Here is a 57,671-nt window from a genome sequence, read left to right on the forward strand (position 1 = left end):
AGGAGCGCGCGGATTCCATCAAGGCCGGAAGTACTGCTTCCAATCGTAGGCCGAATACATTGACGCAAAACGTTCTTCTGTCATGTACAAAAACTGTTTGCAGAATCGGGGCAGACCATACATTTTTAGGATGGCCTTTTCCGTTTCCAGCCGCTGGATGCGGGCTTCAAGTTCCTGGATACGTTGCTGCTCCGGGGTAAGCGCTTTGCTGCTTGGTGTGATGCCTTGTTTTTCTTGCTGCAACTGCCGTACCCAGCGTCGCATGGCGGTTTCACTGACGCCGAGTGCCTGACAGGCTTGCTTGACAGTGTAATTTTGCTGAACGACGAGGCTAGCGGCTTCGTGCTTGAATTCTGGACTGATGCTGCGACGAGTCATGAACACCTCTACTTGAAGGCGGTAACGTTACCACCTATGTTGGCGTCCGGATTTATTAGACCACTACAGGCTTGGCCGGCGCTGTCAACAACGGCCGAAATCTTCCCCATTATTCCTTAAATCGATATTTCAAATCTGACCCACCCAGATATGATAGGGTTGTCGATTTGAACCGCCTCGGGTTTCGCGGAGGCCCCCTCACTTGAGAGAATGGAGCCATGAGCAAATCCACCAAGTTTTCTCCGGAAGTCCGCGAGCGCGCCGTACGCATGGTCTTTGACGCCAAGGATCAGTACGAATCCCAGTGTGCCTCAATCGTTTCGATCTCTCCAAGATCGGCTGCACTGAACAGTCTTAATATTCTTGGGAGCATCGTGTCCACTTATCCCCTTGGTGGACACATGGATACTTTACTCCTTCCCGAGGCGGGACGTCGTCGCCGTCGTTACACCGCAGCATTCAAGGCCGAGATCGTTGCGGCGTGTCTGCAGCCTCGCGTTTCAACCACGGCCGTCGCGCTGGCCAATCAGATCAGCCCCAATCTGGTGCGTCGCTGGATCCGCCTCCAACAGCGGTCCGCGACCGCGTCTGTCGAACCGGACGCCGCCCGTATCGACAGCGCGCCGGCTCAGTCAGCGCATCAAATCGCATTGGTCCCGCTACTCGTATCTGATCCTGTTGCATTCCCCGGCCAAGCTGACGAATCCGGCAAGACGTACCCGGTTACGCAGCGGCCCCAACACCCGCTACAGGCTGCGCCGCCGCTGCCCACCCCGCCGCCCGCCGAGCCCATTCGCCTCGAGTTACGGCGTAGCGATACCTGGCTACATGTCACCTGGCCGGCTTCGCAGGCAGAGGCCTGTGCCCGATGGCTGCGGGAGTGCTTGCCATGATCCGGCCCAGGCAGGTGTTTCTTGCCGTCGAACCGCTGGACATGCGCTGGGGTGCCGAGCGGCTGTCACAGCATGTGCAGCAGTGGCTCGGGCGCTCACCGTGTGATGGCACTGCCTACGCTTTTACCAATCAGGATCGTACTCGCCTGAAGCTGCTGGTCTGGGACGGCACCGGCGTCTGGCTCTGTCAGCGCCGTCTGCACACTGGACGCTTTCGCTGGCCAGCTCCTGGCGACGCCATCCATCGGATCAGCCAGGAAGAATGGCAATGGTTGGTGGCCGGTGTCGACTGGCAACGACTGCATGCCCGACCACCGGCGCACTGGAAGGTGTGATGCACTCGAAACCCTTGGTAGACAAGGCTTTCAACCTTAGGTCAATGGTATAATGCGGCAATGGATTTGCTCGCTGAACTGGCTCGCCTGAATACCGACCCGACGCTCGTCGCCGGGGTACAGGACATGGTGCGACAGCTCCGGCAGCAGATTCAATCGCTCGAACTCAAGAACCAGAAACTGGTGCTCGAGCTTGCCCATCTCAAGCGCCTCCGCTTCGGTACCAAGAGCGGCGAGGACATCAGCGAACAGCTGGATATCGAACCGGCGCGCTTCTTCGTTATTCGTCACCTCCGTCCGCAATACGCCTGCCGCTCGTGCGAGACTGTGCACGCCGCACCGGTGGCACCCGCGGTCATCGATGGCGGCCTGGCGGCGCCGGGTCTGCTTGCCTGGGTGGCGATCAGCAAGTATCTGGATCATTTGCCGTTATACCGGATCGAACAGATTGCGGCACGGCAGCAGGTGCCGCTGGCGCGCAGCACGCTGAGCGAATGGATCGGCCGGCTCGGCGTGGCGCTACAGCCACTGGCGAACCGGCTGGCCGACGAGCTGCGCGAGCGGCATAGCCTGCATGCCGATGAAATCCCGGTGCAACAGCTCGATCCGGGCAAAGGCAAGACCAAACGGGCGTATCTGTGGGCGTACCGCAGTAACGACCTGGATGGTGGTCCACCGATGGTGGTGTTCGATTACCAAATCAGCCGCAGTGGCAAACACGCTCGCGACTTCCTGGCGCAGTGGCGTGGCCATTTGATGGTCGACGACTACGACGGTTATAAAGAACTCTTCAAGCAAGGCGTGCTGGAGCAAGGTTGCTGGGCGCATGCGCGGCGTCACTTCTTCGAACTGCAGGCGGCAGGCAACCATCCGGTAGCTGCAGAGGCGCTGCAGCGCATCGGTCAGCTGTACGCCATCGAGGCAGCGGGCAAGGATCTGGGTATCGCACAGCGACAAGTCTTGCGCGCCGAGCGCAGCCTGCCGGAGCTGCAGGTCCTGCATGACTGGCTGGTCGGACTACGCCCGACCGTGGCCAACGGCAGCGGACTGGCAAAGGCCATCGACTATGTGCTGCGCCGTTGGTCGGCCTTTGCCGGCTATGCCGAGACCGGCCATCTGCCGATCGACAACAACGTGGTCGAGAACGCCATCCGCCCGATCGCCGTCGGAAAGAAGAACTGGCTGTTTGCCGGCAGCGAACGTGCCGGGCGGCGGGCAGCCGTGCTTCAAAGCCTGCTGGCTACCGCCAGGCTCAATGGACTGGAACCGGCGGCCTGGCTCAAAGACACCCTCGAAAAACTGCCGGCTTGGCCGAGTAGCCGCATCGATGAGCTGCTGCCGCTCAAGCCCATGAACAGAGGCTGACTCATTTGGGCAGGTGGGTGGGCTGGGCGCTTACAGATTTACAATCTGAATGGGGTTCTGAATAGACGCACAGGATGGGTGGGTGCATTTAAGTATTTAAGTAGTAGGGTCTAATTTCAGGATCCTGGCTACAGCAACTCGTGAGCGTTACATCTCGCATTGGGTATTTTTTTATTAATCACTAAGGATTATTTCATGAAGATTGTAGTTGCCGGCTCCGGTTATGTGGGGATTTCCAACGCAGTCCTGTTCGCGCAACACCACCAAGTTATGGCGCTGGACATTGATCCGGTCAAGGTCCAAATGATCAACGACAGACTTTCACCTATCGTGGACGCAGAGATCCAAGACTATCTGACCCACAAGCCGCTCAACTTGAAAGCGACGCTGGATAAATATGCAGCTTATCAGGGGGCTGATTTTGTGGTGATTGCCACCCCGACGGATTACGACCCGCAGACTAACCATTTCAATACCCGCTCGATCGAGTCTGTGGTTCGTGATGTGATGGCGATCAATCCCGAGGCGGTGATGGTGATTAAGTCGACGGTGCCGGTGGGCTTTACCGAGCGCCTCAAGCGCGAACTGGGTTGTGAAAACCTGCTTTTCTCGCCAGAATTTTTGCGAGAAGGAAAGGCCTTGCACGATAACCTGTTCCCTTCGCGTATCGTAGTGGGTGAACGCAGCGAGCGGGCGGCGCGTTTTGCCGCGTTGCTGAAGGCCGGTGCGCTCCGGCAGGATGTACCGGTATTGCTGACGGACAGTAGCGAGGCAGAGGCTATCAAGCTGTTCGCCAACACGTATCTGGCCATGCGAGTTGCCTATTTTAACGAGTTGGACAGTTACGCGGCCGTGCATGGACTGGATAGCCGGCAGATCATAGAAGGGGTAGGGCTAGATCCGCGCATTGGGCAGCATTACAACAACCCGTCCTTTGGCTACGGTGGTTACTGCTTGCCCAAGGATACCAAGCAGCTATTGGCCAACTATCAGGATGTTCCGCAAAGCCTGATTGGGGCGATTGTAGAGGCCAATCGCACACGTAAGGATTTTGTGGCAGAGGATATCCTGCGGCGTAAGCCAAATGTGGTTGGTGTTCACCGCCTGATCATGAAGGCTGGCAGCGACAATTTCCGGGCAAGCAGCATTCAGGGGATAATGAAACGCCTCAAGGCTAAAGGTGTCGAGGTCATCGTCTACGAGCCGGTCCTGCAAGAAGACCGTTTCTTCGGCTCCCTTGTCGTGCGTGATCTAGCCGCTTTCAAGCTGCAGGCTGATGTGATAGTAGCCAATCGCCGCGTCGCTGAGTTGGCTGATGTGGAAAGCAAGGTATACACCCGTGACTTGTTTGGCAATGATGCCTGAGCGATGGCCATGCGGTGTTGAACACATAGCCTTTATATTTCAGATTACCTGCTCCTGAGTGAAGTCCACGTTCTGGCAAGGGGAGGTGTATGCTTTGCAGAACGACGGAGCAGGCCGAGATTTACACTAAAAAAACAAAGCCTCCACGTGGTTGGAGGCTTTGTCAGCAATCTGGAAAGCCCTTTCCGAGCATCCAGTTTATCATCTTCGTCGTTTCGCTTTGCCGTGATGTGTACGTGCCGTAAGTGGATTTGGTGATATCGCACTTTGCGTGCTCTGTTCTTTTTTCGCTGAGGCTTGCTCGGTGGCATTGCCTGCGGCCAGATTTTTTACCCATTCAATATGCGCCGGTAGACACTTATTCAACAGGTCGTACTCTTTACAGATTTTATCGCGTGCAGCTTGGCGCATTCCAGTATAGGCCGCAGGGTTTGCCAACACGCTAACAACAGAACTTACCAGCGCGGCCTGATCAAAGTAATCTACCAGAATACCGTGTTTACCATCTTCAATTACTTCTTCAACAGGCGGCGTCTTCGATGCAATAATTGGGCATCCAATACCCATTGCCTCAAGTAGCGACCAGGACAGAACAAAAGGATAAGTCAGATAAACATGCGCCGCCGAAATCTGCAGAATGGCGTTCAACACAGGACGTGATACTTTGCCGACGAAATGAATGCGAGAAAAATCCAGCTTATCCTGTAGCTCCATCGTCATCAGGCCACGCCAAGTATGACCTGGCGGTGGCTGCATGCCATAGTGGGTTTTATCGTCCCCTACAATAATCACACGCGCGTTCGGCCGCTGCGCCATGATTTCAGGCAGCGCTCGCATGAAAGTATGAAAGCCACGGACCAGCTCAAGACCACGTGAAACAAAGGTGATCACCTCATCGCCGGCCTTGAAGCTGACCCCGGCATCTGGCAGCGAAATACTAGCATTAGGATTCGGGCGCAGATTATAGGTTTCGATACCCTCATGAATAACCGAAATCTTGTGTTGGAACTCGGCCGGCTGAACCTGCTTCTGGAATCGGGTCGGGCAAATCACAGCATCTGCTGCATAAAGTGCCTGTAGCAGATGGACGTTTTTCTGACTCAATTCAGCGGCAATCAAGCCCTGATCACTAAAGACAAACTCGGGGTCAAAGTTTGTATCGTAACCGGAGGCATGGTAGAAAAATTCTGCAAAAACACCCAGCGGGGTATCCGGTAACTCATCCTTGATGAAATAAGCCTCGCCCCAACCCGAGTGCGCGATAACGGCATCAGGAATCCAGCCACTTTCTTTCAATTTCCTGATTTCGCGAGTAACAGACTTGCCTGACAACACCATCATGTTCATTCTGTAGAGGTTAGGCGGCAGAGCTGACAGGGCTGCAAGCTCATCTGACTGCACCCGATGGTGGATCAACTGCACACTGCCAGTTTTAGGGCTATCAGGCCACATGGTTAAGGCACGGACATCGTGTCCCAAGCTAGATAATGCAGTGGCTAAATGGGAGAATTGGCCCGGGAAGCTTTGATGGATAAATAAAATATTCATGAGGTTGGTTTCTAAATAAATATTTAAAATATTAAATTATAAATCTTTGATTTGCTTTCTTAAATTGTCACCATAATCTTGAATGGTTAGTTTGTAATGATGAATGTTATTATTTTTTGCAACCGGATAGAGGTGCACCAAAGTTAAAAGTATTTTCAGTCGGCGTCGCGTATGTAATTTTTATAAATTATTCAGACAGAAGACCGGATAGAAATAGGGTTTCAATTATTTTATTTAAGTGTAAAATAGCATTTTTTGTTTTTGGCATTCCATCATTCCAGCATCGTAATGCATATTGAAGTCGATATATATCTCTTAGCTCAGGAAGTTCTGATATTAGTTCGATTGCTTTTTTCCCATATTTTTTCACGCCAAAAATAGTTAGACTTGACAAACCTAATTCTACAGACTGATTAATATCATCACTCGATGGCTGATCAATTTTCCCCGGCCAATTTTTTATGTAATGACCCAGCCCTTTCTGCACAGGTCAGGCTGCTAATTGATACGCCATTGCAGGCGTTTTCATCCCCAAAGCCTGATGCGGGCGCCGGTGGTTGTAGAACCCGATCCAGTCTGCAATCACCCGGCTGGCGTGCGCCAGGCTTTCAAAGCGGTGCCGATGCGCGCACTGCTCTTTCAATGTACGAATCACCCGCTCCACCATGCCGTTCTGCTCCGGTGTGTACGGCGTGATGAATTCCTGCTGCAAACCGTAGCTTTTCACCAGCGCGGTGTAGCTGCGGCTGGTGAACACCAAGCCGTTGTCGCTGCGCAGCAGGAAGCGTTGAGGCACTCGACCCAGGCAGCCAAAGCGGTTGATCAGCGCGTGCTCCAGCGCCGACTCGGCCGTCTTGGACTTGCCACTGCGTGACAGATGCCAGCCCAGCAGTTCACGGGTGCAGCAGTCGATCACCAACGCCAAATGGCACCAACCATCCTTACCGGCCCAGATGCGGCACAGGTCGGTGGCCCAGCGTTGGTTCGGCTCTGCCGCTACCGATGGCAGGGCTTGCACGCGAGGGCGGAAGCCCACCGGCCGCTTCTTCACCTGCCAGCCTTTGAGCTGGAAGATGCGCTGCACGGTGTTTTTGTTCATGCCCAGTAGGCCTGCTACGGTGCGGTAGCCAAATGAAGGGTTCTCCTCAATCATCTCTTTAATGGGCTCGAGCAGCTGCGGCTGCAGCTTGGGCGCAGCCTTTTGCGGACGGTAGTACAGCGTGCGACGCGGCACGTCGAACCAGCGGCACAGCTTGCTGATAGGCACCTGGATGCCGTCGTCTGCCAGTCCCTGCCGGACGAGGTGGACTACTTGTCGTCCTCGCCCAGCAGAGACTGCAGCTTTTTTCGGGCGCGCAGCTCCAGCATGGCTTCACCGTAGGCTTCCTGCAGTTCTTTGAGCTGTTTTTCGTATTGCTCGCGGATGTCCATCGGCTTGGCACGCAGGGCATTCTACATGCCGCGCTTGGCCTTATCGACCCAGGTTTCGATCTCGGAGGGGGCCTGGTCGAAGGTGCGAGAGGCTTCCGCCACCGTGCTCTTGCCTTGAATGATCTCCATCACCAGCGCGGCTTCGCGCTTGGCGGTCCAGCGTTTGATATCGTCTTCCATGGTCATATTCATCACGTGCTCCTGTGTGAATTATGACCTGTGCAGGTTTTTAGTGGGTCATTACACCCACGCCTGCGTCTGCTTGGCCAGTTTCAGTTCGAGACTGGACTGCTGGCCGGCAATGTACGCTTGCAGCCAAGCTTTGACTTGTTCCGGATACAAGCCCTTGCTGCGGCAGTATTCGTTCAGCTCGATCTCGGACAGCGTCGCGGTTTGTACCACAAGAGCGATCTTGTCTTCGGCAGGCCAGTCATCGGGTAACTTCTTGTCTCCTGGCACAGCGGCCCCTTCTGCTTTAGCTTGCTCTTGCTTGTGCTAATCGTACAGAGTCTGTTCCGTGATTCCCTCCTGCCGGGCTAGTTCTGCCACTGACAGGTTGCGTAGCGGCAATATCTTCTTCAGCAACGCGGCCTTGCGCTCGGATGAGTAACGAGCCATTCCTTTCTTCTTTCTCACCCCCGGATCATCACTCACTCGAACAGAAGACACGACAACTATCCTGACACCGGGGGGATTCATCACATGCTCCAGAGTGGATTATGACTTGAGATTTTTTGCGGATTGTTACAGCATACGGAAGTTAAATTTAAAATTTACGCATTATATCTTAACCTCTCTGAGGCATGGTGCATATGTGGATAATTCAATTGCCCGATGTTTGTATAAATGTTTACTTCTGACGATATGAATAAGATTTTTGAGTAATTCATTTCTAGCATCTGGGGTTTTTAAGTAGAAATCAATTAAGTCAAGCAATGACTTAGCATCGCTGTAAACTGGTAATAACCCATGGAAAATTTCGTGGGAAACGCTTGATGAATTCGTAATAACTAAACATCCAGAGGATATTGCATCAAAAACTCGGCTATTGGCAGCACCCCATTTTTTTGTAACATGATTAGCATCATCAATAGCAATAGTACTGTTATAATATAAAGTATTTACCAACTCGTAGTTAGCCAATCCTTTAAATACTTGTTTTACTTCAGGTTGAAATTCCCAGTTCTTTCCATATACGGCACCGTTAAACTTTTGTCCAAGTTCTGGTAAGTGTTTTATGATTTCTCGATGCGCCCCCCAATTACTCCCAGTGAAGACAAAGTCCCATTCAGGATTTTTTAGGTGGTTTTTATTATTAAATCGATCTGAGTTTGTAGCAATGCGCAAAAGATGAACAACTTTTCCGATCTTTAAACTCATATACCGGCATGCTAAAGTTGAAGATGCAAAGTGTAAGTCAAAATCCTTTATATATGGTAACGACGACCATGCTTCAAACCAATTTCTAGCCCAAGCAATTTTTACTAGTGAAGTTTTGCAATTGGTAAATTTTTTTATATTAAAATCATGCAGCATAACGAACACGATGTCAATATTTGAAAGATCAAGCTGTTCTGCTTTTGCAGATAAAAAATTGATATTGCAGTAGTATCTTTTTTTGAGTGATATGGAAAACTCCAAGGCAGTGAAATAGTCACCTGCAGAGGAGTCTAACGTTGTGTCACTAACTACGAATGCAAAATTCATTATTTATTATCGAGTATTAGTTGTTGAATATAATCTCCCAGCGCGGTTTCTCCCTCATGTGATAAGTGATGTTTGTCTATTGTTCCATCAATATTATTAGCCCATCCATAACTATCTAAAAAGGGGGATGTATCAATATAGTTTAGATTTAGACTGGCACATGATGTACATAATAAATCATGAATTTCATCTCTATTTTTATCAGGGTATTTGGAAGATCTTAGATGACCAATTAAAAATATACGACAGCTATGAAGTTTTTCTTTTAATAGTTTTAGCTGAGAAATAAAATCATCTGCACATGTATTGTTCCGAACTACATTAAGGGTTGGCATATATTTGCTGTAGAAACCATCCGGGTATATCGTAGAGTACGGAACATTTATCTCTAAATTTGGATTTGTATGTAAATATATATTATTAATTGAGTGAGTAGTTAGGTTGGAAATTCCTATTACAAATACATCAATATCGTTAATTTTAATAGCAGGTGTATATGGAACACCATCTGAAATACTCAACTCAAGGTTTTTGTCGAACTCATTAAGGGGAGTGGTTTTAACGGGCTCTTTCCTGAATATGTATTTCCAGTAATCTTGAGGAATGGAGCTGGGGTCATTAAGGAAATTAATAATCTGACTTATCTCATGGATTGTATGAAAATATCCAATTTTAGGGAATTTTATACTAATATCTTTATTTGTTCTTGTTATTATCTCTCCATTGAAAAACTTAGCGAATGGTCTATGGATGCGGCTAGTACCAAAAATTGTGATGTTCATAATTTATACCGTATTAATAACTGTGCGAAGCATGGACTTGCATGCATTGGTTAGAGTTTCAGTATTGTCTTTATTGTGCTTTAAAATGTCATTTGCGTGTGCCTCAATGATTTGTTCTAATAATTCAGAAGGATATTTTTTTAATTTTTCTTTGAAATCTGATAGGAAATGTAGTTTAATCTCTAGGATTCTATCAAAATTCGGTTTGAAAGTTTCTACGACATGGTTTGGCCTGTTGTGAACTAGATATTTCTCAATTGAGACGATGTCGAAGTTTTCGAAGAACCGACACATAAATTCAATATCTTGATGACGAGTATAAGATTCATTAAATCCGGCTAATCTTCCAAACACACTTCTTTTATATGTCACAGTATTGGTGTGAATGTAATGCTGGGAATAATTCAGTTTAAATATTAAATCTTGCAAATTTCCATTTTTGAATCTAGTTTTATCTTTTTTGCCATTCCAATTCCCGATATAACCACAGTAACATGCGCCAACATTGTCAGTGCTGCGTTCAAGTATTTCCTCAACGGAAATAAGTCTATCTGGAAAAAAAACATCATCATCATCTAGGAAGGTTATATACCGTCCTTTGGATGCAAGTAAACCTGTATTTCTTGCAGAAGATCCATTTCTATTTTTACTATGCTTAATAATTTTAACATCTTTTGGGCTAATTTTTATCTGGTTCGTAGCAATTGCTTCGTTGATTTTCTGCCAAATTCCATCGTATGAACTAGAATGATGCGGGTTGTCGCAAACAATAATTACCTCATGATCAACATCTTCTTGATTTATCGCTGATAAAATAGATGGCCAAGTCGAGCTAATATCTCTATATGTTGGGATAATTATGGAGTGATCTTTTTGTGGGCACCATTCACGTTTTTCTAGAAAGAATAATTCCACATTGGTAATATGATTGTTGGTGTTTGTATAATTAATATTGGATATGCCATTTGTTATTGAAGATAAAATATAATCCTCAGTTATTATAGTTTTCGATGTGTGTATTAATATTGCATCATGGTTGGAAATCTCACTATGGTTAAGATAATTATTTATATTATTACTGTACTTTTCAAAATTTAGGTCCATATGAATTTGACTAGTATTTATATGATGACCAGGAATTATAGGGCGCAGGCCATCTACTGATGGGTAAAAAATTGATAATGATATATTGGAACCGAGATGTGATCTTAAATTTCTAATATTGGTTAATGATTCGGTGTTATTTGTTATTACGGAGACTCTAAATTCCTCATTAAAATCTTTATATCTTATGAAATCCCAATTCATCAGTTTGCTATGACTCTCTTGCGCACGTTTACTTTCTCGGATATCACTTTCTCCTACATCTGGGATGAAAATTGATTCAACTGCAGAATAACATTCTGAGGGAAAGTCTCTAAAAATACTGCCGAGAGCAACGTTGTCATAGGGACCAGCGGCTTCCTCTATCGCTTCTAAAACTAAATCAAAGACAGAAAAGTCGTATACAACAGCAAAACTACCACAGGTATATCCTGGTTCTGGGTGATAAAGAAATGGATATTCATCGCATATCCTAGATTTAAATTTATCAGAATCCCTCGGTAGATATTCTGAGCTTCCGAGCATAAAAATTTTAAAATTTGGCGGAGCTCTAAAGTTATCTGCGATTTCTTTTAGATTATTAGTGACGAAAACATCATCATCAAAAACTAAAACTCGTTTTAACTCATTCTTCTTACTATCAGTAAAAATCTTTCTCTGAGATATTAAGTATGAAAAAACAGCTGGACCTAACTGTTTTTTATATCTTTGTAATACTTCATCTGGTATATGTCTAGCAGATCGGCACTCCCTTAGGTTCTTTGTCTGGAAATTGCTATGGTTTTGCTTTGCTTCTGCAGATGATATTGCATCGTCAGCTTCAATTACATTTACTTGGATTCCATACTTATTAAATTCCCGTAGCTGACGAATTAATCGGTCTGGTCTTCTTTTTAAATTAACAACGTAAATGGAATCAATGCATAAAGATTCTATAATTTTTCTAATGTGTACTTTTTTATCAATTATAATCTTATCCAGTGCTCCAGTGATTTCATTTTTTTGATCGGTAGTGTAATGTATTGACTCATTCAGAAAAGCTAATTGTTCATTATTAAATTTATGCGCTGAGTTTTTTCTTACGAGATTTTCTAGTGAATAACATATTATTTTTCTAATCTGCGGATAGTTGTTCCAAGCAAGCTTATAATAACGTATCGACTCATCGATATTATTGTTTCTGAAGTAGTAGTTTGCTGTGGCTAAGAATTTATTTTCTGCCTTGATCATTTTAAAGTACTCTCTTTGTATTATTCAATCTACTGTTTTAAAATTGTCTGAATGAGAAGACACAAGAAACTTAGAGTGGGATTTTTTTATCTCATCACCATTTTTACAGTCGTATACTAACACAGTGCTTGCATTAATATTATTTTCAGACTTTGAACATAAGTATTCGTTAACATTGGTAGGAGTAATTCCTGATGATGTCAAAATCTCGGATATCTTAATGTCTTCGTATGAGTATATAAAATTAGACAAATCTTCACTAATTTTATTTTTTTGACTGAATAGAATTGGTAGTATCTCTCTGTTTAAAAAATAGCCATAGCCCCCTTTCGCATAATCCACGGGTGCCCTATCAACTATATAAGCTTTTTCAAATGAAAGATTTTTGCATTTTCCAAAATGCCATCTTGGATTAATTTTTTCACCTTTTTTATGAATGGCCCCACTGGCATAGAGCGTGTCTGCAATCTGTGGTATTATTTTCTCTGAGAAATTTGATATATTTAAACAGCAGTCATCGTCTATTTTAAATATGTGAGTGAAATCTTGAAATCTTATATAAATGTACTCAAATGCCATTATTAATTTTAGTATTAAATATTCATAGTCATCAGAGACGGGAAGTGTAATTGTGTTGCCTTCAAGACCCACATCATCAGCATGTTCATCACCAATGACAAAAAAATAGCGAAATCCTTTATTCTCGGCAGTTTTTAGCCATGACTCCCGTTGTGCATTTGCCTTTTCTGAATACTTATTGCATGTAGCTATAAGTATTATTGTGTTTTTAACTATTTCTCTTGTTTTTATTGTTTCAAAATGCAATGTATTTGTTTTTACTGTGAAATTATGTATAAAGTTACCATCATTATAGTGGGGAAGGGAAATGTTTGTTTTTTGTAGCCTTAGCCTTCTGGTTTGTGATTCAATTCGTTCTCTTATTAAATCTTTTGAAGCTAATGTTGAGCAGGTTAGTCTTATTGATTGCTCATAGCAGTGATTAATTTTTTCTTTATTACCAATAATTATGTGCGCATTGGCTATGCTGTTATAAACACCTGAGCAGAATAGTGTTTTTAATATTTCCGAGCCTGCCCCCCAATCTTTTGCGAACTGTATTAGTATTTTTGCTCTCTCTATATTACCGACTTGGATATTAGCGTAGGCACAGATTAAGATTATTTTAACCTTGTCAGGATGATTTGCTATTTCTTCGTCATTTATGCTAACGAGGTCATCCCAATTGCCTATTTGCCACTGCCTTCTGCAGTATGTTAGTAAGTGTAAATCTTTTGTCTCCATCTCTTTTTTAAGAGACAGATTTTTCACTCGGTTAAGTAAAACAGCTATTAATTTTTTTAACCAGTTCATTTTCAATAACTCTAATATTTAATTTTCATATTGCCGGTGTCTGCACGATTAATTCTTTAATAAGCTCAATCTGTATTTCAACTTTGCTCAATTCTGCTCTTACAAGAGAGTTTTCTTTGTCAAGATCAAAGTTTCGATTTTCAGTTAGAATTAATAATTCTTTTAATGCTTGGTTGCTATTTTCAAGTTCGGATATTTTTATAGTATCTCTCTGAAGTTCTGAAATTTTATCTGAATTCTCTTTCTTGAGTGAGGCTATTGTTTCACTTAATTTTTTTATTGACTCTTTCAGGTTGTAATTCTCTTCAAGTAAATCATTCAGCTGTATCTCAAGTGATTTTAATTTTTCAATATGTTCAAGCTCTGCTAGTTGAAGAGTTTCTAATAGTTTATTCTGAATTTCAAAACGATCGACTATTTCTTTCTTTTCTGCTTCAATTGCAATGATTGTTGATGATAATTCGGATATCTTAATTTCATTACAAGTTTCTTGTGATTTGTTGCCTGATAGCATTAACTCCTGTTCATGCAGTTTATGGTTTGCATTGGAAAGTAGTAGCTGTATATTTTTAATTACAATATTTGAATTTTCTTCATTTTCATTTGCGCTAATAAATAGTAGGTCTTTTTCATTTTGTAATTTTTCTATATGTTCTTTGAGTGTCGTGAGCCTATTTTTATTTTCTGCATTTAAATTTAAAGCACTTGTAAGTGATTGTTCTTTGTCTTTTAGCAGGCTGTTAAGATCTGTGTTTTCTTTGTGAAATTGCTGTAACAGAGTTTTAAGCTCTTGGTTTAATTGAACTAAATTTTCTTTTTCGGTTTGTGCCTGCTCCAACTGCTGCATAAGTTCTTCAGAAAAGGTTTGCTGTTGGTTGTGAGCTTGGTTGGCATTCTCCAAGTGCTGTAAATGTTCTTCGGTAAGTCTTGCTAGGTCCGATTTTTCAGCTTGTGTCTGTTCCAGTTGCTGCCTGAGATTAGCGGCCAACGTTTGTTGATCGTTGCGGGCTTGATTGGCTAGTTCTATCTGCTGTAGGCGTTCTTCGGCAAGTAGGGTCAGGTTTTCTTTTTCAGCTTGTGTCTGTTCCAGTTGCTGCTTAAGATTGGTGGCCAACGTTTGCTGATCGTTGCGGGCTTGATTGGCATCCTCTAGTTGCTGCAGGCGTTCTTCGGCAACTCGGGTAAGGTCCGCTTGTTCGGTTTGTGTCTTTTCCAGTTGCTGCTTGAGGTTGGCGGCCAACGTTTGCAGTTCGTTGTTGGTTCGATTGGCTTGCTCTAGCTGCTGAAGGCGTTCTTCGGTAAGTCGGGTCAGGTTTTCTTTTACAGCTTGTGTCTGTTCCAGTTGCTGCTTGAGATTAGCGGTCAACGTTTGCTGTTCGTTGCTGGCTTGATTGGCTAGTTCTATCTGCTGTAGGCGTTCTTCGGCAAGTAGGGTCAGGTTTTCTTTTTCAGCTTGTGTCTGTTCCAGTTGCTGCTTAAGATTGGCGGCCAACGTTTGCTGATCGTTGCGGGCTTGATTGGCATCCTCTAGTTGCTGCAGGCGTTCTTCGGCAACTCGGGTAAGGTCCGCTTGTTCGGTTTGTGTCTTTTCCAGTTGCTGCTTGAGGTTGGCGGCCAACGTTTGCAGTTCGTTGTTGGTTCGATTGGCTTGCTCTAGCTGCTGAAGGCGTTCTTCGGCAAGTCGGGTCAGGTTTTCTTTTACAGCTTGTGTCTGTTCCAGTTGCTGCTTGAGATTAGCGGTCAACGTTTGCTGTTCGTTGCTGGCTTGATTGGCTTGCTCTAGCTGCTGGCCGAGACGGCTGATCTGTTGTTGTTGCGCGCTTAGTTGCGCTGTCTGCGTCAAGAATTGTTGCTGCTTTTCGGCTTCCTGTTTGTTCCAGTCATTCCTAAGGTGTTCAAGCTTTGCTTCTGCGATTTTGTGCAGTTGCTGTTTGCTACGGCAAAAGACTGCATGGCCTGTTTGTGGGTGGTTTCCAGTGTGAAAGCCCGCAAAGGCGAAGCCATGTTTTTGCAGTGTGGCTGCCTGGGTTTGCCAGCTTTCCGGTGAAAGGGGGGAGCTTGTCGCTGTTTCAAAGCTGCGGCAGATAACAACGTCGCAATCGGAAAGTGTTGATGCGGCACCAGCCAGAATGTCATTCGCGGCATTGCAGTCGATAATCAACCAGCTATCTGGTATGTCGATACGATGTTGTCTGACGATGGTATCGATGGTTATGGCTTGTCTGGTTTCTGATTTTTTCTGACTCAGGTTTGGCCAGATATCCCGCAAAATATCAGTTGCGATCAGGCCGCTTTCCTGATCATTACTGGCAAAGAAATAGCTAGCTTCCCCATCATTGGCAGCAACCGTTACGACCATCTTTTTCCATGCCGGGTGTTGTGCTTGCAGGGAGTCCACCCAGTGCATTTTTTCTTCTTCAGCATCAATCAGTAATGCATTGGGTGGTACCCATTGTTGCCAGCTGTGCAGCTCGCCATGTCCGTTACCTGCACCTATATGTATCACTGCTGCTGGCGGGTAAAGCCTGCCCAAAAGCTGTAGTGTATGTGACAGTGGGCTACCTGCCTGGCTGGTCATGAAATTGTTCGGATTGGACATGGCTTGCTGATTCCCGTCAGGCGGTGATTGGTTGGGTATGAACAGGGGCGCACAGGTTCAGAATTTGCAGCATGGTCTGGTGGGTTTGTTGCCACTCGTTCCAGTCCCGGCTGGCTGCTTCACCGAGATGCTCTTGCTGCTGCAAGATATTGTCCAGCTGCATAAATAGTGCTCTCAGGAATTGCTGGTCAGCATGGGATAATTTCTGCCATACATTGATATCCATGGCGTCAGGTGCGGCGAAGCGCAATTCAAGCTTCGGCCCGAACTCATCATGCGACTCGGCAAACCAGCTATTTAGCGGTGTTGTAGTTTCTGCTTTGGGGAATTCGAAGCGTGGGTGTTCGCCAAATACTCCAGGTGTCACGATGGCGCAAGCCAGTCTGAATTCGAAATGCTCGTAATGCTGGCCCTGATAACTGAGATTTTCCAAGCGGAACCACAGATGTTCGTAACCCTGATTGGTTTCTGTGCTCAGAAGTTTGGCCTGGTCATATCGGAGCAAATGGCTGATCTGTTCCATGATCTGCAAGAAGTTCTGCAGGGCGCTACCCAGCTTTTCAGGTGCAGTGCCGACCGGCAAGGTTGGGAGGGCTTGAATGATAAGTTTGGCCAGCACTTTCAGTAGCGCCAGATCGCTTGTTGAAAGCTCTTGCAGAATCTGGGCTCGCAGTTTGATGGATTCCGGGGAGCCAACAGGCACGATAGCCAGCTCATCCAAGGCTGCGGCGCATACTGGCCAGCGAGTCAATGGGCTCCCTACCTCTTCCTTACGGAAAATGAAGCCGGCAATACCGTTCTCGATGGTGGTCGCGAATGTCAGGTTTTCAAAGCTTCGGCCGGCAGCATGCAGTTGCTCCACGGTCCATTGCACTAGGCCATTCTCGTTAAGGTTGGCGGTAATGTGCTGATAGTCGACATAATCGGGTAGCTTGTGTTGTAGGCGTGACCAGCGTTTTTCTGCTTGCTCCAGTTGCAAATGGCTTTCCCGGTATTTCAGGAAATAGTTTTCCAACTCTTCTTGTACCTGATGCAACTGCGCCAGCAGCAGATCGTTTTCTTCCTGTAGTTCTTGATGCTTTGTTTCGTCAACAGTGCTTGCCTTGCTTAGATCAGCTTGGAGTTGCTTGCAGCTTTGCTGGGATTTTTGCAGTTCGGCAAGAGCGGCATCCAGCTGTTTCTGGAGTGCTTTGACTTTCTTACTAGTTTCATCCGCTGCAGTTTTGAGCGTATTAATCTCGTTGTTTCGGCTATCAAGTTGAAGCCTGACCTGATCAAGTTCACTTGTCCTAGTTTTGGCAAGCTGCTGAAATTCTTGTAACTTGATTTCCTGTTGTTGAATTTGCGTCTCGTATTGACGGTTTTTCAGGAACAAATTTTCCAGCTCTTCTTGCACTTGGTGAAGCTGGTTTAGCAAGAGTTCGTTTTCTACTTGCTGGTGATGATATTGATGCTTGAGCGAAGCGGTTTGCTGCAGCTGCTCTTGAATATCAAGCTGCAATGCCGAGAGTGCCTGCTGGTTAAGCTCCAGGCTTTCCTGGCTCTGCTCCTGAAGCTTTCTGGCGTGCTGCAAGTCGTAAGTCTGTTCTGCTTGAAGGGTCAGCAGGCTGCGATAGTGCTCGAGTACCTTCGAAATATCCGAGCAAGTTCCATCAGTAGATGGGAAGGGCAGTCGGCTAGCAATAATTTCTTCCTGCAGTTCATGCAGTGCCGTGAGCTCTTTGCCAAGCTCTCGTGCCAGATAGTGAGGGATTGCATCGTTGTTGGTCACGTGTGGTTGAGCGTATGCGTCAAGCCCTGTATGCCAATCCTGGTTAATCTTGTTAATGAGCAGCTCGGGCATCGCCAGAGCCTCATTCACGTCGACGAGAATACTAAGCCCGGGATTTCGCAGGTGAAAACGCAACATTGCTTGATGGCTTTGATGCCACTCTTGCATGATGCGGTCAATATCGAGTGTCGTTTCTGTGTCCAGAATCGCTTCGGCAATTGCTTGTTCTGGACTGCTGGTGCAGAGAATGAAGCGGATCTCCGGATCGAAACTGGTCCAGAAATCAAGCAGTGACAAACTATGACTGTCAACCCAACCCCACACAGGCTCATCCATATTGGCCATGAAGATGTCTGCGGCCAACTGTTCCCAGAGTTTTCCCAATGATTGGCTACCGATGGGCGATCCAGGCTCTTGTCTGAGGGTAACTTTCTGATGCCATAGTTGCACACTGAGAGTGGCATCGCGCAGCGAGGGCTTGGCCGCCTTTACCCCTGCATGTTTGAGGAGTTCTCCAATTGCTTGGGTTTGTTTCTCTGTGTTGCCGGTTATGCAGAGTATTTTCATCGAATGTTGGCCGGATTGATAAGTAATTGCTATTAATTGGGTGGGGAGTAATTTGCCTAAAATATTAACATGGTAAAAAAAAAATTACATTTGGGACTTTCCCAGTCGTAAGCCTGTAAAGCATGCAGATTGTGGCTCAAGGTTTAATGCTTCGTGGTAGAAAGGATCCTTTGTGAGCACTTTTTGCCACTTCTCCCTGAGGTTTCGAAGCTCATATCTGGCCCTCTGTTGCTTGGCTGGTGAGTCTTCTTTACCACGGCTGGCCGATTCGGCATGCAGCATTGTGCAGTCGGCACACCAGATAATCTTGCGTTCAGCTTTACGCAAACGAAGGCATAGATCTACATCATTGAACGCCACCGGAAATTGCGTTTCGTCAAAACCGCCCATGTTTTCAAACTCAGATTTGCGCATCAGCAGACATGCTGCAGTCACTCCGCTGACCTGGTGGCTGAGTTGGTTACGGTAAAAATAGCCGCTGTCATCTTTGTGTCTATCCATCCCGTAGTGACTAGCCGCCATGCCAACACCCATAACAATGCCACCATGTTGCACCATCTCGTTTGGCCATAACAACTTCGCACCGACTGCGGCGACTCCGGATTGGGAGAGCCATGCCAGCATGTTTGATAGCCAGCCCTGATGCAGTGCCTCGATATCGTTATTGATAAAGCCGATGATGTCGCCGGAAGCATGACTGACTGCGAAATTATTGATGCGCGAGAAGTTGAAAATGCCCGGGTAGTTCAGAACGCGAATACCTTCTTTTTGTACCTCTGCAAAATAGGCCAACGTTTCTTCTTTATCCGAATTGTTATTGACGATAATGATTTCCACATCATCAAGCGGGGTGAACGTCCGAATGCTATCAATGCAGCGTTTCAACAGCCCGAGCTGATCGCGGGTAGGAATAAGCAGGCTGACCTTGCCAGGTTTTACTGGCGAGTGCTGAATGCGGCGCGGCCAGCTATGTTGCTTAGGGTGAGCACTAGGCAATGCTTGTAACAAACTGTCCGGGTTGTTTTGCTGGCAGACGTGCTGAGCTGCGGCCAACCTTGTAGTTTGTTCGTGTTCGGTAAATGGCTGCTGTTGGTGGTAGAGCACCTGAGGCAGGTGCTTGATGGACGACTCACCTTTATTGATAGCCAGCATGCATGCCTGCCATTGCATCTGGGCAAGGCTATTGAAATCCGCAGCATTCATGCCTGTCAGCAGATCAGCGCTGATCAGCATGGGTTCCAGTTGGTAATCTGTCGCGAGTGCATACCAGTAATCCCAATCCTGTTTGAGCCAAGGGTAACGAGCGGAATGGAATTGCGGGTAAGGCTGCGGGATGTCACTGTCAGCGTAAACCAGCAGTGCCCCTTCCTGCAGAGTATCGACAAGGTTGGCCGCAGCATGCGGGTGTAGCGTATCGCCACTGCGCAACAGCAGTAGCGGCGAGTCAGCCTTAAAGTGTGAATACAGTGCGGGCCAGTCGGTCAGCTGATATCCGTCATGCAACACGACGTGGCAGTTTGCGTTGGCTTGCCGACTGATGCTGTCCTGGCTGATGTCAGCCTGAGTCAAGTTGCCATAGATCAGTACATTGATACTGACGGTGGTATTTGGGCGGCAAGGATAATGACCGAACTCGCTGAACCAGTCGTCGTAGTAGCTCATGTGTACACTCTTGGGAAAAAGTGCGTCATAGTGGCTGACAATGTTGCTTAAGCTGGCAGAGCCGCTTTGTCGTGCGAGTTGATGCAGATTTGGTGCTAGGCATATTGATAGGGGGCTGCCATTTAATGACATGCCCTGATCATCGACAACACGGATCGAATGGATCTGGCCATCGGCCAATCGGTAGGGCAGGTTAAGCTGAAAGCCGCTGGCTTGTTCGTGAAAATGCCGGACGGCTGGCAAGAGCTCATTGGCAATGGCAGAGCACAGCAACTCGTCTCCGAGATAAGCATGCACACGGTTTTGTGTTGCCGCTTGGCCTTGACGTTGATACCAACCTACAAGACGTAAGCCGCCATCATGGAATACCAAGTGCTGGGCGATGGATGGAGCTTGTTTAGCGTAGTCTTCTGCCTGGATGTCTATCTGGCTGGCAATGCGGATAGTGGTATTTGCTATTTGAAGGTTGATAAAGCGGTAACCGTACTTCTTGAGTGCGGAGATATCGATACTAAATCCATGGCACTTGTCGCTGGTGGCCAGATGTTCGGGCACTTCCCGATAGTGATTGGCTATGTCGCAGGCGATCACTTCGTCAGCAACGGTTAATTCAATGACGAGTCGTCGCTGGAGCTCGGTCAGATCGATGGCCCAGCCGTAGAGCCTATCCTGGTATAAACCATCAAAGTGGCAGTCGTAATGGGTAGAGTGCGTCATGGGCTTACTGTTTGGAGATTATTTGGATTTATTGCGCTATCGATATGTGCCAGCCAAGTCGTGATGCCAAGATGGGGGGCATAGCGTATGGTCTTGCCCGGAAGGTTGACGCTTCCGCCGCTGCTGATCAATAGACGACAGTCGAGCAGTTGCAGCAGATCTTCTGAGTACATGATTTTGCTGTGGTGCTCGGGGTGTAGAGTGGTCGTGATGCCGGTATTAAGGAAGGCATTGGGGGCATTGCCAAGCAGGACGCAATGAGTTTTGCCTGACTGATTGGCAAGTTGGCGGCAGAGGGCCAGCATATCGTTGAGCATGTCATCGTCGGCGTCTAGCAGATCAATCGCGATGAAGTGCTGGCAGCTGCTTAATGCCGGTATGGCTGGCAATTTCAGTAATTCCGGCTTGTCTTCCTTGGAGGCGCGAGGGAGAGGTCTTCCGAGTCGCGTTTCCAGCAAAGTACTCAGTTCAGCCAGTGGTTTGCTTCCGAGGAAGGTAAAGTAGTGATTGTAATAGTCGGGATAGCGCTGCAGGATCAGCTGCCGATGGCGGGCCACCAGATATTGCTTCTCGTGGCTGAAAGAAGCTCCACCAGCATGGGCGACGTAGACGGCTGTTGCCAGCATGTGGCGATAGCCACGATGACTCCCCCGCAAGCACCAATCAACCTCCTCGCTGTACCCGCGGCGGATGGCTTTACCATCTAGGCCGCCGATCTTGTCTAGCACTTCCCTGCGTATCAACATGCAGAAACCACATACGGCTGGTGCGGAGATGTCCTTACTGGCGCCGGCATCACGCAATTGGCCTAGTTCCTGATTGATCTGGCGGAGCAGCTTCTCATCTGGCATCGGCGCAGCCTTGCCTATTTGAGGAATACTAGAGATTTCTCCGTTGTTGGATAGTGGTGAAACGCTGGCTATATCTGGCGCTTGATTCAGGCTGTCTGATAGACGATCCAGCCAGTTGCCGCTGACTAGCGTATCGGCATTCAGGAGCAGAATATGGCTGCCTGCAGCGGAGAGTGCAATTGCATGGTTCACACTCTCGATAAAGCCACAATTGCTGTCGTGATTGATGATGCGAACCCGTGACTGGGCTTGCTTGCTCAAGAGCTTTCGTAAGTTCTTACCATCAGCAGAGTCATTGATGACCATGACTTCCGCTTGGCAAACGTTGGCCGCAAGGCTTTTGCAAACTGATTCTATGCAGGCTGCAGTCAGTTCGAAACTTTTGTAGACCGGAATAACAATACTGATCTGGCAGTGCGGATTGGTTGAGCGATGGGGCAAGGGGGCGATCGGCTGATGCAGATTGTCGTAGTTGGCGACGGGCGATCCAATCAATGGTTCGCGAGTATCGGCAAAACTGATTTCCCATATGCCGGGCTTGTCGGTTAGCGGTAGTTCAAACGGCTGGTTGTAGCATGCACTTTGCGCATTGTGCGTTTCACCATTGTGGCAATTCTTTAATGTGAGCACATATGGCGCGTTAGTCTCGCGAGCCATGATTGTTATATGAGTTTTACCATTTTGTTGGCGGCAAACTCCTACTCTTTTGTCAGTGTGTCGCAGCAAGTATTGGCCAAGCGCCAGTTGTTCTTCTTTGCTGTCGCTGTCAGGCAGAAACATCCTGGTGTAGTACGCAAGCTCGGTGAGCTTCTTTGCTTGCTGGAGTGAGTTCAGCAGTGCGATCTGGATGTGTTTGTCTTGTGGATACTTTCGCCAAATAGTCAGCCAGATCGAGGATTCAAGAGTCGGAAAAATCTTTATCAAGATGGTTGCCAGCAACATAAATGGCAGTGGGGAATGTCCTAGCTGTTGACATTGTCGACTGGCGATCAGCAATGCATCTGCCAAATCTCCTTGCTGAAGCATTTGTATTGCTAGTTGCAAGTCTTGATCTGATGTATTGGGCTTGTTGTAAAGAGTGATGAACGACATCAGCAATGTTGAGTTTGATTTTGATTGCGTGATTGTATTGATAGTCATACTGCATTGGCAATTCTAGGGCAAACAATATAAAAGAGGAGCCTTGGGGGCTCCTCTTTAAAGGTACTGCAGAGTTGGTTGATTATGATATTAGATTATGCCTGTTACGATTGTAACGTTGCCCACAACCTGAGCCTCTGTCTGTACTGTTCCTGCAAAGTTGTCTGCACCAACTTGTGCAAAAGCAACGATCAGATCTGCTCTGCTGGCACCATTTGATAGTGCATCTGCCCAGTAGGCCAAACCGCCAGCCTCACCATCGCGATTGAATGTGTTGTGATAGAGAGAATTGATAAACTCGGTATCACTGAGTTTTCCCATGCCATTGGCAAACTCTGCCGAGTTCACAAAGGCATTGGCAATCTGTTTCAGTGATGCCCCGGCCCGTCCGACATCGAACCAGTAGTCCAGCCCGCCCGCCTCCGATGTTCTTCCCAAAGCCGTCTGATATAGGGTGGTGATGGCAGCTTCAACCGAGTCTTTGGCAAACACTAGGGCGTTACCATTATCAAGTTGTACATACTGGATCTTGCTTATGTCGGTAACCTTGCTTGTCGTCTTGTCGGTCACAACAGCATGACCATTGTTGACAGATACCGTGTAGTTGGTCGCACTGCCGCCAAGTTGGACGACAGCATAGTTGCCCGCACCACCAGTAATTGTAGAGTTCCCCAGACCTGCTTGAACTGTGTCTACCCCAAGACCGGTCGTGACGGTGGAATCACCGGTGCCAAGAATGATCTGGGTATTTCGCGCATCAGCAACGACGATCTTGTCACCACCTGCAGAACCAACCACAACACGGTCAACGCTTGTGTACTGGCCTGAGCTAGGTGTTGTAACGCCATCGTTTAGGGTAGCAATAACACCGCCTTTGCCTTGGAATATGACTACAGGGGCATTCTTTGGTGGGGTAACCGTGGTAACTGAAGTGTCATTGGTTGTAATCATGACTACTTCGGCGCCTGCTGCAACCGTAACATTGCCGTTACTGTCAGGTGTTACCTGGTCAAAGCGGACGGTACTATTGTCTTTGGTTGTTAGACTCAGGATCCTACTGATGGTGTCGTCAGTGAATACTTGTGTATTCCCAGCTTGCAAGGCAGTGGTTACCTCAGATTGATCGCTCTCATACATGCTTTAGCTCCTGCGGGTATGACAATAAACTCGGCAAAGTCGTGCTCTCTGCCAGGATAAGGATTTGCATGATCCGAGTATTACAATAGTTCTGTTATGAGATTTTTGTATATATGTTTTTGTATTGCACCATGGGGGGGAAGTAATTTGGTGGATGCTGTAAATAAAAAAAGAGGCGCATACGCGCCTCTTTAGTTTTAACAGCCAGTGATTGCGCTATTAAATGATGCCACTTACCACGTGAACGCTACCGGTGATGGTGACTTCGCTATCACTGGTGCCAGCAATGTTCTGACCAGCAATGTAGCTGAATGCAGCAATAACGTCGGCACGGTTAGTACCAGCCGCCAGCGCATCGCCCCAGTACTTCAGACCAGCATCGTCTGCAGCGCGCGAGAAGATGTTTTGGTACAGGCCACTCAGGAAGTCGGTATCGCTGAGCTTGCCTGCGCCATCATTGAACTCGGCAGAGTTCACGAAGGCCTTGGCCAGGGTACCGTAGTCGGCGCCATCTTTAACCAGATCCAGCCAGTAGTCCAGGCCCGAAGCATCTGCATCACGGCCAAAGGTCGCACGATACAGAGAGGCAACTGCAGCCTCGGTAGAGTCTTTCGCGAATACCATTGCCTGGTTGTTATCAAGTTGAACAAACTGGATCTTGCTGATTTCAGTTGTCTTGCCGGTAGTGGTGTTGGTGATTACCACACTGGTATCGGCCGTGGTGGAGGCAGTACCAGTTGGTTTGTTGGCAACGTTAAAGTTGGATGCTGCGCCGCCAGTCAGTTTGACAACAACCAGATCACCAGAGCCACCGCTGATGGTTGCATTGCCAAGACCTGCTTCGATAGTGGCATTGCCGGCGCCGGTTTCAACAGTGGAGTTGCCCGAACCCAGTACGATATCGACAGCCACTGCAGTGGAGCTGCCTACAACGATCTTGTCATTGCCAGCAGAGCCAACAATTACCAGCGGACCATTGGTTGGAGCTGCATCAGAGATGACAACGTTTGCACCGGTGCTACCACTGCCTGCTTGCAGAATAACGGCTTGAGTGCTGCCAGTTTTAACTTCAACAGGACCGCTTACGCTGCTGCTGGTAGTTACGAAGGCGACCTCAGTACCTGTGCCGAGAGTGACAGTGTTGCTGCTCACGGTAGATTGTTCGAAGTTGACCTTGCTGTCGCCAGTGCCGGTAACCAGATTAAGGATCTGGCTAACGGTATTGGTATTGAGGGCGGCAGAGCCGCTATTGGTCAGCGCGTCTTTGGCCGCGCTTTGATCGGATTCGTACATTTAGTTACTCCAGTACATTGTTCAAGAGGATTGCCTGCTTGCAGGCAAGGGGGCATGTGGAAGCTGAATACTGAGATGTCCAAATTCAAGCAACGGGTTTACTCAAATTGGATTTTAATACGCGTGATGATATCTGGAATTCCCATTCGGGTAAAACAGCTTTTACCTCGAGCTGAGAAGAATGATGGTTTTTTGCAAAACTGATGTTGTGGTGCGAGTCTTGCAGGAGAGCTCGTACGGCCTATCAAGGCGGGGCAACAGTAGAGGGTGTTGCCCCGCTGTAAGCCGCTTAAATACGGCGAGCCAGTTCTTCTGCCTTGCCGACGTAACCGGCCGGGGTCAGTTCCAGCAGGCGGGCTTTTTCGGCTTCCGGAATTTCCAGGCCCTTGATGAAGGCGGCCAGGGTTTCGCGGGTGATGCCGTCTTTACCACGAGTCAGCTCTTTCAGTTGCTCGTACGGGTTAGGCACGCCGTAGCGACGCATAACGGTCTGGATAGGCTCGGCCAGCAACTCCCAGGTAGCGTCGAGGTCTGCGGCCAACATGGCCGGGTTGATTTCCAGCTTGTTCAGGCCTTTCATCAATGCCTTGAAGCCCAGCAGGGTGTAGCCGAAACCGACGCCCATATTGCGCAGGACGGTGGAGTCGGTCAGGTCACGCTGCCAGCGGGATAGCGGCAGTTTTTCAGCAAGATGCGACAGGATGGCGTTGGCCAGCCCCAGGTTGCCTTCGGAGTTTTCGAAGTCGATCGGGTTGACCTTATGCGGCATGGTCGAGCTGCCGACTTCGTCTTTCTTGACCTTCTGCTTGAAGTAGCCCAGCGAGATGTAACCCCAGATATCGCGGTCCAGATCCACCAGAATGGTGTTGATGCGGCCAACCTGCTGGTACAGCTCGGCCATGTAGTCATGCGGCTCGATCTGGATGGTGTACGGGTTGAAAGTCAGGCCGAGGCTGCTGACAAAACGGCCAGCCAGGCTTTCCCAGTCGATATCCGGATAGGCCACGATGTGGGCGTTGTAGTTGCCGACCGCGCCGTTGATCTTGCCCAGCAGCTCCTGCTTGACCAGTTGTTCGCGCTGGCGTTTCAGGCGGTAAACCACGTTAGCCAGTTCTTTGCCCATGGTGGACGGGGTGGCTGGCTGGCCGTGGGTGCGGCACATCATTGGCATGGCGGCCAGATCGTGCGCCATGGTCGACAGTTTGGTGATGACTTCGTCCAGCGCCGGCAGGATGACGGTATTGCGGGCCGTCTTCAGCATCAGCGCGTGGCTGAGGTTGTTGATGTCTTCGGAGGTGCAGGCGAAGTGGATGAACTCGCTGGCGGCGACGACTTCCGGATTGTCGCACAGACGCTCTTTCAGCCAGTATTCGATGGCCTTCACGTCGTGATTGGTGCGCGCCTCGATGGCCTTCACTTCTTCGCCATGCTGGACCGAGAAGCCGTTGATTACGTCGTCGATTTCACGGATGGTGGCTTCGGAGAAAGGTTTGACTTCTTCGATGCCAGGTTCTGCGGCCAGCATCTTCAGCCATTCCAGCTCGACCTTGATACGCGCCTTCATCAAACCGTACTCGGAGAAAATCGCGCGCAGCGGTTCAGCCTGGCCTGCATAGCGGCCATCAAGCGGGGACAGGGCGGTCAGCGTAGTCAGATTCATCACTCAGTGCTTTCAGGTTCTGGCCAGCGGGGCTGGCCGGTTGCTTCAAAAGGAAATCGGTGCAGGCTCAGGCCTGCTGCAGGCGACGGGCAAGGCCGGCTGCCAGGACATCGGCTGCCGGCGGATGGAAGCGGAAGAATAGCTCGGGTTCTATCATTTCCAGTTCCATCACGGCCAGTTGGCCATCGTTGTCGCGGATCAGGTCGACGCGTGCGTACAGTACGTCAAACGGCACGGCGGCGACGGCGGCTTCGGTAAACAGGATTTCGTCTGCGCTGGCTTCGTAGCGGTGTACGGTGCCGCCGTGGTCATCCTGTACGCGGAAGTCACCCTGGCGCGCGGTCTTGCGAATGGCGTGGGTATATTGTCCGTCAATAATCATCAGCGAAAGTTCGCCCTGATCCAGAATTGCCTGCTGGAAGGGCTGCAGCATCATCGCTTCGCGTTCGATCAGCTCGCCGAATACGCATTCGTGTTGTGTGCTGTCAGTCGCGTGGAAGCGGTAGGTGTGGCGGGCGGCGCCGGAGATCACCGGCTTCAGGATGACTTCATCCCAGCCGCTGTCATTGACCACGTGAGCCAGTGAGCGGGCATCGCCACGCTCTATATAGCGTGTCGGCACGATATTGATGCCCAGCTCGGCCAGACGTCCCAGATAGTGCTTGTCGAGGTTCCAGTAGATCAGCCCAGCTTCATTGAACAGTCGCGTTTCAGCGCTGGTCTTGTCCAGCCATGGCGAGAACTCGCTGAAGCGGTGAAAGTAGTCCCAAGTGGTGCGGAAAACGGCGCTGCGCGTTTGCTGCCAGTTCATGGTGCTATCGCACCAGGCTTTGCGGCCAACCTTGAGGCCCTGTTTTTCGAGGGCGCTTTGCAGCAGGCCATCTTCGTGGTGAACCTGGCGGCTATACCAGTCGCTGTCGTCGAGCGCCAACAGCTGGCGATCGGTAAGAATGACTACGTCGAGATCCATGGCTTGCATTCTGTCGCTGAAAAAAAGAAAACGGGCGTGCCATCCGGCAGCGCCCGCTTGCGATTACATTCCCGGCATCATGCCCTTCAGGCCACGCATCATTTTCATGATGCCGCCCTTGGACGAGAACTGCTTCATCATCTTTTGCGTCTGTTCGAACTGTTTGAGCAGCTTGTTGACTTCCTGAACATTGACACCGGAGCCGGCGGCGATACGACGCTTGCGGCTGGCCTTGATCAGCTCGGGCTTGCGGCGTTCTGCCGGTGTCATCGAGTTGATGATGCCTTCGATGCGGTTCATTGCCTTTTCGGCTTCGGCACCTTGCACGCCCTTGGCCAGCTGGCCGATTTCGCCCGGCATTTTTTCGAGCAGATTGCTCATGCCGCCCATCTTTTTCATCTGCTGCATCTGCGACTTGAAGTCTTCCAGGTCAAAGCCTTTGCCCGATTTGAGCTTCTTGGCCATTTCCTGCGCTTCTTTTTCGTTGATGCCTTTCTGGACATCTTCGATCAGCGACAGCACGTCACCCATGCCGAGAATCCGGCTGGCCAGACGATCAGGGTGGAAGGGCTCGAGGCCGGTCAGCTTTTCGCCGACACCGATAAACTTGATCGGTTTGCCGGTAATGTGACGTACCGATAGCGCGGCACCACCACGCGAGTCACCGTCCATCTTGGTGAGGATGACACCGGTCAGTGGCAGGGTCTCGTTAAAGGCCTTGGCGGTATTGACGGCATCCTGACCCTGCATTGCATCGACGACGAACAGGGTTTCCACCGGATTGAGCAGACCGTGCAGCGCCTTGATCTCGGCCATCATCGCTTCGTCGATGGCCAGACGGCCGGCGGTATCGACCATCAGCACGTCAAACATATGGCGTTTGGCGTGGCTGACGGCGGCGGAAGCAATGTCCAGCGGCTTCTGATCCGGGCTGGACGGGAAGAATTCGACATCAACCTGTGCGGCCAACGTTTTGAGCTGTTCGATCGCGGCCGGGCGGTACACGTCGGCGGAGACCACCAGAATCTTTTTCTTCTGGGTTTCTTTCAGCAGCTTGGCCAGTTTGCCGACGGTGGTGGTTTTACCGGCACCTTGCAGGCCGGCCATCAGTACGATGGCTGGCGGTACCGCAGCCAGATTGAGGGCGTCGTTTTTGTCGCCCATCAGCTTGACCAGCTCTTCGTTGACAATGCCGATCAGGGCCTGGCCCGGTGTCAGGCTGCCCATGACCTCTTGGCCAAGCGCGCGTTCCTTGACCTGGGCAATAAAGGTCTTGACCACAGGCAGGGCCACGTCGGCCTCCAGCAGGGCCAGCCTAACCTCGCGCAGGGCGTCCTGGATATTGCTTTCGCTAATACGGGCCTGACCGCGGATGGTCTTCAGCGCGCTGCTCAGGCGGGATGTCAGATTGTCAAGCATGCAGTGTCCTTCGTGTCTGCCAAGCAGGGGCTGCTTTGGTGTAGACTTCTTTAATCGTCCATTTTAACACGAGCCGACAACGGTTCGCAGATTCCCGACATGTCCATGAGCGGATTAGTGTTTATCGTCGTTGTGTTGCTGACTTTTGGTTACGGTGGCTTGTCCTGGCATTTCCTCGGACATTGGCGCGGCCATGCGCTGTGGCCTCGCAAGGCCGGGCGCGAGCACCTGTTGCTGGGGTCTTTGTTGCTGATGCATCTGTTTGTGCTGGCAATACCGGTAGTCAGCACCGGCCTCGTGAGTATCGGGTTGGGAACCGCCGTGTCCTTGCTGTCGTGGATGATGCTGCTGGTGTACTGGACCGGCAGCTATTACGCGAGGCTGGAAGGCTTGCAGACTTTTCTCGTGCCGGTGGCTCTGATCGGCGTGTTGCTGGCCGAGGTCTTGCCGGTGCCGCACGCGGCTTATCAGGTCGACAATCTCGCCTTCATGCTGCATATCGTGATTTCTTTGCTGGCTTACAGCCTGTTTGCGATTGGTGCCCTGATCGCCATTCTGATGCTGTTGCAGGAGAGGGCGCTGCACGAGCGCAAGCCTGGTCGCCTGACCCGCCAGCTGCCGCCCTTGATGGTGATGGAAAACATGATGTTCCAGACCTTGGGTACCGGTTTCCTGTTGCTGACCGCGAGTCTCGCCAGTGGTGTGCTGTTCTCGGAAGAGTTGTTCGGCAAAGTCGCTGCCATGAATCACAAGACGGTCTTCGCCTTTACCTCGTGGCTGGTGTTTGGCGCGCTGCTGGTTGGCCGCAAATATCGTGGCTGGCGTGGCCGTCTGGCGATACGCTGGACGCTGAGTGGTTTTGCCTTGCTGCTGCTGGCTTACATTGGCACCAAGATTGTCATGCAATTTATTTTGCACATATGACATTTGTTTACGATATTGATGTTACCCGCCTTCAACATTCAACCAAGGGTCATCACTATCATGAAGAAACTGCTTGCTCTGCTTTTGACTGCCTGCCTCAGCTCGACAGCCTTTGCCGCGATTAATCTCAATACCGCGACGCCTCAGCAACTGGAAGAGGTGAAGGGGTTAGGACCGGTGAAGGCCAAGGCCATTGTGGATTACCGTAGCAAGAATGGCGCGTTCAAGACTTATGCAGATCTGGAGAAGGTGCCAGGCATCGGCCCGAAATTGCTGGAGAAGCTCAAAGGCGAGCTGGTGCTGACTGGTGCTGCCGCACAGGCGAAACCGGCAGCAGCCAAGCCGGCGGTGCCTGTCACTACGCCGGTGAAAAAGTAAGCGTAGCAAGTGCAGAAATAAAAAAGGGGCGTTTCGCCCCTTTTTTATTTCTGTCTGGAAGACTCAGCCTTCGGATAGCACCTTGATATGCGCGGTAACGCTGCGGGCGAGTGCCGACAAGTCGTAGCCGCCCTCAAGCACCGAGACGATCCGTCCTTCACAGTGCTTTGCGGCCACCTGCAACAATTGTCGGGTAACCCATTCGTAGTCGGCTTCGGTCAGTGCCATCGAGGCCATATCATCCTCACGATGGGCATCAAAACCGGCCGAGATAAAGATCATCTCCGGCTTGAATTCTTCCAGCTGTGGCAGCCATAGATACTCGACTGCCTCGCGGAATTCCTTGCTGCCGCTGCCGGCTTTCATCGTGACGTGATGCATGTTCGGCCCCATCGGCGTATCGCCACAGTAGGGGAAGAACGGGTGCTGGAACATCGACACCATCATCACGCGCGGGTCGTCATGAAAGATTTCTTCGGTGCCATTGCCGTGGTGCACATCAAAATCAATGATGGCGACGCGCTCGAATTTGTAGGTGGATAGTGCGTGGGCGATGCCGACGGCGATATTGTTGAAGAAGCAGAAGCCCATCGAGCGGGCACTTTCGGCATGGTGGCCGGGTGGCCGAACCGAGCAGAAGGCATTCGGCGCTTCCTTGCCACAAACCATATCGACAGCCTTGATTACCGCACCGGCAGCGCGTTTGGCTGCCTGTAGCGTGCCCGGACACATGGCGGTATCCGGGTCGACACGGAAGGTGCCGACCGAGGGAGAGCACGCCTCGATATATTCAACGTAATGTGGCGGATGCACTCTGGCAAGTTGCTGCTCGCTGACCAGCGGAGCATCGACCTCTTGCAGACTGTCGAACAATTGTGCAGCCATCAGCTGGTCGCGAATGGCAACCAGACGCTCGGGACATTCCGGATGGCCGGGGCCCATATTGTGTTGCAGGCATTCGCTGTGAGTCACAAATGCCGTCATGCCACCGCCGAGGTGGGATTTAAGCCAGGTAAGCACGCCACGTTCCTTATTGCTTTGTGTTGGCAAAAGGGATATATGAAATCCTGTTAGAGTGTGCAGGCTTGGTCATCCAAATGCAATCCATCTCATTTGCTTATCATCAACTGAATGCCACGATCTTGGGAAAGTCTGCCCAGGTCAGGCTGTCGCTGTGCTGTCTGTTGGCCGGCGGACACTTGCTGCTGGAGGATGTTCCGGGTGTCGGCAAGACTACGCTTGCGCACGCGCTAGCCGGTGTGCTGGGGCTGGATTACCACCGTGTGCAGTTCACCAGCGATATGCTGCCGGCTGATCTGCTGGGTGTGAGCATCTTCCGGCCGGATCAGGCCCGTTTCGAATTCCAGCAAGGGCCGGTGTTTTCCCAGCTTTTACTGGCTGATGAAATCAATCGTGCCTCGCCAAAGGTCCAGTCCGCGCTGCTGGAGGCGATGGAAGAGCATCAAGTGTCGCTGGATGGCCATACTCATGCCCTGCCAGCGCCTTTCATGGTGATTGCGACCCAGAATCCCGAGCATCAGCTGGGCACTTTCCCCTTGCCCGAATCGCAGCTTGACCGTTTCATGATGCGCATTTCGCTGGGCTACCCCAGTTCGGATGCCGAAAAGGCACTATTGCTGGCGGGTGATCGTCGCCAGTTTATCCGCCAGCTGACGCCGGCAATGACGGCAGCGGACTTTATTGCCATGCAGCAGGCGGTTGCCGCCATCAAGATCAGCCCGGCCATTGCGGAATACATGCTGACCTTGCTGCAGGCCACCCGCAAGCCCGAGCTGTTTGTGCATGGCCTGAGTCCGCGTGCCGGCCTAGCTGTCTTGTCGGCGGCCCGGGCCTGGGCGATGCTGGACAAGCGTGACTACGTGCTGCCAGATGATATCAAGGCAGTGTTTGTCGCCGTCGCCGCCCACCGCTTGCAAGCCCGCCTGCCGGGCGAGCGCAGTCAGCATTTGCTGGAAAGAATCCTGCAGTATGTCAGCGTGGCGTAAACGTTTGCGCAGCTGGATGCTGCGCCGCTTGCCCTTACAGCGTTCGCTACAGCTGAACCATCAGCGTATTTATCTGCTGCCCACCCGTATGGGCTGGATGTTGCTGCTGGTGTCGGCCGCGGTATGGCTAGGGGCGCTGAATTACGCAGTCAGCCTGGCTTACGCCCTGTCATTTTGGCTCGTCAGTCTGTTGCTGCTGTCGGTGGGTATGGCTTTTCGTCAGTTGCTTGGGGTGAAGGTGGCCGTGATGGCCGAGCAGGATGCCTTGGCCGGCCATGAGGTGAGCTTTACCTTGGATCTCGGCTGGGCCAGCGCCGAGCCGCGGCGGCTGATTCTGCAATATGGTGATGAGCTGCTGCCTGTCCCGACTGCCGGTGGCGAATTGATCCTGAATGTCGCCAGCCGGCAGCGCGGCATCTGCAGTCTGCCGGCTTTGCAGTTGTATTCCGAAGCCCCTTTGGGCTTGATCCGCGCTTTTGCCTATCTGCGTTTGCAGGGGCAGGCTTATGTTTATCCCGAACCGATCGAGGATGCGTTCCTTGGCCAGGATCCGACATCGCAAGGCGAGCAACAACAATTGAGCGGGCAGGATACGGTTTCGCATCTGGGCACATGGCAAGCCGATATGGGTTTGCGTCGCATCGCCTGGAAGCACTATGCCAAGCGTGGCGAGCTGCTGGCGCGCCATCTGCAAGGCGAGATGGCTGGGGCCAGTCAATCGCTGATCGCCTGGGATGCGTATCCTGCACATATGAACGCAGAGCAGCGGCTGTCGCGCATGTGCTGGCAGCTGCTGGCTGCCATGCGAAGCCATCGTGAAGTCTGCCTGCGCCTGCCTGGCCGCGAGCAAAGGTTGGCCGCAAGCGAGATACGGCGTGGCTTGCGCCTGCTGGCGACATTCGGAGGGCATCATGCCTGAAGAGTTGCGTCGGGCCTGTTTTGCCGTACTGGCCAGCCTGTTGCTGGTGGCCATGCCATTGTTCCTGCATTTGCCGCCGTGGGTGCCGCTGTTGCTGGCGGCGATGCTGGGTGGACGTGCCTGGCTGTTATGGCGGCACAAGCAGCTGCCGGCGCGGATCTGGCTGCTGTTTGCGCTGATCGGGCCGGTACTGTTGTTGTGGCAGAACTTTCGCACCCTGGTTGGCCGCGAGGGCGGGGTGGCGCTGTTGCTGGTGCTGGTCGGCATCAAGGCTTTCGAAACCAATAGCGTCAGGGATTGGCGGGTGCTGCTGGCGCTGGGTTTCTTTCTGGCCGCCATGCCTTTGCTGTTTGATCAGGGCGTGTTGTCGGCGCTGTGGATGATGATTTCCTTGCTGGCGCTGACCTGGTGCCTGATCTTGCTGTCCGGCGGCTGGCTGGGCGGCAGCGTGCGCGAGGCGGCGCGTTGCTTGCTGTATACCGCGCCCTTGATGGTTGTACTGTTTGTGGCGATGCCGCGCTTGCCCGGGCCGCTGTGGCAGATGCCGACTGCCGACAAGCGGGCAACGACAGGTCTGGCCGAGCAAATGTCGCCAGGCAGCATCAGCGAAATGATACGGTCGCGCGAGCCGGCTTTCACTGCGCAGTTTCCACAAGGCAATCCACAGCGCGAACAGCTGTATTGGCGCGTGATGGTGTTTGATGCCTACGACGGTGAGCAATGGCGTGCCTCTGGCTTGCCAGAGCCGGAGGCAGGCAATGCGTCGGGCAAGCGTGTGCCATTTACCGTGATCGCCGAACCATTCAAGGGGCGTTTGCCGGCACTTGAGTATGCGGTTGCTGCGGATGGTGAAGTTCAGCTCCGGAGCAGTGGTTTATTGATGCGGCAGGATGCGGCCAACGTTGGCCGCATGGGCTTTACCGCCTACAGTAGTCTTTCTGCGACTGCACTGGCCAGCCTGTCGCCGCCATATCAGCAGCGCTATTTGCAACTGCCGCCGGGTAATGAACAGACGCGGCGCGAGGCTGCTCGCATGCAGGCCCGCTTTTCTGCTGACAGCGAACGCTTACAGGCGCTGAAAAGCTGGTTTGGCCAGCAGCGTTTGCAATACAGCCTGACGCCACCTGTTTTGGCAGGCGAGATGGTAGACGGCTTTTTGTATGGCAGCCGGCAAGGCTTCTGCGAGCATTTTGCCGGCGCTTTCGTGTTCATGGCACGTGCGGCGGGCTTGCCCGCGCGGGTGGTGGTCGGTTTTCAGGGCGGCGAGTTTAATCCGGGCGGCAATTTCTGGCAGGTACGTTCATCAGATGCGCATGCCTGGGCCGAAGTCTGGCTGGCGTCACGGCAAAGCTGGCAGCGGGTCGATCCGACTGCGTTGGCTGTGCCAGCCAGATTGACGCAGGGGATCGAGCAAGTTGTGCCGGAAAGTGCGGCACAAATGCCCCTGCTGGGTGGCCGTCCACCGGGTTGGTGGCAGGGGGTGCAACAGAACTGGCAGCAGCTGGGCTTTGCCTGGCAACGTTGGGTGGTCAATTACGATGCTGCACGTCAACAATCGCTCTGGCAGCGTTTGGGGTTGGGGCAGGATGTAGCACTCAATGCCGTCGTAACCTTGCTGTCCGGGGCTTTGTTGATATTGCTGGCGTGGTTTGCTGCTTATGCATGGCGTCGCAGGCACGGTGCAAGAGGCAGCTGGCGCGAGCGTGGCTGGCTGTTGCTGTTGCAGCGTTTGCGTCTGGCTGGTATGGAGTTTGATGGTTCTGCGACGGCGCAAGAGCTTGGCAATCAGCTGGCTGCGTGGCCAGACAGGGAGCGCGAGCAGGTTTCACGATTGTTGCAAGACTGGACGCGGTGGCGTTATCAGCAGGCTTTGGCGGACGATGATTTGCGCTGGCGTGATTGGTATCGCGAGGTGCGCCGGCTGAAGCTTGGCAAGCTGCCAAAAAACAAACCCGCCTGATGGCGGGTTTGTTTTGATTGTGCGTCGATTGTTAGAGCAGGAAGTCCTTGGAGATACCTTTGCGGCGCAGAATGCGGCGCAGATGCTCGAGGGCTTCGATCTGGATCTGGCGCACCCGTTCGCGTGTCAGGCTCAGGGTTGCGGCCAACTCTTCCAGCGTGCAGATCTCGTGATTATTCAAGCCATAACGACGCTCGATCACCATGCGTTGCTTGTCAGTCAGCTGTGACAGCCAGTCCTGCACGAAGTGTTCGATCTGGGTGTTATGCAGCTGCAAATCAGGCTCTTCGTGCTGGTCATCCGGAATCGACTCTCCGATGGACAGCATCGGGTCAATATCCAAGGGCGCATCCAGTGAAGCCATACGCTCGTTGAGATTCAGGACACGGCGTACTTCATCAACCGGCTTGTCAACCAGGTGGGCAACTTCTTCCAGCGTCGGCTCGCGACCTATCTGGCTTTCCAGATGGCGGAAAGCGCGCAGATAGATGTTGAGCTCCTTGATGACATGTACCGGCAGGCGGATCGTGCGCGACTGGTTCATGATAGCGCGCTCGACGCTTTGGCGTATCCACCAGGTGGCATAGGTCGAGAAGCGGAAGCCGCGTTCTGGGTCGAATTTTTCCAGCGCATGCATCAGACCGATATTGCCTTCCTCGATCAGATCAAGCAGGGCAAGGCCACGGTTGATGTAATGTTTGGCAATGTTCACGACCAGTCGCAGATTGTGCTCGATCATTTTCTGGCGTGCGGCGAAGTCGCCTTGCGTCACGCGGCGAGCCAAGGCCAGCTCTTCGGCTGGCGTCAGCAGGGCGTTGTTACCGATATCATTCAGATAAATCTGGGTGACATCGGTCACTTCGCTTACCGTTGCATTGATCGTGCTTTCTTCTGGTTCAGCATCTTCCCGGGCTTCTGCTTCCTGCTCGGTTTCCTCTTCGAGTACTTCTTCGAGTAGTTCCAGATCATCATTCATGACGCAATCCCCCTGTTGACGATTGGCCCGGTACAGTTCGACGCTGTTTTAGGGCCTGTTACCCAGGTACTTGGCCGGATCAACCGGCTTGCCCAGTTCCCGTATTTCGAAGTGCAGCTTCACCTGATCGGCGTCGCTATCCCCCATTTCGGCAATTTTCTGACCTTTCTTTACTGCCTGGCCCTCTTTGACCATTAGCGCGCTGTTGTGGGCATAGGCCGAGAGGAAAGTCTTGTCGTGGCGAATAATCACGAGCTTGCCATAACCGCGCAGGCCGCTGCCGCTGTAGACCACCTTGCCACCGTTGGCCGCAAGTACAGCTTGCCCCATCTTGCCGGCGATATTGATGCCTTTGTTCTGCTCCGAGAAGCCACGTACCACCTTGCCTTCGGTTGGCCATGTCCAGTCACCACTTGTCGCTGCGACGGGAGGCTCGCCACTACTTTTGGCTGGTGGCGCGCTATCAGTTGTTTTGGTTTCAGTTTTTCCTGCCTGTGGTGCAGGAGTATTGCCTGGAGCCGGTGTGGGTTTGGCGACCGGTGGCGTCGGTGTCGTGACGGCGGCAACAGCAGGAGGAGGGCTGACGGCTTTGCCACCTTCTGCCTGCACTGGCAGCTGCTTGACTGCCGCTTCACTGAACGGCACTTTCAAGCCTTTGGGAAACTGTTTGTTGTTGCCGGTTACGACGACTGGTGGCGTCGTTGCAGTTTCAACCGGTTTGCTGACGGTCGCTGCTACTGTCTGAGATGAGGTGGCAGGCGGTGTCAGCCGTAAAACTTGTCCAACCTTGATGTTGAAGCCGTCAAGATTGTTCCATTGTGCAAGTTCCTGATATTTCAGGCCATTATTTACGGCAATCCGGTAGAGCGTTTCACCGGCATTGACCGTGTGCGTACCGTTACTGCTTCTGACGCCATTGCTGACAGGCGCATTGCCAAGGTTGGCCGCTTGCGTCTGTACTTCCGTAGGTGACTTGGGCAGTACGATATTGCTGCTGGCAGCTCTGGACTGGCGTCCTTCTTCAACTGGCGCCATCTTGTCTGTCGGCTGAAGTCCGCCTGTTGCGCAGGCTGTCAGCAGCAGGCTGGCCGGTAATAAGGTTAGCAGTTGATTTCGATAGTTCAGCATTGCCGTAGGGACGTTATATTCTAGTGAGAATTGATTTGCAAATTGTCTGACAATTATGAGGCCGGGGGTTGTTGCGTTTTCCCCTCGACCTCATTGCTTGCCAGGAAGGAGTGGTACGAAGCGGACCGGCTCAAGCCGGGTTTGCTGCACGCCCTGTTCGGTTTTGGTGAAGCTCCACAGATGCTGTTCGGCATCGCCAACCGGAACAATCAGCTTTCCGCCAGTTTTCAGTTGTGTCAGCAGGGCAGGTGGAACCTGTCTGGCCGCGGCGGTAATGATGATGCCGTCAAACGGAGCAATGTCAGGCAGGCCAAGATGGCCATCGCCATGCACCAGTCTGGCATGGACAAGTTTGGTCTTGCGCAGGTTCACGCGAGCCTTGTCCAGAATGCCGGCCAGCCTTTCGATCGAATAGACTTCGGCCCCCGTTTTCAGCAGCACCGCAGTCTGGTAGCCGCAGCCGGTACCCACCTCAAGGATTTTGCCTGGCAGTGGCCGCCCTTCCAGCAGTTTTTCGGTCATGCGGGCAACAGTCAGCGGCTGCGAGATGGTTTGTCCGAGGCCTATCGGCAGCGAGACATCATCGTAGGCGCGCGTCGCCAGTGCCTGATCAATAAACAGGTGGCGAGGTACCTCGTACATCGCGGTAAGCACCCGCTCGTCCTTGATACCTTGCTGGCGCAAGCGTTCTATCATGCGCAGTCGTGTCCTGTCGGACACCATGCCGTGATTCTGTCCCGGCTGGATCAGGCTGGATTGAGCCATGTCTTGACGTACTCCATCTTGCCATGGGCAGTCAGGTCTATCATCAGCGGGGTGACGGATATCCTGTTGTTGCGAATGGCGTTGAAGTCGGTGCCGTCGCCGGCATCCTGTTCGGCACCCACCGGGCCGACCCAGTAAATTGTTTCACCACGCGGATTCGTGCTTTTGATGACCGGCTCGGCGTGATGACGCCTGCCCAGCCGGGTAATCTCGATGCCTTGCAGTTGATCTGCAGCGATATCCGGCACATTGACATTCAGCAGGATGGGCTCTTGCGGCGGGTTGGCCGCAAAGCGAGCCAGCAAACGCTCAACTGCCAGCTGTGCCGTTGCGAAATTGTGATGCTTGCCTGCCAGCGAGACGGCTACCGCCGGTACGCCGAGCAGGAAAGCTTCGGTTGCGGCGGCAACTGTACCGGAATACAGCGTGTCATCGCCCATATTCGGGCCATGATTGATGCCGGAAAACACCATATCAGGCTTGAAGTCGAGAAAGCCGGTAATGGCGACGTGAACGCAATCGGTTGGGGTGCCGTTAACGTAGTAAAAGCCGGAGGCGGCTTTCCGGACGCTTAATGGCCGATCCAGCGTCAGCGAGTTGCTGGCGCCACTGCGGTCTCTTTCCGGTGCCACGACAACTACTTCGCCATGGCGGGACAGGGTTTCGGCCAGAGCCGTGATGCCCGGGGAAAAATAACCGTCGTCGTTACTGACTAAAAATTTCATGCGCACTTTCCGTTTCAACTTCCCCGATTGTAACCAGCAGGCATGCGACTGCAAAATCTGAATGTATTAGCAGGAATAAAAAAACCGGCCGAAGCCGGTTGTTTTTACTGATAGTAGCGCTGGCTGAAGTCGAGCATACGCTCGATCGGCAGTCGGGCTGCATCCATTTCGGCAGTCGTGAGGTAGTCGATGCGCGTGCCATGACCTTGCTGCGCACGCTTTACCGCCTCGATGGTGTTCATCTTCATGTACGGACAGGAATTGCACTGGCAGCCGGCGTAGATAGGTGCCTGGCGGATGTCCAGATCCGGGCGCGCGAGACGCATATTGTAGAGAATGCCGTCTTCGGTCGCGACAAAGATCACCTGTTTCTTGTCGCCGCCATAGGCCTTCACCCAGTTCAGCATGCCCGAAGTCGAGCCGACATAGCCCGCGCGCATCAATACCGGCAAAGGGCTTTCCGGGTGGGCGATCAGATGGGCTTCGCCATTGACGGCTTCCAGCGCCTCATTCAGTGCAGCTTCATTAAACTTGTCATGAACTTCGCAGACGGCCGACCATAAAGGCATATCATAGCCATACTGGTGATTCAGATAACCGCCCATATTGCGATCCGGCGAGAAGATCACCTGTTTGCCTTGCTCGTAGAGGTGGGCAATGATGTCATCCACATTGCGGCTGGTGACGATCCAGTCGGAGAGCGCCTTGTGTGCGGCCGACGAGTTGATGTAGGACACATGCACGTGATCCGGATGCGCCTCGCGCCAGGCCTTGAGTGCGGAGACGTCGGTCTGGGTTACCAGCGAACAGGTCGAGCCGGCGTCCGGCAGGATCACTTCGGCTTGCGGGTTCAGAATCTTGGCGGTTTCAGCCATGAAGCGAACGCCGGCAAAGACGATGACATCCGCCTCGGACTCACGGGCAAACAGGGACAGCTCCAGGCTGTCGCCGACCTTGTCCGCCATCTGCTGGATCTCAGGCTGGGTGTAGTAATGGGCGAGGGTGACGACACGTTTTGACATGTTGGTTCTGTTCCTGCGAGGGCGTGATTCCGCGGGTTTATCCGGAAACTCTTGATGCGCCGCAACAATACGGCAGTCTTAAACGGAGAAGATTAGCAATATTGGCCGGCAAGCGCTACTGGCCCGATGCGGTAAGCCGACAAGGTTGGCCGCAATTAATGAGTTTATTCCGCCTTGTGAATATCGGATGATTTAACCCTGTCCTTTTTCAGGATGCCCAATTATGAAACCGCATTATCTTGCGCCATTGTTCTCTCCGCGAAACGTTGCCGTCGTCGGTGCCAGTGACAAGCCTGGCTCGGTTGGCCAGGCTGTGTTTGCCAATCTGCTGGCCGGTAACTTTCAGGGCAAGCTCTACCCGGTCAACCTGCGTCATCGCCTGGTTGGCGGGATTCCGGCTACACAGCAGGTGCGGCAGATCGAGGGGCCGGTTGATCTGGCGGTAGTGACAACCGCGCTGCGGCAGTTGCCCGAAATCGTCAAGGATTGTGGCAAGAAGGGCGTCAAGGCGATCTTGCTGGCCAAGGATTTTGCCGACTCCGAGCGCGAAGAACGCGAGGCGCTGAACGAAGCCTTGTCGATTGCCAAACATTACGGCATCCGTATCCAGGGGCCGAATGTGTTGGGGCTGATGCGACCGGTCGCCGGTTTTAATGCCAGTAATTACACCAGCAAGGTGCGTGCCGGTAACCTGGCGCTGGTGTCGCAGTCTTCGGCCTTGTGTACCGCAATGCTGGATTGGGCTGACAGCAAGGGCATCGGCTTTTCCAGCGTGATTTCGGTCGGCGAGGCGCTGGATGTCGAGTTTGGCGAGATTCTTGATTATCTGGTCTCGGACAACTTTACCCAGGGGATTCTGCTGCACGTGCATCATGTGCATGACTCGCGGCGCTTCATGAGTGCCTTGCGGGCGGCGGCGCGAACCAAGCCGGTGGTGGTAGTGAAATCAGGCCGCTATGTGGATGACGTGATTGGTGTCATGCACTCCAGCAATCTGATTGAAAGTGGCGATGTGTTTGATGCGGCGCTGTCTCGTGCCGGTGTATTGCGGGTATCGACCATTGCCCAGCTGTTTACCGCCGCCAAGGTGCTGGCGGCCAACTATCGCGTGCAGGGCAAGCGGCTGGCCATCGTCACCAATGGCATCGGGCCGGGCGTGTTGGCCGCAGACAGTGCCTATATGTATGGCGTCGAGTTGGCGCGGCTGTCGCCGCAGAGTATCGAGCTGCTGAATGATTCGCTGCCGCGCAACTGGTCGGGCAGCAATCCGGTGGACATCATTGGCGATGCCAGTCCGGTGCGTTTCCGTACCGCGGTCAAGGTCTGTCTGGATGATCCGGGAGTGGATGGGGTGCTGGTGATCTTTACCCCGCAGGCCGGTACCGATCATCTGACCACGGCGCAGCTGATGGTGGGTTTGCAGCGAGAGAGCAGCAAGCCTCTGTTCCTGTCATGGCTGGGCGACGCCAAAGTAGCCGAGAGTCGCGAACTGTTTTCCAAGTCAAAGTGCGCGCACTTCCGTGCGCCCGAGTTTGCGATCGAGGTATTCCGCAACCTCGCGGCCTATCACGAAAACCAGCAGTTGCTGCTGCAAACCCCGGCGCCGCTTGAGGGCGATCAACTGGTGCCTGATGTAACGCAGGCGCGACAGCTGATTGCGGCGGCACAGGCCGAGGGCCGTACCATCCTGTCCGAGCTGGAATCCAAGGCGGTGCTGCAGGCTTTCAATATCCCGGTGAACCCGACGAGGTTGGCCGCAACGGAAAATCAGGCGGTGGATTTCGCCGAAGAGATTGGCTATCCCTTGGTGCTGAAGATCGACTCGCCCGACATCATTTACAAGTCGGATGTGGGTGGTGTCGAGCTCAATATCAGTAATGAGCAGAGTCTGCGCGAGGCCTATCGCAATATTGTCGAACGCACCCGCGCGGCGCGGCCGGATGCCCGTATTGTTGGCGTGTCGGTGCAGGCCATGCGCAAGCGCCGCTATGCGCGGGAGCTGATGGTTGGTGTGACGCATGATGCCTCGTTCGGGCCGGTGATTACCTTTGGCGCGGGTGGTATTGCGGTCGAGGTGATGCAGGATCAGTCGCTGAGCCTGCCACCGGTCAACCACTATCTTGTGCAGCGCATGATAGACAAGACACGTGTTGGTCAGATCTTGCGACCATTCAAGAATATGCCGGGCATTGACCTGGAGGCCTTGCGCCAGATCGTGCTGCATGTGTCGGAGCTGGTGTGCGAGCTGCCTGAAGTGCGCGAGATGGACATCAACCCGCTGATGGCTGACGAGTCCGGCGTGATGGCACTGGATGCACGCATCGTGATTCATTCGGCAACCCAGCTTACCGTAGGCAAGCCCTATGGCCATATGGCGATCATGCCGTATCCGGCTCATATGGTGCACTGTGCGATGCTGAAGGATGGAACGCCGGTTATGATCCGTCCGGTCCGGCCGGAAGATGCGCAAATGCAACAGGAGTTCGTGCGCAATCTGTCAGAAGAAAGTCGTTACAACCGTTACATGTCCAGCATCAAGCAGCTGTCGCAAAGCATGCTGGTGCGTTTTACCCAGCTTGATTACGACCGCGAAATGGCTTTGGCGATGATACGCAGCGGACCTCATGGCGAAGAACAGCTGGCCGTAGCGCGCTACGTGACTGATCCGGATCAGGAGAGCTGCGAATTTGCACTGGAAGTGGCTGATTCGTGGCAGGGCAAAGGCATTGGCGTGATCCTGATGCAGGCCTTGTTTGATGCCGCACGTGAGCAGGGTTTGAAAAGCATGGTGGGCGAGGTGCTGGCCGGCAACAAAGGCATGCTCAAGCTGATGGCGAGGCTGGGATTCGAGGTGGTTGTGCATCCCGAGGATCGTGCTTTGACCATCGTTACCAAAGATCTGGGCGTGGTAAAAGCGTTTACGGCTGAATAAGCACTTGCAGGATAAGGGAAAAGTGCCATAAAATCGTAAGCTTTTCACGATTCCGTATTTTTAAGGACAATCGACAATGGTAGTGATTCGTCTTGCTCGTGGTGGTTCCAAGAATCGCCCGTTCTACGCAGTAGTTGTTACTGATTCCCGCAGCCGTCGCGATGGCCGCTTCATCGAGCGCGTTGGTTTCTACAACCCTGTAGCCAACGAAAAAGAAGAGCGCGTGCGTCTGGCCATGGATCGCATCAACCACTGGATCGAAAATGGTGCCCAGGTTGCTGACTCCGTAGCCAAGCTGCTGAAAGATCAGCCTAAGGCTGCCTGATTTTCCGTCAATCGTTTCGTTTTGACGGAGCCTGTACATGCGTGACGAAGATCTGACAATCATGGGTTTTATCCGCGGTGCCCACGGTATTCGCGGCTGGCTCAAGGTTCATGCGGATACCCAGCACGCAGACAGTCTGTTCGACTTTCCGGTCTGGTATCTGGGCAAGCAAGGTAACTGGCAGCCTTATACCTTTCAGGATGGTGCAGTTCAACCCAAACAGCTGGTCGCCCAGCTTGAGGGTGTAACTGATCGTGATATGGCAGAGGCTTTGCGCGGTTGCCAAGTTGCGGTGCCACGGGCAGAGCTGCCGCCGACTGAAGATGACGAGTATTACTGGACTGATCTGATCGGTCTGGCGGTCATCAATCAGCGCGGTGAGTCGCTGGGCAGTGTGCAGGATCTGATGGAAACCGGGGCAAATGACGTGCTGGTCGTTCGCGGCGAGCATGGGCAGTGCCTGATTCCGTTTGTTTCAGCCTATATCACTACGGTGGATATGGCGGGCAAGCAGATTACGGTTGAGTGGGAACTGGATTATTGATGCAGATTGATGCCATCACCCTTTTCCCCGAGATGTTTGAGTCACTTACCCGTTTTGGTGTAAGTCGACGGGCTGTAGAGCAGTCCATCTGGCAGTTTTCAGCTTGGAATCCACGTGATTTCACCAATGACAACTACCGGACGATTGACGACAGGCCTTATGGTGGTGGACCTGGCATGGTCATGCTTGCCGACCCTTTGCATAAAGCCATTGCGGCTGCAAAGCAACGTCAGCAACAGCAGGGTGTAGCCAAGAGTCATGTGGTGTATCTGTCACCACAGGGCAGCAGGCTTAACCATGAACATGCAGTCAGATTGTCTGCCATGCCGGGCTTGATCGTACTTTGTGGCCGCTATGAAGGTATTGACGAGCGCCTGATTGCGCAGGAAGTCGATGAAGAAATTTCTATCGGCGACTATGTGCTCTCTGGTGGCGAGTTGGCCGCAATGGTGATGATGGATGCCATCATCCGATTGTTGCCTGGGGTATTGAATGACAAGCAGTCCGCGTATGAGGATTCGTTCGTGGATGGTTTGCTGGATTGCCCGCATTACACAAGGCCTGAAGTGTATGAAGGCGTGAAGGTTCCTGACGTTTTGTTGTCAGGTGACCATGCCAAGATTGCCCAATGGCGTTTGCAGCAGTCGCTTGGACGGACCTGGCTCAGGCGTCCGGATTTGCTGACAAGCCGAATTTTGACAAAGCAGGAATCACGGCTGCTGGCACAGTTCCAGCAGGAACATGGTTCTGGTAAAAACAAGGAGTAGTAACATGGATCTGATCCAGCAACTGGAACAAGAAGAAATTGCTCGTCTGGGCAAAACCATTCCCGAATTCGCTCCTGGCGATACCGTAATCGTTCAGGTTAAGGTAAAGGAAGGTAACCGCGAGCGTCTGCAGGCTTACGAAGGCGTGGTAATCGGCCGCCGTAACCGTGGTCTGAACAGCGCATTCACCGTTCGCAAGCTGTCTGCTGGCGAAGGTGTTGAGCGTACTTTCCAGCTGTTCTCCCCGCTGGTAGCTTCCATTGAAGTCAAGCGTCGTGGTGACGTTCGTCGCGCCAAGCTGTACTACCTGCGTGGTCGTACCGGCAAGTCCGCACGTATCAAGGAAAAGCTGCCAAACCGCAAGTAATTACTTGCCGGTTCAGTGCAAAAAGCGCCAGTCTGACTGGCGCTTTTTGTTTGCCCGGAATCCTGCATGAGCCCAGAAATCCATACCAACCCTTCCGCCTGCATTGATGGTTTCCTCGATCATCTATGGCTGTTAGACAATCTGTCTGCCAATACCCTGGCGGCCTATCGTCGTGATCTGCTGCGTATTGCAGCGCTGCTGCAAGAATCCGAAACCAGTTTACCGGATGCGGATGTCGCGGCGCTTGAGAGAGTCCTGCTTGCTCTGATTGATGTTGATAAGCCCGCGACTCGGGCACGTCGATTGTCAGCGATTCGCCGTTTCTATCAGTACCTGTGCTCGCAACAGCTGCGCGATGATAATCCGGCCGAGAAACTGCTTTCACCCAAGCTTGGCTTGCGCTTGCCCAAGTCGATTTCCGAGCGCCATGTCGAGTTGTTGTTGGCCGCACCAGATACCGAAACAATCTTGGGACTGCGTGATCGGGCGATGCTGGAGGTCTTGTACGCTACCGGCTTGCGTATCAGTGAGCTGGTCGGCATGAGTCTTGGGCAGCTGCATCTGAATGAGGGTTTCGTCCGTATTATCGGCAAGGGCGATAAAGAGCGTCTGGTGCCGCTGGGAGAAGTTGCCGAGTCATGGTTGCGCCGCTTTCTTGCTGAGGGCCGGGTATTGTTATTGGCCGGTGTGCGCTGCGATGCCGTATTTCCTAGCCAGCAGAAAAAGGCCATGACGCGACAGATGGCCTGGTATCTGATCAGCAAATACGCCAAACGGGAAGGGTTGCCCGCAATCAGCCCGCACACCTTGCGTCATGCTTTTGCCACGCATCTGGTCAATCACGGTGCCGACTTGCGCGTGGTACAGCTACTGCTTGGCCATGCCAGTTTGTCGACTACGCAGATTTATACACATGTTGCACGTGAGCGCCTGAAGGCCTTGCACCAGCAGCACCATCCGCGCGGATAAAAAAATCCCGCCAGAGGCGGGATTTTTTAAAAGTGACAAAAGGTTGGCCGCATTGCTCAAGCGGGTTCCAGGGCCACTTCTTCGAAGGTCAACCGGATATTGTCCTGATCGTCCAGATCGACATTGACCTGGCCACCGTTGACCAGCTTGCCAAACAACAGCTCGTCGGCCAGTGCCTTCCTGATCATGTCCTGAATCAGGCGTGCCATAGGGCGAGCGCCCATTTGCGGATCGAAACCTTTCTTGGCCAGCATCTTGCGCAGATTGTCGGAGAAATGTGCTTCGACTTTCTTCTCGGACAGTTGCTGCTCCAGTTGCAGCAGGAATTTGTCGACAACCTGCATGATGATCTCTTCGTCCAGCATGCGGAACGGGATGATCGCATCCAGGCGGTTGCGGAATTCCGGGCTGAACAGACGCTTGATGTCGGCCATCTCGTCGCCAGCCTGCTTGCTGCTGGTAAAGCCTATCGAGGACTTGGACAGTGCTTCGGCACCGGCATTGGTGGTCATGATGATCACCACATTGCGGAAGTCAGCCTTGCGACCGTTATTGTCCGTCAGCTTGCCATGGTCCATGACCTGCAGCAGGACATTGAAGATGTCCGGATGGGCTTTTTCGATTTCGTCGAGCAGCAGCACGGCATACGGATGCTTGTTGACGGCTTCGGTCAGCAAACCACCCTGTTCGAAACCGACATAGCCCGGAGGTGCACCAATCAGGCGGGAAACCGCATGGCGTTCCATGTATTCCGACATGTCAAAGCGGATCAGTTCGACGCCAAGGAAGTAGGCGAGCTGCTTGGCGACCTCGGTCTTGCCGACGCCGGTAGGGCCGGAGAACAGGAAGGAGCCGATCGGCTTTTGCGGATTGCCAAGGCCGGAGCGCGCCATCTTGATGGCAGCAGTCATCGCCTCGATGGCTTTTTCCTGGCCGAATACCACGCTCTTCAGATCGCGTTCCAGGTTCTTCAGCACATTACGGTCATCGCTGGAGACTGTCTTTGGTGGAATGCGTGCAATCTTGGCGATGATTTCTTCAATCTCGCTCTTGTTGATGACTTTTTTCTGGCGGGATTTCGGCAGAATGCGCTGGGCAGCACCGGCTTCATCAATCACATCAATTGCCTTGTCAGGCAGGTGACGATCGTTGATATAGCGTGCGGACAATTCGGCGGCAGTCGACAGCGCGGCCAAGGTGTACTTCACGCCATGGTGTTCTTCAAAGCGGGTTTTCAGGCCCTTCAGAATTTCGATGGTCTGCTCGACGGTAGGCTCGACAACATCGATTTTCTGGAAGCGGCGAGAAAGCGCGCTGTCTTTTTCGAAGATGCCGCGGTATTCGTTATAGGTTGTCGCACCGATGCAGCGCAGGCTGCCATTGGATAGCGCTGGCTTCAGCAGGTTGGATGCATCCAGCGTACCGCCCGAGGCGGAGCCTGCACCGATCAGGGTGTGAATCTCGTCGATAAACAGGATGGCACCTTTGTCTTCGGCCAGCTGGCGAATAACCTGCTTCAGACGTTGCTCGAAATCACCACGATACTTGGTGCCGGCAAGCAGTGCGCCCATGTCCAGCGAGTAGACCGTGGCATTGGCCAGAACTTCGGGCACATCACCATTCACGATGCGGCGTGCAAGACCTTCGGCAATCGCGGTCTTGCCGACACCGGCTTCACCCGCGAGCAAAGGGTTGTTCTTGCGACGGCGGCACAGCACCTGAATCACGCGTTCAACTTCGGCAGCACGGCCGATCAACGGATCGATACGACCTTCACGGGCTTGCTGGTTGAGGTTCTGGGTATAGCTTTCCAGTGCGCCACCAGCGCTACTGCTGCTGTCGTCCTGCTCGCCATCGCCATGGTCGGACGATTCGGGGGCAGGGCTGCTACCGGTTTTGGGGTTGTGTTTGGTAATGCCGTGCGAGATGAAGTTGACAACATCCAGTCGCGACGTACCCTGCTGATGCAGGTAGTACACGGCATGGGAGTCCTTTTCGCCGAAGATGGCGACGAGGATGTTTGCGCCATTGACTTCTTTTTTGCCTGACGATTGTACGTGCAGGATCGCGCGCTGGATGACGCGCTGGAAGCCAAGGGTCGGCTGGGTTTCAACTTCATCCTCGCCAGGAACGGTCGGCGTGTGTTCGTTGATGAAGTCATCCAGCTGTTTTTTCAGTTGTTCGATATTGACGCCGCAGGCACGCAGAACCTCGGCGGCTGACGGATTGTCAGTCATGGCCAGCAGCAGGTGCTCGACGCTGATGAGTTCATGCCGTTTGCGCCGTGCTTCCATAAACGCCATGTGCAGGCTTACTTCAAGTTCTTGGGCAATCATCAGTTTTCCTCCATGACACACTGCAAGGGTTGTTCATGTGTCTTTGCGTGCTGCATGACCTGTTCGACTTTGGTTGCGGCCACGTCTTTAGTATAAACGCCACAAACACCTTTGCCTTCAGTATGGACCTGCAGCATTACACGGGTAGCCTTTTCGGCGTTCATGTAAAAAAATTTTTGCAATACGTCTACGACAAAATCCATCGGGGTGAAGTCATCGTTAAGAAGCAAGACCTTGTAAAGCGGTGGGGGCTTTACCTGGGTGCGTGATGCCTGAAGCGTGGTGTCATCTTGAAACTGCGTAGACATGGTTGATTTCAGCTGTTCCGGTTATGGCACTAGGTTGGACCATCTGTATTTTTTTTCAAGCTTTTTGCGCTGCAAAATACAAGGCTCTTGACGTTTGGGTACGGCAGGCGTAAAAACGTCCGTAGCGCTTTTGCCATTTCGCATATTCTTTATGCTTATTGAGTGGCGGTGCAAAGTGGCAGCTCGGCTGCCGGTTAATATGTCATGAAGGATTCAGATTAAATGGCAACTGGTATTGTTAAGTGGTTCAACGATGCAAAAGGTTTTGGCTTCATTACTCCTGATGGTGGTGGTGATGACTTGTTCGCGCACTTCTCTGCGATCAATATGCCAGGCTTCAAGACCCTGACCGAAGGTCAGCGTGTGACCTTTGACATTGTTCAAGGTCCTAAAGGCAGCCAAGCATCGAATATCCAGGCAGCTTGATCAGTTTGCCGGATTAAAGAAAAAGCCCGCAGATGCGGGCTTTTTCTTTGTCTGCAGTTCCTTTGTTTGCAGTGCGGGTGTCAGCTTGCTGCCAGAGCGGCCTGAGGCGCTTGTCCGGATAGCTGGAAGCAATGCCGCAGCAGCATGAGGCAGGTAATCGCGCCGATGACGGCCAGTGTCAGCCATGGCAGCCAGGGTTGTTGCTGGCTGCGTGCCAGATCAAGCAACCAGCCGCCGCCGGTGTAACCGATAGCGCCGCCGATCGCCAGACCGATGCGGCTCATGCCCATATAGCTGGCCTTGGCATGCGGCTTGGCCAGACTGGCAAGATAAGCCTCGCGGGCGGGTTCGACGATGATATTGCCCAGATAAAACACCGCCAGCACGACAAAAGCCATCCACGTCTGTGTAATCCAGCACATTGCCAGCAGGCTGAGCGTGATCAGCACGATGCCGATCAGGATGCGCTGGGTCTGTGCCAGATACTTTTCACCGAGCTGGGCCAGCGGATACATCAGCAGCAGGGTCAGTATCGTTTCCATGGTGAAGAGCCAGCTGACGGTCATGGCGCTGCCACTCATCTGCTTCAGCGTAATCGGGATCAGCAGCATGATCTGCACCAGCATGATGTAGTAGCCGCTGAGGATCAGTACCAGCTTCATGTAAGAGCGGTCTTGCAGCACGTTGGCCGCATTCTCGAGCAGGGTCTGTTTGCTCGGTGACAGACGGTAATCGGGCAGCAGCAGATAGTTCAGCAAGGCCGCAGTCAGGAAGATTGCACAGCCGCCCATACCTACCCACCAGAAGTCAAAATGGAACAGCCAGCTGCCAAGCAGGGCACCGAATACAGCACCGGCGCTCTCCTGCATCATCAGCAGGGTGTAAAAGCGGTTGCGCTCCGGCACACGGGTCAGCTTGATGATCAGCGCAGCTCTTGGCGGATCGAACAGGGCGCCGCCGAGGCCGGACAGGATACAGGCGGCAAACAGCCACCAGTGATTGCTGGCATTGGCCAGCAGGGCAAAGCCGCCGGCCCGCCAGATCATGCCGGTGATGATCAGCGGACGGGCACCGAAGCGGTCGGCCAAGGTGCCGCCAATCAGCCCCAATCCTTGCTGGCAAAACTGGCGCAAGGCGAGCGCAAGCCCCACGCTGGCAGCAGCCCAGCCCAGGTGGTCGACAAAATGCAGGCTGATCAGCGGAAACACTACGAAAAAGCCGATAACGGACAGGACGTGGTCTGCCATGATAAAGCGGCGACCAAAGCGCCGTAACTTGTCCGGGTGAGCCATCATTATCTTTCTGTTGCAATTGAACAGGGATTGTCCAGCCGGATAAGATATTTAAGAAGCGGGTAACACCTTATATTTTGTATCGGTTTTTATTATGTCTATCTCACTTGATGATTTGCAGTTGCTGCTGGATATCGCCGATTGCGGCAGCTTCAGTCAGGCCGCGGCCAGAAGAGGGTGGTCGCAACCCCAGGTCAGCCAGCGGGTTGCCGTGCTGGAGGAGTCTCTGGGCAGTCTGCTGTTTCGTCGCCACCGGCGCGGTGCGGTGGCGACCGAGGCCTGCCATCGCTTCCTGCCGGCGGCCAGAGACGCGCTGGCTGCGATCCAGTCCGGCCGGCTGGAGCTGCAAGGTGCGCCATCCTTGCCGCGCATTACGCTCGCCTGTCTGCCCTCGCTGTCATCGGTGACCTTTGCGCCTATCTTGCTGGCGCTGGCTGATGCACCGTTCGAGATTCGCTGTAGTACAGATCATTCGAATGCCATCATGGAACGGCTGCTCAGTGACAGCGCGCAAGTCGGCTTTGTGCTGAAATGTCCACCAATGGCGGGTATCCAGATGGAGCGCATCTGGCGCTCGGCGATTGTGCCGGTGGTGCACAAGAAGCACCCGTTGGCCGCAGCAGGCGAGCTTGGCATGCGTGATATAGCCAATTACCGCTTGGCACCGCAATTCTGGGGAGATGCCTGCGACGAACTGCTGGCGATGGTCCGGCAATACCGCACGGTTTCATCACCGCTGCACGCGATACAGCCGGCGGTGGCAGCGCGAGAGCTGGCGATGGAGCACGGTTTTCTGACCTTCATGCCCGAGGTTGCCGTACGGCGCGATTTGCGCGAAGGGCGCTTGCGCAAGCTGCAGATCAGGGATTTGCCGCTGTGGGAGTGGGAAGTGATGATGGCCTGGCGCTCCGGCAAGCGCAAGGATGCGCCCAAACAGCAGGTGCTGGATACGGTGCGGCAGATTGCCAGCGAATGGACATGATGCCGGCGCTGGCAAGCAGCACCGGCATCTGCACTGACTGCCTTAGCGGCTGAGGTAGCCGTTGACCTCGGCCAGTACTTCGTCATTTAGCGTGCCGCAGGCCTGCGCCAGACCCAGCTTGGCTTGCAGGAAGCTGTAACGGGCTTCGGCCAGCGCGCGCACGGCATCCTGATAGTCTTTCTCGGCGTTCAGCTGATCCAGGTTGGTACGCACGCCGACTTCGCGGCCAAGCTTGGTGGCATCCAGCTTGCTCTTGGCCGACAGCAGCAGTTGCTGCTGCGCCTTCACCAGCGCGGCACCATTGCTGACACCCAGCCAGGCGCGGCGAATCTGCTGGCTGGTGTCGCGGCGGGTCTGCTCCAGCTGTTCTGTTGCGACTTCGAGGTTGGCCACCGCCTCGCTGACTTGCGAGTTGATCGCGCCGCCAGCGTACAGCGGCATTTTCAGATTGATGCCGAGGCTGCTGCCGCGGGTGTCACGCGCGCCGCGCGCCACGCTGCTGGCTTCATTGGTGTGGTTGGCGCTGTAGCCGGCAGTCAGGCTCACCGTTGGCAGATGCTTGCCGCGTGCGTCGTCCAGATTGCGTGCGGCCAACTCTTTTTGCAGTGTCTTGGCCTTGATGGCCAGGCTCTGCTGACTGCCACGACTTTGCCAGGTGGCCAGATCACCCAGGTTGGCCGCATCAAAAGCGCTCTTGCCGGCAAGTTGACGGATTTCTTCCGGCTTCAGCCCGGTTTTCTGGCCGAGAAGCTGTTGCTTGATTTCCAGATCGCTAAGCGCCGAGATTTCACGGGCGGTGGCGGCGTCAAAGCCGGCTTGCGCCTCATGGGTATCGGTAATGGTGGCGGTGCCGATTTCAAAGGCCTTGCGAGCCTGAGCCAGCTGACGTTCGTAAGCGGCCTTGGTGGCGCGGGTCACGCCCAGCACGTCCTGCGCCAGCAGCACGTCAAAATAGGCCTTGGCAACATCGCTGATCAGCTGTTGCTGGTCTGCGGCCAACTGCAGATCAGCCAGTTCGGCCGCCAGCTGGCCTTTCTTGTAGCCTTGATAGGCGGACAAGTCGAACAGCGGCTGGCTCAGCTGGATACCGACATTGCTGTTGTTGTAGCTGTCCGCATCCGGTTTGATCGGATTGGTATTGGTATAGCCGGCTGACAGGCCAATGCTTGGCAGCAGCAGCGAGCGGCCTTGTACCGCTTTTTCAGCGCCGGCACGCTGGGTGGCCTTGGCCGCGGCGTAGGCGGCATCGTACTGACGGGCAGCCTGTACTGCCTGTTGCAAATCAAAAGCATGGGCGGGTAGCAGGGTACTCATGCCCACCAGGGTGGTGATGGACAGCTTTTGCATCAGCTTCATGTTTGTTCCCTATCCGGAAGCGGGTAAGTAATGGCTTGCCCGGGTCTGGCCCGAGCCTGTGGCAAGTCTGGCGCAATCATTGCGTGTCGCCGCAAATGGTAATGACAAACAAAGCCAAGAGCCACGCGTAATTATCAATAAATATTGTCGGCAACTGCCCGATGACAAAAGCCATCGGGCCAGTGCTTATTTGTGTGCCGCAGGCCGCTTGATGCCGAACCACTGCGCGTACAGCGCCGGCAGGAACAGCAAGGTCAGCACGGTGGCTACCAGCAGGCCGCCCATGATGGCAATCGCCATCGGCCCCCAGAAGGTGCTGCGCGACAGCGGAATCATCGCGAGGATGGCCGCCAGCGCAGTCAGCATGATCGGGCGGAAGCGCCGCACGGTCGAGCCGACAATCGCCTCGAAACGGTCTATGCCCTCGGCAATATCGGTTTCGATCTGGTCAACCAGAATCACCGAGTTGCGCATGATCATGCCGAACAGCGCAATCACCCCCAGCATGGCGACAAAGCCGAATGGTGCCTGGAACAGGATCAGCGTCAGCGTGACACCGATCAGGCCCAGCGGTGCGGTCAACACCACCATCAGCGTGCGCTGGAAGCTGCCCAGCTGGATCATCAGGAGTGTCAGCACCAGTACCAGCATCAGCGGGGCCACTTTGCTGATGGCCGACTGCGAATGATGGCTGGACTCCATCGAACCGCCAAACTCGATGTGATAGCCGAGCGGCAGGGTGGCTTCCAGCGCCTGCATCTTCGGCCACAGATCGCGGCTGATAGCTTCGGCCTGGATGCCTTCGGCCGCATCGGCGCGTACCGACACGGTTGGCAGCTTGTTACGACGCCAGATGATGCTTTCCTCCGGCTGGTAGCTGATCTCGCCCAGCTGCGATACCGGCACATAGCGGCCGCTGGCGGTCTGCACCATCAGGCTGCCGAGGGTTTCGATCTGCTGGCGTTCGGCATTGTCGAGGCGGGCGACGATGCCGATGCTGCGGTTACCCTCGCGCCAGTCGCTGATAGTGGCGCCGCTGATCAAGAGCTGCAGCTGGCGCGACACCGACTGGGTCGAGATGCCCAGCGCGCGCGCCTTGTCCTGATCGATGGCCACGCGCAGCGCCTTGATCTGTTCGCCCCAGTCATTGTTGACCTGACGGGCACCCGGATGGGCACGCATCATCTGTTCAACGTTGGCCGCAATTTCGCGCACCTTGCCCTTGTCCGGGCCGCTGACGCGGAACTGCACCGCATAGCCGACCGGCGGGCCGTTTTCCAGTCGTGTTACCCGGCCGCGCAGCAGCGGGAAGTCCTGCTCGAACAGGGTTTCCAGCTTGTGCTTGACCACTTCGCGCGCTTTCTCGTCACGGGTCATGATCATCAGCTGCGAGTAGTTCAGATGCTGTTGCTGCTGATCTAGCGGCAGATAAAAGCGCGGGCTGCCGCCGCCGACATAGGCGGTGTAGCTGACGACGTTTTCATCGCCGGCCAGTTTTTGCTCCAGAGCCTTCACCTGCGCTTCGGTGGCGGCATAGCTGGCACTTTGCGGCAGCCACAGATCCACCATCAGCTCGACGCGGTTGGACGAGGGGAAGAACTGCTGCTGCACAAACAGCTTGAACGCACCCAGCGAGGCGATGAAGGTCACCAGGGTCAGCGCCAGCACGGTCTTGCGGTGATCCAGGCACCACTCAACGGTGCGGCGAAAGCGCACATAGAACGGTTTCTGGTAGACGTCCTCGTGGCTATGGCCGGCCATATGCTCGGGCAGCAGCTTGTAGCCCAGATAGGGCACGAAGACCACGGCGACGATCCACGACAGCAACAGCGCAATGGTGACCACGGCAAACAGGCTGAACACGTACTCGCCGGCATTGGACTTGGCAATGCCGACCGGCAGGAAGGTGGCCGCGGTCAGCAGGGTGCCGGTCAACATCGGGAAGGCGGTACTGGTGTAGGCAAAAGTGGCGGCCTGCATCTTGTTCCAGCCTTGCTCCAGCTTCAGCGCCATCATTTCGACGGCGATGATGGCATCGTCTACCAAGAGGCCCAGCGCGATGATCAGCGAGCCAAGCGAGATGCGCTGCAGGTCGATATTCATCAGGTACATGGCGAGGAAGGTCATCGCCAGCACCAGCGGAATCGACAGCGCCACCACGATGCCGTTGCGCACACCGAGACTGAGGAAGCAGACGCCAAGCACGATGACTACCGCTTCGATCAGCACCTTCATGAATTCGCCGACGGCGTTTTTCACGACCTTGGGCTGGTCGGAAACCGCATGGATCTCGATGCCGACCGGCAGTTTGGCGGTGACCTTGTCGAGCAGGCCTTGCAGGTTCTCACCCAGCTTCAGCACATCGCCGCCATTTTTCATGCTGATGGCGAGGCCGAGTGCCGGCTTGCCGTCGTAGCGCATGCCGAAGACCGGCGGATCGACAAAACCGCGCTCGATGCTGGCGATATCGCCAAGCCGCACCACCTTGCCGGCAGCGGCAACAGGCGTGGCCGCAATGGCGGCGACCGAGTCATAACTGCCGCTGACACGCACCTGGAAGCGGGTGTCGCCACTGTCGTAGCTGCCCGATGGCGTCATCGCGTTCTGTTCGCTGATCGCATTCCAGATGGTGCGCTGGTCGATCTGCATAGCGGCCAGCTTGCTGGTGTTCAGCGTGACGTAGATGCGTTCTTCCTGCTCGCCGATGACATCGACCTTGGCCACGTCCGGTACGCGCAGGATTTCCTGGCGCACCTGTTCGACCTGTTTGCGCAGGTCTTCGTAGCTGAAGCCGTCACCAGTAAAGGCGTAGATATTGCCGAAGGTGTCGCCGAACTCGTCATTGAAGAAAGGACCGCGGATATCGGCCGGCAAGGTGTGGCGGATATCGCCAACCTTCTTGCGCACGGTATAGAACAGCTGTGACACCTGCTTGGGCGGGACTTCCTCGCGGATGTTCAGCAGCAGCATCGCTTCGCCGGGCTTGGTGTAGCTCTTGATGTATTCGAGCTCGCCGATTTCCTGCAGCTTCTTCTCGATAGGGTCGGTGACTTGCAGCTCGGTTTCGGTGGCCGAAGCACCCGGCCACACCACCTTGATCATCATCGCCTTGAAGGTGAATTCCGGATCTTCCTTCTGGCCCAGTTTGGCGTAGGCAAACAGGCCGGACAGCATCAGCACCACCATCAGGAAGCGCACCAGCGAGCCGTTGCGGATTGCCCATTCCGACAGATTGAGTTTTTTCATGCCGGCCCCTTATGGCTTGAGCAGGGTCACGGTCTGGCCGTCACGCAGCAGGTGCACGCCGGCCGTCACCACCTTCTCGCCACCTTGCAGGCCGGCAGTCACCTGCACGAACTGCTTGTCCTGCACGCGGATGCTGACTGGCTTGCGGCCAACCTTCTGGCCGGTGGCATCCAGCAGCCAGACATACTGCTTGCCTTGCTGGTCGAGAATGGCGGTGTGCGGCAGCAGGATGGCAGGCTGGCTGTTTTGCGGCAGTTTGGCGCTGACCTTGGCGGTCATGCCTAGGCTCAGCGCATCGGCGTCAGCAAGACTCAGGCGGGCGGCATAGCTGCGGGTAGCCGGGTCGGCATCGGCGGCCAGCTCGCGCAAGTTGGCCGCATAACTCTTGCCGGTGGCCGGCAGGGTGACGTTGAAACTGCTGGCCGTACGCAGCTGCGCCAGCTGGCTTTCGGCCACCTGGAACATCACTTCACGCGGGCCGCTGGCAGCGAGGCGGGCGACGGGCTGGCCGGCCGCCACTACCATGCCGGCTTCGGCCAGAATATCGCTGATTACGCCGTCACGATCAGCCAGCAGCTGGGTGTAGCCCTGCTGGTTGCGGCTGCCTTGCAGGGCAGCACGCGCCTGCAACACCTGGGCTTGTGCGGCGCTGAAGGCGGCCTGCTGGCGATCGAGCTGCGCCTGGCTGATAAAGGCCTGCGACTGCAGATCTTGTGAACGCTTGAGGTCGGCCTGTTGCTGGCGCAGCTGGGCTTCGGCTGCGGCCAACTGTGCCTGCTTGGCTTGCTGATCGAGCATATAGTCATTGCTGTCGAGCACCAGCAGTACCTGGCCCTGTTTCACACTATCGCCGTTGTTCACCCGCTTTTCGACAATTTTGCCGGCAACGCGAAAGGCCAGACGGCTTTCGTGGCGGGCGCGAATCTCGCCGCTGAACTGCAGCGTGCCTTGCTCCTGGGCGGCCCCGGCAACGGTGTAGCGCACCGGGCGGATGTCTTCCTGGACCTTGACCTCTTCCTTGCAGCCGGCAAGGCCGGCTAGCAGTATGCTGGCCAGAACCAGCGGTTTGAGTCGGGCATTCATGGTTTTTTACCCTTTGATGGTGTGTGTATGTGTGTGTGATTTGAGCCCGCCGAGCATGATGTCGACGGCTTGCTCGAGATATTCAACTGGCGGCAGAGTGCGGTGATTGCTGTGCGGGGCTGCCTGACCGATGGAGCAGCGCCAGATCATGGTCATCAGCATCGGTGCGACGATGGTGTCGACCACGGCATCGGCATTGAGCTGGCGGAATTCGCCGCTTGCCATGCCGCGTTCGATCAGCTCGCGCAACATGGCATGGCTGGGCTCGATGACCTGATCGTTGTAATAGCGGGCAAGGTCCGGGAAGTTGGTCGCCTCGGAAATCACCAGCTTGCAGATGCCGGCCAGCGGTGATTCGCCTACCTCATGCCACCAGCTGCGCATCATCAGCTTGAGGATTTCTTCGCAGCTGCCTTCATGGCGTTGCGCCATCTGTTGCAGGGCGGACACCCGGCTGACCAGATTCTCGCGAACAACCGCCTTGAAGATCTCTTCCTTGTTATCAAAATACAGATACGGCGTGCCCTTGGTGACACCGGCGGCCTTGGCGATGTCTTCCATCTTGGTGGCCTTGAAGCCCTTGTCGATAAACAGCTGCAGCGCGGCATCCAGGATTTCGCTGGGGCGGACTTCCTTGCGG

At 53.3% G+C, this 57,671-nt stretch carries 47 protein-coding genes and 3 pseudogenes (1 of these 50 running past the window's edge); 17 read left to right on the plus strand and 33 right to left on the minus strand.

Annotated features, from left to right (window positions below; genetic code table 11):
• Positions 1 to 123: 123 nt before the first annotated feature.
• A pseudogene (locus ACZ9W6_RS14400) lies at positions 124 to 378 on the minus strand (transposase); the annotation flags it as partial.
• A gap of 401 nt (positions 379 to 779) precedes the next feature.
• Here ACZ9W6_RS14400 and ACZ9W6_RS14405 point away from each other — a divergent pair.
• From ACZ9W6_RS14405 to ACZ9W6_RS14420, 4 genes and pseudogenes are all read left to right on the plus strand, one after another.
• A complete protein-coding gene (locus ACZ9W6_RS14405; RefSeq protein WP_465192018.1) occupies positions 780 to 1,271 on the plus strand; it encodes a transposase in 492 nt (163 codons plus the stop codon).
• Positions 1,268 to 1,606, plus strand: a complete 339-nt coding sequence (gene tnpB / locus ACZ9W6_RS14410; RefSeq protein ID WP_465191863.1) for an IS66 family insertion sequence element accessory protein TnpB — start codon at positions 1,268 to 1,270, stop codon at positions 1,604 to 1,606. The genes ACZ9W6_RS14405 and tnpB overlap by 4 nt, the downstream gene beginning before the upstream one ends.
• 225 nt (positions 1,607 to 1,831) lie before the next feature.
• Positions 1,832 to 2,971, plus strand: a pseudogene (tnpC, locus tag ACZ9W6_RS14415) (IS66 family transposase); the annotation flags it as partial.
• Between the two features lie 195 nt (positions 2,972 to 3,166).
• Complete coding sequence (locus tag ACZ9W6_RS14420; RefSeq protein ID WP_465191864.1) at positions 3,167 to 4,336, plus strand: nucleotide sugar dehydrogenase; 1,170 nt, start codon at positions 3,167 to 3,169, stop codon at positions 4,334 to 4,336.
• A gap of 201 nt (positions 4,337 to 4,537) precedes the next feature.
• Here the strand turns inward: ACZ9W6_RS14420 and ACZ9W6_RS14425 are convergent, their stop codons facing one another.
• The 19 genes and pseudogenes from ACZ9W6_RS14425 to ffh form a co-directional block, all read right to left on the minus strand.
• Complete coding sequence (locus tag ACZ9W6_RS14425) at positions 4,538 to 5,884, minus strand: glycosyltransferase (RefSeq protein ID WP_465191865.1); 1,347 nt, start codon at positions 5,882 to 5,884, stop codon at positions 4,538 to 4,540.
• A gap of 187 nt (positions 5,885 to 6,071) precedes the next feature.
• Entirely contained in the window at positions 6,072 to 6,371 is a 300-nt protein-coding gene (locus tag ACZ9W6_RS14430; RefSeq protein ID WP_465191866.1) for a hypothetical protein, read from the minus strand.
• 3 nt (positions 6,372 to 6,374) lie between these two features.
• Positions 6,375 to 7,151 carry an IS3 family transposase gene (locus ACZ9W6_RS14435; protein ID WP_465191867.1) on the minus strand — a complete coding sequence of 259 codons (777 nt, stop codon included), beginning with the start codon at positions 7,149 to 7,151 and terminating at the stop codon, positions 6,375 to 6,377.
• Between the two features lie 41 nt (positions 7,152 to 7,192).
• A complete protein-coding gene (locus tag ACZ9W6_RS14440) occupies positions 7,193 to 7,315 on the minus strand; it encodes a hypothetical protein (RefSeq protein WP_276607770.1) in 123 nt (40 codons plus the stop codon).
• Between the two features lie 21 nt (positions 7,316 to 7,336).
• Positions 7,337 to 7,507 (minus strand): DUF1153 domain-containing protein, encoded by a 171-nt coding sequence (locus ACZ9W6_RS14445; protein WP_465191868.1) that lies wholly within the window; start codon positions 7,505 to 7,507, stop codon positions 7,337 to 7,339.
• 57 nt (positions 7,508 to 7,564) lie between these two features.
• Positions 7,565 to 7,933: pseudogene (locus tag ACZ9W6_RS14450) on the minus strand (IS3 family transposase); the annotation flags it as partial.
• A gap of 162 nt (positions 7,934 to 8,095) precedes the next feature.
• Positions 8,096 to 9,022 (minus strand): glycosyltransferase family protein, encoded by a 927-nt coding sequence (locus ACZ9W6_RS14455; RefSeq protein WP_465191869.1) that lies wholly within the window; start codon positions 9,020 to 9,022, stop codon positions 8,096 to 8,098.
• A complete protein-coding gene (locus ACZ9W6_RS14460; protein ID WP_465191870.1) occupies positions 9,022 to 9,804 on the minus strand; it encodes a hypothetical protein in 783 nt (260 codons plus the stop codon). The genes ACZ9W6_RS14455 and ACZ9W6_RS14460 overlap by 1 nt, the downstream gene beginning before the upstream one ends.
• 3 nt (positions 9,805 to 9,807) lie before the next feature.
• Positions 9,808 to 12,138: a glycosyltransferase gene (locus tag ACZ9W6_RS14465; protein ID WP_465191871.1), complete on the minus strand. Its 2,331-nt coding sequence runs from the start codon at positions 12,136 to 12,138 to the stop codon at positions 9,808 to 9,810.
• A gap of 24 nt (positions 12,139 to 12,162) precedes the next feature.
• Positions 12,163 to 13,509, minus strand: coding sequence for a glycosyltransferase family protein (locus tag ACZ9W6_RS14470; RefSeq protein ID WP_465191872.1), 1,347 nt, complete (start codon positions 13,507 to 13,509; stop codon positions 12,163 to 12,165).
• Positions 13,510 to 13,534: 25 nt separating this feature from the next.
• A complete protein-coding gene (locus ACZ9W6_RS14475) occupies positions 13,535 to 16,108 on the minus strand; it encodes a coiled-coil domain-containing protein (protein ID WP_465191873.1) in 2,574 nt (857 codons plus the stop codon).
• 16 nt (positions 16,109 to 16,124) lie between these two features.
• Positions 16,125 to 18,446 carry a hypothetical protein gene (locus ACZ9W6_RS14480; RefSeq protein ID WP_465191874.1) on the minus strand — a complete coding sequence of 774 codons (2,322 nt, stop codon included), beginning with the start codon at positions 18,444 to 18,446 and terminating at the stop codon, positions 16,125 to 16,127.
• An 84-nt stretch (positions 18,447 to 18,530) separates the two neighbouring features.
• Positions 18,531 to 20,825, minus strand: a complete 2,295-nt coding sequence (locus ACZ9W6_RS14485) for a glycosyltransferase family 2 protein (protein ID WP_465191875.1) — start codon at positions 20,823 to 20,825, stop codon at positions 18,531 to 18,533.
• Complete coding sequence (locus ACZ9W6_RS14490; RefSeq protein ID WP_465191876.1) at positions 20,822 to 22,816, minus strand: glycosyltransferase family 2 protein; 1,995 nt, start codon at positions 22,814 to 22,816, stop codon at positions 20,822 to 20,824. The genes ACZ9W6_RS14485 and ACZ9W6_RS14490 overlap by 4 nt, the downstream gene beginning before the upstream one ends.
• Before the next feature lie 90 nt (positions 22,817 to 22,906).
• The gene (locus ACZ9W6_RS14495; protein WP_465191877.1) at positions 22,907 to 23,953 is read right to left on the minus strand and encodes a DUF4214 domain-containing protein; all 1,047 of its coding nucleotides are present in this window, start codon (positions 23,951 to 23,953) and stop codon (positions 22,907 to 22,909) included.
• 219 nt (positions 23,954 to 24,172) lie between these two features.
• Entirely contained in the window at positions 24,173 to 25,246 is a 1,074-nt protein-coding gene (locus ACZ9W6_RS14500; RefSeq protein WP_465191878.1) for a DUF4214 domain-containing protein, read from the minus strand.
• 289 nt (positions 25,247 to 25,535) lie between these two features.
• Positions 25,536 to 26,906: an adenylosuccinate lyase gene (gene purB, locus ACZ9W6_RS14505; RefSeq protein WP_465191879.1), complete on the minus strand. Its 1,371-nt coding sequence runs from the start codon at positions 26,904 to 26,906 to the stop codon at positions 25,536 to 25,538.
• Between the two features lie 67 nt (positions 26,907 to 26,973).
• Positions 26,974 to 27,876: an ATP-grasp domain-containing protein gene (locus ACZ9W6_RS14510; protein ID WP_465191880.1), complete on the minus strand. Its 903-nt coding sequence runs from the start codon at positions 27,874 to 27,876 to the stop codon at positions 26,974 to 26,976.
• Positions 27,877 to 27,939: 63 nt separating this feature from the next.
• A complete protein-coding gene (gene ffh, locus ACZ9W6_RS14515; RefSeq protein ID WP_465191881.1) occupies positions 27,940 to 29,295 on the minus strand; it encodes a signal recognition particle protein in 1,356 nt (451 codons plus the stop codon).
• 105 nt (positions 29,296 to 29,400) lie between these two features.
• Here ffh and ACZ9W6_RS14520 point away from each other — a divergent pair, with 105 nt between their 5' ends.
• Together ACZ9W6_RS14520 and ACZ9W6_RS14525 are read left to right on the plus strand one after the other, a co-directional pair.
• A complete protein-coding gene (locus ACZ9W6_RS14520; protein WP_465191882.1) occupies positions 29,401 to 30,219 on the plus strand; it encodes a cytochrome C assembly family protein in 819 nt (272 codons plus the stop codon).
• A 60-nt stretch (positions 30,220 to 30,279) separates the two neighbouring features.
• Positions 30,280 to 30,597: a ComEA family DNA-binding protein gene (locus ACZ9W6_RS14525; protein ID WP_465191883.1), complete on the plus strand. Its 318-nt coding sequence runs from the start codon at positions 30,280 to 30,282 to the stop codon at positions 30,595 to 30,597.
• A gap of 63 nt (positions 30,598 to 30,660) precedes the next feature.
• Here ACZ9W6_RS14525 and ACZ9W6_RS14530 read toward each other — a convergent pair whose 3' ends face one another.
• On the minus strand, positions 30,661 to 31,617 hold the full coding sequence (locus tag ACZ9W6_RS14530; RefSeq protein WP_465191884.1) for a histone deacetylase family protein: 957 nt from the start codon (positions 31,615 to 31,617) through the stop codon (positions 30,661 to 30,663).
• A 77-nt stretch (positions 31,618 to 31,694) separates the two neighbouring features.
• Between ACZ9W6_RS14530 and ACZ9W6_RS14535 the strand changes: the two genes are divergently transcribed.
• The 3 genes from ACZ9W6_RS14535 to ACZ9W6_RS14545 are packed head-to-tail and all read left to right on the plus strand — an operon-like array spanning position 31,695 to position 35,482.
• Positions 31,695 to 32,603: an AAA family ATPase gene (locus ACZ9W6_RS14535; protein ID WP_465191885.1), complete on the plus strand. Its 909-nt coding sequence runs from the start codon at positions 31,695 to 31,697 to the stop codon at positions 32,601 to 32,603.
• Positions 32,587 to 33,522: a DUF58 domain-containing protein gene (locus ACZ9W6_RS14540; RefSeq protein ID WP_465191886.1), complete on the plus strand. Its 936-nt coding sequence runs from the start codon at positions 32,587 to 32,589 to the stop codon at positions 33,520 to 33,522. Before ACZ9W6_RS14535 ends, ACZ9W6_RS14540 begins: the two co-directional genes overlap by 17 nt.
• On the plus strand, positions 33,515 to 35,482 hold the full coding sequence (locus ACZ9W6_RS14545; protein ID WP_465191887.1) for a transglutaminase TgpA family protein: 1,968 nt from the start codon (positions 33,515 to 33,517) through the stop codon (positions 35,480 to 35,482). The genes ACZ9W6_RS14540 and ACZ9W6_RS14545 overlap by 8 nt, the downstream gene beginning before the upstream one ends.
• A gap of 31 nt (positions 35,483 to 35,513) precedes the next feature.
• Here ACZ9W6_RS14545 and rpoS read toward each other — a convergent pair whose 3' ends face one another.
• The 5 genes from rpoS to nadA all read right to left on the minus strand — a co-directional run bounded on the left by rpoS (position 35,514) and on the right by nadA (position 40,098).
• Positions 35,514 to 36,458, minus strand: a complete 945-nt coding sequence (rpoS, locus tag ACZ9W6_RS14550; RefSeq protein ID WP_465191888.1) for an RNA polymerase sigma factor RpoS — start codon at positions 36,456 to 36,458, stop codon at positions 35,514 to 35,516.
• Positions 36,459 to 36,506: 48 nt separating this feature from the next.
• Entirely contained in the window at positions 36,507 to 37,586 is a 1,080-nt protein-coding gene (locus tag ACZ9W6_RS14555) for a peptidoglycan DD-metalloendopeptidase family protein (protein ID WP_465191889.1), read from the minus strand.
• A 90-nt stretch (positions 37,587 to 37,676) separates the two neighbouring features.
• Positions 37,677 to 38,351, minus strand: a complete 675-nt coding sequence (locus ACZ9W6_RS14560) for a protein-L-isoaspartate(D-aspartate) O-methyltransferase (RefSeq protein ID WP_465191890.1) — start codon at positions 38,349 to 38,351, stop codon at positions 37,677 to 37,679.
• Complete coding sequence (gene surE / locus ACZ9W6_RS14565) at positions 38,333 to 39,076, minus strand: 5'/3'-nucleotidase SurE (protein WP_465191891.1); 744 nt, start codon at positions 39,074 to 39,076, stop codon at positions 38,333 to 38,335. The genes ACZ9W6_RS14560 and surE overlap by 19 nt, the downstream gene beginning before the upstream one ends.
• A gap of 104 nt (positions 39,077 to 39,180) precedes the next feature.
• The gene (nadA, locus tag ACZ9W6_RS14570; RefSeq protein ID WP_465191892.1) at positions 39,181 to 40,098 is read right to left on the minus strand and encodes a quinolinate synthase NadA; all 918 of its coding nucleotides are present in this window, start codon (positions 40,096 to 40,098) and stop codon (positions 39,181 to 39,183) included.
• A gap of 223 nt (positions 40,099 to 40,321) precedes the next feature.
• Here nadA and ACZ9W6_RS14575 point away from each other — a divergent pair, with 223 nt between their 5' ends.
• The 6 genes from ACZ9W6_RS14575 to xerD all read left to right on the plus strand — a co-directional run bounded on the left by ACZ9W6_RS14575 (position 40,322) and on the right by xerD (position 46,002).
• The gene (locus ACZ9W6_RS14575; RefSeq protein WP_465191893.1) at positions 40,322 to 43,030 is read left to right on the plus strand and encodes a bifunctional acetate--CoA ligase family protein/GNAT family N-acetyltransferase; all 2,709 of its coding nucleotides are present in this window, start codon (positions 40,322 to 40,324) and stop codon (positions 43,028 to 43,030) included.
• Positions 43,031 to 43,106: 76 nt separating this feature from the next.
• A complete protein-coding gene (gene rpsP / locus ACZ9W6_RS14580; RefSeq protein WP_465191894.1) occupies positions 43,107 to 43,355 on the plus strand; it encodes a 30S ribosomal protein S16 in 249 nt (82 codons plus the stop codon).
• Positions 43,356 to 43,416: 61 nt separating this feature from the next.
• Positions 43,417 to 43,899 carry a ribosome maturation factor RimM gene (gene rimM / locus ACZ9W6_RS14585; protein WP_465192019.1) on the plus strand — a complete coding sequence of 161 codons (483 nt, stop codon included), beginning with the start codon at positions 43,417 to 43,419 and terminating at the stop codon, positions 43,897 to 43,899.
• A complete protein-coding gene (trmD, locus tag ACZ9W6_RS14590) occupies positions 43,899 to 44,666 on the plus strand; it encodes a tRNA (guanosine(37)-N1)-methyltransferase TrmD (RefSeq protein ID WP_465191895.1) in 768 nt (255 codons plus the stop codon). The genes rimM and trmD overlap by 1 nt, the downstream gene beginning before the upstream one ends.
• Positions 44,667 to 44,670: 4 nt before the next feature.
• Complete coding sequence (gene rplS / locus ACZ9W6_RS14595) at positions 44,671 to 45,033, plus strand: 50S ribosomal protein L19 (RefSeq protein WP_465191896.1); 363 nt, start codon at positions 44,671 to 44,673, stop codon at positions 45,031 to 45,033.
• A 66-nt stretch (positions 45,034 to 45,099) separates the two neighbouring features.
• On the plus strand, positions 45,100 to 46,002 hold the full coding sequence (xerD, locus tag ACZ9W6_RS14600; protein ID WP_465191897.1) for a site-specific tyrosine recombinase XerD: 903 nt from the start codon (positions 45,100 to 45,102) through the stop codon (positions 46,000 to 46,002).
• 56 nt (positions 46,003 to 46,058) lie between these two features.
• Here the strand turns inward: xerD and clpA are convergent, their stop codons facing one another.
• Both clpA and clpS read right to left on the minus strand, forming a co-directional pair.
• Complete coding sequence (clpA, locus tag ACZ9W6_RS14605; protein ID WP_465191898.1) at positions 46,059 to 48,338, minus strand: ATP-dependent Clp protease ATP-binding subunit ClpA; 2,280 nt, start codon at positions 48,336 to 48,338, stop codon at positions 46,059 to 46,061.
• Entirely contained in the window at positions 48,338 to 48,646 is a 309-nt protein-coding gene (gene clpS, locus ACZ9W6_RS14610) for an ATP-dependent Clp protease adapter ClpS (RefSeq protein ID WP_465191899.1), read from the minus strand. The genes clpA and clpS overlap by 1 nt, the downstream gene beginning before the upstream one ends.
• A gap of 222 nt (positions 48,647 to 48,868) precedes the next feature.
• Between clpS and ACZ9W6_RS14615 the strand changes: the two genes are divergently transcribed.
• Positions 48,869 to 49,072 (plus strand): cold-shock protein, encoded by a 204-nt coding sequence (locus ACZ9W6_RS14615; protein WP_465191900.1) that lies wholly within the window; start codon positions 48,869 to 48,871, stop codon positions 49,070 to 49,072.
• A gap of 80 nt (positions 49,073 to 49,152) precedes the next feature.
• Here ACZ9W6_RS14615 and mdtH read toward each other — a convergent pair whose 3' ends face one another.
• The gene (mdtH, locus tag ACZ9W6_RS14620) at positions 49,153 to 50,367 is read right to left on the minus strand and encodes a multidrug efflux MFS transporter MdtH (RefSeq protein WP_465191901.1); all 1,215 of its coding nucleotides are present in this window, start codon (positions 50,365 to 50,367) and stop codon (positions 49,153 to 49,155) included.
• Between the two features lie 91 nt (positions 50,368 to 50,458).
• Between mdtH and ACZ9W6_RS14625 the strand changes: the two genes are divergently transcribed.
• The gene (locus ACZ9W6_RS14625) at positions 50,459 to 51,346 is read left to right on the plus strand and encodes a LysR family transcriptional regulator (RefSeq protein WP_465191902.1); all 888 of its coding nucleotides are present in this window, start codon (positions 50,459 to 50,461) and stop codon (positions 51,344 to 51,346) included.
• A gap of 42 nt (positions 51,347 to 51,388) precedes the next feature.
• Here the strand turns inward: ACZ9W6_RS14625 and ACZ9W6_RS14630 are convergent, their stop codons facing one another.
• From ACZ9W6_RS14630 to ACZ9W6_RS14645, 4 genes are all read right to left on the minus strand, one after another.
• Entirely contained in the window at positions 51,389 to 52,702 is a 1,314-nt protein-coding gene (locus ACZ9W6_RS14630) for a TolC family outer membrane protein (protein WP_465191903.1), read from the minus strand.
• A 186-nt stretch (positions 52,703 to 52,888) separates the two neighbouring features.
• A complete protein-coding gene (locus ACZ9W6_RS14635; RefSeq protein ID WP_465191904.1) occupies positions 52,889 to 55,948 on the minus strand; it encodes an efflux RND transporter permease subunit in 3,060 nt (1,019 codons plus the stop codon).
• 9 nt (positions 55,949 to 55,957) lie between these two features.
• Positions 55,958 to 57,031, minus strand: coding sequence for an efflux RND transporter periplasmic adaptor subunit (locus ACZ9W6_RS14640; protein ID WP_465191906.1), 1,074 nt, complete (start codon positions 57,029 to 57,031; stop codon positions 55,958 to 55,960).
• Between the two features lie 6 nt (positions 57,032 to 57,037).
• Positions 57,038 to 57,671 carry the 3' portion of a TetR/AcrR family transcriptional regulator gene (locus ACZ9W6_RS14645; RefSeq protein WP_465191907.1) on the minus strand. The gene runs 38 nt beyond the window's last position, so the window shows 634 of its 672 coding nt (coding positions 39–672); its start codon lies off the right edge, out of view — the gene reads right to left on this strand; its stop codon occupies positions 57,038 to 57,040.

The sequence above is a fragment of the Vogesella lacus genome, assembly GCF_979366295.1.

What these genes read in the sequence shown, in the direction of transcription:
- ACZ9W6_RS14405 (WP_465192018.1), top strand. Translation starts at nt 780, where the DNA reads ATGGATACTTTACTCCTTCCCGAGGCGGGACGTCGTCGCCGTCGTTAC.
- tnpB (WP_465191863.1), top strand. Translation starts at nt 1,268, where the DNA reads ATGATCCGGCCCAGGCAGGTGTTTCTTGCCGTCGAACCGCTGGACATG.
- ACZ9W6_RS14420 (WP_465191864.1), top strand. Translation starts at nt 3,167, where the DNA reads ATGAAGATTGTAGTTGCCGGCTCCGGTTATGTGGGGATTTCCAACGCA.
- ACZ9W6_RS14425 (WP_465191865.1), bottom strand. Translation starts at nt 5,884, where the DNA reads ATGAATATTTTATTTATCCATCAAAGCTTCCCGGGCCAATTCTCCCAT.
- ACZ9W6_RS14440 (WP_276607770.1), bottom strand. Translation starts at nt 7,315, where the DNA reads ATGGACATCCGCGAGCAATACGAAAAACAGCTCAAAGAACTGCAGGAA.
- ACZ9W6_RS14445 (WP_465191868.1), bottom strand. Translation starts at nt 7,507, where the DNA reads ATGAATATGACCATGGAAGACGATATCAAACGCTGGACCGCCAAGCGC.
- ACZ9W6_RS14455 (WP_465191869.1), bottom strand. Translation starts at nt 9,022, where the DNA reads ATGAATTTTGCATTCGTAGTTAGTGACACAACGTTAGACTCCTCTGCA.
- ACZ9W6_RS14460 (WP_465191870.1), bottom strand. Translation starts at nt 9,804, where the DNA reads ATGAACATCACAATTTTTGGTACTAGCCGCATCCATAGACCATTCGCT.
- ACZ9W6_RS14465 (WP_465191871.1), bottom strand. Translation starts at nt 12,138, where the DNA reads ATGATCAAGGCAGAAAATAAATTCTTAGCCACAGCAAACTACTACTTC.
- ACZ9W6_RS14470 (WP_465191872.1), bottom strand. Translation starts at nt 13,509, where the DNA reads ATGAACTGGTTAAAAAAATTAATAGCTGTTTTACTTAACCGAGTGAAA.
- ACZ9W6_RS14475 (WP_465191873.1), bottom strand. Translation starts at nt 16,108, where the DNA reads ATGTCCAATCCGAACAATTTCATGACCAGCCAGGCAGGTAGCCCACTG.
- ACZ9W6_RS14480 (WP_465191874.1), bottom strand. Translation starts at nt 18,446, where the DNA reads ATGAAAATACTCTGCATAACCGGCAACACAGAGAAACAAACCCAAGCA.
- ACZ9W6_RS14485 (WP_465191875.1), bottom strand. Translation starts at nt 20,825, where the DNA reads ATGACGCACTCTACCCATTACGACTGCCACTTTGATGGTTTATACCAG.
- ACZ9W6_RS14490 (WP_465191876.1), bottom strand. Translation starts at nt 22,816, where the DNA reads ATGACTATCAATACAATCACGCAATCAAAATCAAACTCAACATTGCTG.
- ACZ9W6_RS14495 (WP_465191877.1), bottom strand. Translation starts at nt 23,953, where the DNA reads ATGTATGAGAGCGATCAATCTGAGGTAACCACTGCCTTGCAAGCTGGG.
- ACZ9W6_RS14500 (WP_465191878.1), bottom strand. Translation starts at nt 25,246, where the DNA reads ATGTACGAATCCGATCAAAGCGCGGCCAAAGACGCGCTGACCAATAGC.
- purB (WP_465191879.1), bottom strand. Translation starts at nt 26,906, where the DNA reads ATGAATCTGACTACGCTGACCGCCCTGTCCCCGCTTGATGGCCGCTAT.
- ACZ9W6_RS14510 (WP_465191880.1), bottom strand. Translation starts at nt 27,876, where the DNA reads ATGGATCTCGACGTAGTCATTCTTACCGATCGCCAGCTGTTGGCGCTC.
- ffh (WP_465191881.1), bottom strand. Translation starts at nt 29,295, where the DNA reads ATGCTTGACAATCTGACATCCCGCCTGAGCAGCGCGCTGAAGACCATC.
- ACZ9W6_RS14520 (WP_465191882.1), top strand. Translation starts at nt 29,401, where the DNA reads ATGAGCGGATTAGTGTTTATCGTCGTTGTGTTGCTGACTTTTGGTTAC.
- ACZ9W6_RS14525 (WP_465191883.1), top strand. Translation starts at nt 30,280, where the DNA reads ATGAAGAAACTGCTTGCTCTGCTTTTGACTGCCTGCCTCAGCTCGACA.
- ACZ9W6_RS14535 (WP_465191885.1), top strand. Translation starts at nt 31,695, where the DNA reads ATGCAATCCATCTCATTTGCTTATCATCAACTGAATGCCACGATCTTG.
- ACZ9W6_RS14540 (WP_465191886.1), top strand. Translation starts at nt 32,587, where the DNA reads ATGTCAGCGTGGCGTAAACGTTTGCGCAGCTGGATGCTGCGCCGCTTG.
- ACZ9W6_RS14545 (WP_465191887.1), top strand. Translation starts at nt 33,515, where the DNA reads ATGCCTGAAGAGTTGCGTCGGGCCTGTTTTGCCGTACTGGCCAGCCTG.
- rpoS (WP_465191888.1), bottom strand. Translation starts at nt 36,458, where the DNA reads ATGAATGATGATCTGGAACTACTCGAAGAAGTACTCGAAGAGGAAACC.
- ACZ9W6_RS14555 (WP_465191889.1), bottom strand. Translation starts at nt 37,586, where the DNA reads ATGCTGAACTATCGAAATCAACTGCTAACCTTATTACCGGCCAGCCTG.
- ACZ9W6_RS14560 (WP_465191890.1), bottom strand. Translation starts at nt 38,351, where the DNA reads ATGGCTCAATCCAGCCTGATCCAGCCGGGACAGAATCACGGCATGGTG.
- surE (WP_465191891.1), bottom strand. Translation starts at nt 39,076, where the DNA reads ATGAAATTTTTAGTCAGTAACGACGACGGTTATTTTTCCCCGGGCATC.
- nadA (WP_465191892.1), bottom strand. Translation starts at nt 40,098, where the DNA reads ATGTCAAAACGTGTCGTCACCCTCGCCCATTACTACACCCAGCCTGAG.
- ACZ9W6_RS14575 (WP_465191893.1), top strand. Translation starts at nt 40,322, where the DNA reads ATGAAACCGCATTATCTTGCGCCATTGTTCTCTCCGCGAAACGTTGCC.
- rpsP (WP_465191894.1), top strand. Translation starts at nt 43,107, where the DNA reads ATGGTAGTGATTCGTCTTGCTCGTGGTGGTTCCAAGAATCGCCCGTTC.
- rimM (WP_465192019.1), top strand. Translation starts at nt 43,417, where the DNA reads ATGGGTTTTATCCGCGGTGCCCACGGTATTCGCGGCTGGCTCAAGGTT.
- trmD (WP_465191895.1), top strand. Translation starts at nt 43,899, where the DNA reads ATGCAGATTGATGCCATCACCCTTTTCCCCGAGATGTTTGAGTCACTT.
- rplS (WP_465191896.1), top strand. Translation starts at nt 44,671, where the DNA reads ATGGATCTGATCCAGCAACTGGAACAAGAAGAAATTGCTCGTCTGGGC.
- xerD (WP_465191897.1), top strand. Translation starts at nt 45,100, where the DNA reads ATGAGCCCAGAAATCCATACCAACCCTTCCGCCTGCATTGATGGTTTC.
- clpA (WP_465191898.1), bottom strand. Translation starts at nt 48,338, where the DNA reads ATGATTGCCCAAGAACTTGAAGTAAGCCTGCACATGGCGTTTATGGAA.
- clpS (WP_465191899.1), bottom strand. Translation starts at nt 48,646, where the DNA reads ATGTCTACGCAGTTTCAAGATGACACCACGCTTCAGGCATCACGCACC.
- ACZ9W6_RS14615 (WP_465191900.1), top strand. Translation starts at nt 48,869, where the DNA reads ATGGCAACTGGTATTGTTAAGTGGTTCAACGATGCAAAAGGTTTTGGC.
- mdtH (WP_465191901.1), bottom strand. Translation starts at nt 50,367, where the DNA reads ATGATGGCTCACCCGGACAAGTTACGGCGCTTTGGTCGCCGCTTTATC.
- ACZ9W6_RS14625 (WP_465191902.1), top strand. Translation starts at nt 50,459, where the DNA reads ATGTCTATCTCACTTGATGATTTGCAGTTGCTGCTGGATATCGCCGAT.
- ACZ9W6_RS14630 (WP_465191903.1), bottom strand. Translation starts at nt 52,702, where the DNA reads ATGAAGCTGATGCAAAAGCTGTCCATCACCACCCTGGTGGGCATGAGT.
- ACZ9W6_RS14635 (WP_465191904.1), bottom strand. Translation starts at nt 55,948, where the DNA reads ATGAAAAAACTCAATCTGTCGGAATGGGCAATCCGCAACGGCTCGCTG.
- ACZ9W6_RS14640 (WP_465191906.1), bottom strand. Translation starts at nt 57,031, where the DNA reads ATGAATGCCCGACTCAAACCGCTGGTTCTGGCCAGCATACTGCTAGCC.